The following is a 57,037-nucleotide window of genomic DNA, read 5'->3' as shown; positions in this document are numbered from 1 at the left end:
GTTCCCTTGGTTGTTATGGCATGCGTTTGAAAGGCAGGATTTCGGCAACGCTGCTTTCGCCGCGAAGATCGGTGCCGGCAAAGAGCTGCTTGTCCGGATCGATGTCCGGAATGGCGGCGATGAGCGAGGCCGTATAGGGGTGTTTCGGGCGCGCGAAGACCTCCTCGGACGGGCCTTCCTCGACGATCTCACCGCGATACATCACGACGGTGCGTTGGCAGAGATTGCGGACGATGGCGAGGTCGTGGGCGATGAAGAGCAGGGTCAGGTTCATCTTCCGCGTCAATTCGCGAAAAAGCTCGATGATCTGCGCCTGGATGGTGACGTCGAGCGCGGCGACGCATTCGTCGGCGATGATAAGCTGCGGGTCGACGGCAAGCGCCCGGGCGATACCGGCGCGCTGGCACTGGCCACCGCTCATGCTGCGCGGCTTGCGCTTGGCGAATTCGCGCTCCAGCCCGACGAGATCGAGCAACTCGCCGACGCGGGCGGGGATGTCGGCGGATGCCACCTTGCCCCGCACCTTGAGCACTTCGGTGAGCATCTGACCGATCGTCAGGCGCGGATTGAGCGCATTATAGGGGTCCTGGAACACCATCGCCGCCTCACGCCTGAGCTTGGCGAGGCCCGCCGTTCTCTGCTGCGCCAGGTCGATACCATCGAAGGTGATATGGCCGGAGGAGAGCGGTGTCAGGCCAAGGATGGCGCGGGCAAGCGTGCTCTTGCCGCTGCCGGATTCGCCGACAATCCCGACCGTCTCGCCGGGCATCAGTCGCAGGCTGACGCCCGAGACGGCGTTGACCGTTTTGGCGCCGCTGCCCTTGAAGAGGCCGCCGCCGACATTGAAGCGGACGTGCAGGTCGTCGATTTCGAGGAGCGGCTTGAGGGGCGCATCGTCTTTCGCCGTTTCCGCGACAGGAACAGTCTCATCGGGCATCGACGGATGGCTCTTGATCAGGTCGATCGTGTAGGGATGCCGCGGCTGCGACAGGAGCGTCCGTTTCGGACCGTCCTCCAAGAGTTTGCCGCCGCGCATCACGGCGATGCGGTCGCAGGTCTGGGCGACGATGCCGAGATCATGAGTGATGAGGATGATGGAGAGACCGCGCTTGTCGCGGATGTCCATCAGGAGCTTGAGGATCTGCGCCTGAATGGTGACGTCGAGCGCGGTCGTCGGCTCGTCGGCGATCAGGATCTTCGGATTGCAGGACAGGGCGACGCCGATCATCGCCCGCTGGCGCATGCCGCCGGAGAATTCGTGCGGATAGCTCTCATATTGGCTGATAGGATCGGGAAAACCGACCTGGCCGAGGATTTCGATGGCAGCAGCGCGCGCTTCGCGGGCGTTGAGACCCTGATGATAGCGGATGCCCTCGGCGATCTGGTTGCCGATCCGCATGACCGGATCGAGATGGCTGGTCGGGTTTTGGAAGATCATGCCGATCTCGCCGCCGCGCACCTTCAGCATCTCGGCGTCGCTGATCCTCGTCAGATCGCGACCCTCAAGCAGAACACTGCCGCTCTCGATCTTCAACAGCGAGGAGGGAAGGAGGCGGATCAGCGAGCGGCAGAGCAGGCTCTTGCCGGAGCCGCTTTCGCCGACAAGGCCGAGGATTTCTCCCTTGGCGAGATCGAGCGATACGGCATCGAGCAGTATGCGCTCGCCGCTGTCGAGATGCGCCTTGACGGTGAGATCGCGGACGGAAAGGACGGAGGCGCTCATTCGTGTACCCCCAGCAATTCGCCGAGCGCATCGCCCAGCATGCTGAAACCGAAGGCGAGGCAGACGATGGAGAGGCCGGGAAACAGCGTGATCCACCAGGCCGTGGTGATAAAGCTCTGGCCTTCGGCGACCATCACACCCCATTCGGCCAGCGGCGGCTGTACCCCAAGGCCGAGATAGCTGACGGCGGCGCCGCTCAGCAGAACGAGCACGGCATCCGACATCGAAAAGACGATCGAGCCGGCGATGGCATTCGGCAGCAGATGGCGGAACATGATGCGGAAGCGGCTGAAGCCGAGGCTGACGGCGGCAACCGCATAGTCGCTGTTCTTCAGCACCAGCATCTGCGCGCGGATGAGGCGGGCATAGGAGACCCAGCCAACCAGCGCCATGGCGATATAGAAGCTGCTCAGCCCCGGTCCGAGAATGGCGATGATCGACAGCATCAGCACTAGAAAGGGAAAGGCGAGGATGATGTCGACAATCCGCATGAAGACTGCATCGATCACGCCACCGAAGAAGCCGGCGATGGTGCCGATGGTCGTGCCGATCAGGAAGGGAAAGACAACGCCGATCACGGCAATCTGCAGGTCGATACGGGTGCCCCAGAGGACGCGCGAGAGGATATCGCGGCCGAAATTATCGGTGCCGAAGGGATGAAGCAAAGACGGCGCCTGTAGGCGGACATCGGCATTCTGCAGGATCGGATCGTAGGGTGCGATCAGCGGAGCGCCGAGCGCCGCCAACAGAAAGAACAGGAGAATGCCGCCGCCGATGACGAGAGTGAGCCGCTTGCCGAGAAGATGGCGCCAGGCGATGGAAACAGGAGCGGTTGCCTGGAGGCTCATATGGTCACCCGTGGGTCTGCGGCGACGGTGACGATGTCGGCCAGGAAATTGACGAGCACAGTGGCGCAGGCAAAGACCATGGCGACGCCCTGAACCACCATGTAATCGCGCGAGAAGATGGCGCGCACCAGAAGCTGGCCCATGCCAGGCAGCGCAAAGACGCTTTCGACAACGACAGTGCCGCCGATCAGCCAGCCGATATTGACCGCCAGCAGGTTGATGGTCGGCACCAGCGAATTCGGCACCACATGCCGCCAGAAAACGATGCTCTCCGGCATGCCACGCGCCCGCGCCGCCGTCGCCACGTCCGATTTCAGGGATTCGATCATCGCGGCGCGCAGGCTGCGGGTCAGCACTGTCGACAGCGACAGCGCGATGGTCAGACTCGGCAGGATGAGATGCAAGAGCTTGTCACCAAGCGTCTCGCCGTAGCCGGAGACCGGAAGCATGCCGAGATCGACGCTGAAGAGAATGATGAGCATCAAGCCGAGCCAGAAAGGCGGAAAGCCGATGCCGAAGGTGGAGACGATCCGCACGATATGGTCGGCGGCGCGGCCACTGTTGCGGGCGGCAATCGCCGCCATCGGCACGGCGATGAGGATCGACAGGATGACGCTGGCAACGACCAGCGCCACCGTCGGCTCGATGCGGGTGGAAATCAGCTTCAGCACATCGATCTTGTAGAGGATGGACTTGCCCATCTCGCCATTGGCGAGGTTCTTCAGGAAGTAGAAGTATTGCAGCCAGATCGGCTGATCGAGGCCATATTGGGCGCGGATATTGGCCAGCGCCGTCGGCGTCGCGCGCGTGCCAAGAATATTGCGGGCGGGATCGCCGGGAATGAGGCGCACCAGGATGAAGGTAATGACGCTGATGCCGAAAATGACGGGCAGGAATTGCAGCGGGCGGCTGAGAACGAACCTATAGCGATGCATGGTGACGCTCGCTCCCTTGCCTTCTTCGGTCGTTGAACGCTTCCTGTCGCATCATGCCTGCCTGTGCCTCGCCAGGAAATCGAGAAGTGCGGGATAATAATCGCCGGGGTTTTCATAGAAGGGCATGTGGCTCGCGTTCGCAAACACCTTGAGTTCGGCATTCGGAATGGCAAGCTTCATGCGCAGCGCGCAGGCGGGCGTCAGCTCGTCGTGCTCGCCGACGGTGATCAGCGTCGGCACGGTCATGCGCGGCAGGTCCGGGATGCGGTTCCAGTCCTTGAGATTGCCGATATAGAGGAATTCGTTCGGCCCCTGCATCGTCGCGTAAGGCCCCATGTTCCAATCGTCGAGCGAACGGCGCACAGGTGCGGGCCATTCCGGCAGGCGACAGACATGGCGGTAATTGAGGATCGTCACGGCGGCCATGTATTCCGGGTGATCGTAGGTGCCTTGCGCCTCATGCTTTTGCATCATCGCCACCGTTTCCGAGCCAAGCGCTGCACGCAGCCGCTCCAGTTCCGAGATCAGGTGCGGCATGTCGGCGACGGTGTCTTCGAGGATCAGCGTCTGGAGGTTTTCGGGATAGGTGAGCGCATAGTCGATCGCGAGCCAGCCGCCCCAGGAATGGCCGAGCATATGGACTTTGCCGAGGCCAAGCGCCTTGCGAACGGTTTCGGTTTCTTCGACATAGCGGCCGATGGTCCAGAGAGCCGGATCGGTGGGGCGGTCGGAGGCGCCGGTTCCAAGTTGGTCGAAGGCAACGACGCGATAACCTCGGTCGACAAGGCAGGAATGCGCCTCGCGCAGATAGTCGCAGGGAAGGCCGGGGCCGCCGTTCAGACAGAAGACGGTCTCTGCGCCGGAACCGAAGCTATAGGCAATCACCTTACGCCCATCGACTTCGACCTCCATGCGTTCGTCCGGCTGCATTTCGCGCCACATCAGCTTACTCCGGCAAAATTCTTCTTGCTCAACATTTGGGCATGATTAAATTTTTACCGTAAACCGCGATCCACACCAGCTATAAGAAGTGATAGGGTCGGAGTCTGGATGTAAGCCGGAGTTCTCCATGCTTGACGAAATCGGAACGATCAGACGCAAGTTTACGGCGCATGATACGCTGGACGGACGGATCGACCAGGCTTTCGAGGCGATGCAACAGCTCGGTTTCGAAGCCCTGGTCTACGACTACACGCCGGTACCCTTCGATCTCGACGGTGAGCTTATGGTTCCTTCGTTTCTGAAGCTGCGCAATATTTCCGACGATATGCTCGAATACTGGTTCGACCGCGGCTATTTCCGCATCGATCCGGTGCAGCAGGTGGCGCTGCGCACCTCGGCGCCGTTTTTCTGGAATTACAATGTCGAGGCCGATACGGCGATCAACCGCTATCTGGGAGAAAATACCGAACCGGTTGCGCGCTACCTCAACGAACGCGATATGTCGACGGGTGTTACCGTGCCGGTGCACATGCCGCGCGGCGATTATGCGACGGTCACCGGCATCCGTTTCGGGGCGAACAAGGATTTCGAGCGCAATGCGCTGCGCTACATCGCCGATTTCGGCCTGCTCGCGCATGTCTTTCATGAGAGCGCCTATGCGCTTTTCGATTCCAGCGCGCGCAGCGTCGGCAAGATGCGGCTGACGGAGCGGGAGCGGGAGTGCCTGCGTCATTCGGCCGAGGGGCTTTCGGCTAAGGAAATCTCGCGCATCATCGATCGTTCGGTTCCGACCGTCGTCATGCATCTGAATTCGGCGGCGAAAAAGCTGGGCGCCAAGAACCGCACGCAGGCGGTGGTGCGCGCCACGCATTATCGGCTTCTGGATAACGAGCCATCCTATAACTTCTGATAGCTGCCCCAGGCCTTGAGGCCGCGTTATGCTCCTCCGTCCTTGTCAACGAGATGGAGAAACCCGTGGCCGCCGTCGCATCGAAAGAAGCCTTCCTGCCCTTTCGCGAATACCAGACCTGGTATCGCATCACCGGATCGCTCGATAGCGGCAAGCTGCCCCTCGTCGTCGCCCATGGTGGCCCCGGCTGCACGCATGACTATGTCGATTCCTTCAAGGGCATCACCGAGATCGACGGCCGCGCCGTCATCCATTACGATCAGCTCGGCAATGGCAACTCCACGCGTCTGCCGGAAAAAGGCCCCGATTTCTGGACGCCGGCGCTGTTCCTCGAAGAGCTGGGTGCATTGCTGAAGTATCTCGGCATCCAGGATCGCTATGCTTTCCTCGGCCAGTCCTGGGGCGGCATGCTGGGTGCGGAACATGCGGTGCGCCAGCCGAAGGGGCTGAAGGCACTCGTCATCGCCAATTCACCGGCGAACATGCACACCTGGGTTTCCGAGGCCAATCGGCTCCGCCGCGAGCTGCCGCAGCATGTGCAGGATACGCTTCTGAAACACGAAGAGGCTGGCACGATCACCGATCCGGAATACATCACCGCCTCCCGCGTCTTCTACGACCGGCATGTCTGCCGCGTCGTCCCCTGGCCACCAGAAGTGGCGCGCACCTTCGCGATCATGGACGAGGACAATACGGTCTATCGCAACATGAACGGGCCGACCGAATTCCATGTCATCGGCACGATGAAGGACTGGACCATCGAGGACCGCCTGCCTTTGATCGGAGCCCCGACGCTGCTGATCTCCGGCAAATTCGACGAGGCGACGCCCGATGTCGTCAAGCCCTATGTCGACCGCGTCGCCGGCTGTAAATGGGTGCTCTTCGAGCATTCCAGCCATATGCCGCATGTCGAGGAAAAGGAGCTTTGCCTGGCAACCGTCTCCGAGTTCCTTTCGGAGCATGACTGATGCCGTGATAATATTATCCGACTAATGAGTTGGCCGTGCCGTATGCTGCGAGTGGATCTCTTTCGAAGGAAATCGCATTTGAAACAAACGAATCAGTGAAGATCCTTCGCAGGTAGCTTCTGGTTCAAAGAGATTTCGTGACGCGCACAATCCCGGAATCGACCGAGCGGCTGTTTCCGTGGGGGGCTGCTGAACGCGCAGCTTGTTCTTTCGTCGATCCGGCTTGGTATCTTGGCCATTTGCGCGGAAATCTTTCTTGACCTCAACTAAGGTTGGGGTGTGAGAATGCGTTCATTCGCTAGCGACGGAGGAGCTGATGGCGATCATTCTGGGCGACAGTGATCTGGACCAGCTTCCGGTCATGCAGCTCGCCATCGAGGCGATCGAGGAAGCGATCCTTGCCCGATCCGCGGGGGACCTGGTTTCGCCACCGAGGCACAATGTTTCCTTTGCCGAAAAAGGAGACCTGATCTTCACGATCGGCGGAACGCTCGACGATGCCTCCATCGCCGGCTTTCGGGTCTATGATACGTTCAGAGGCCCTCGCCATGAGCAGATTGTCGCAGTCTGGTCGACCGAAACGGCGGAGCTTCAAGGCCTCATCATCGGCACTCGGTTGGGGGAGGTTCGTACCGGCGCGATCGGCGGCATCGCCATTCGTTATATGTCGTCCCCCGAAGCCAGGACGGTCGGCATTATCGGCAGCGGCCAGCAAGCCCGCACGCAGTTGGAGGCGGCAGCCCTTGTGCGCGAACTGACGCATGTCCGCGTCTATAGCCGCAGCGAGCGACGGCGCTATCTGTTTGCACTGGAGATGGAGCAGCGTCTGGGTATTCCGGTCGAACCGGTGGACACGCCGCTTCGCGCGGTGAGCGACGCCGATATTGTGATCTGCGCCACGACCAGCCTCACGCCGGTGATCGAAGCAGGCTGGCTGAAGCCGGGGGTTCACATCAATACCGTTGGCCCCAAGACGGTGGACGAGCACGAGCTCGGCCTTGATGTTGCCGCTGCCGCCGATCTCGTCGCCACCGACTCTCCCGAGCAGGTCCGTGCCTATAAGGCGCCGTTCTTTCTGCATGGCTCGCCGAGTGCCGAGCGTCTGGTCGATTTGGCGGCGATCGTCAGTGGTAAGGTCGTTGCACGCCAGGCGCCCGACCAAACGACATTGTTCTGCTCGGCAGGTCTCAGCGGCACGGAGGTGTTGGTCGCCGCGCATATTTTGGCAGCGTTCAAGGCGAAGGCTGGCGCCGGTTGAGCTGGTGCCGCGCCTTTCTAATCTCTCGTTGAGCCGCCGGGATGTGATCCATCGCGCAGCAATTGCCGCGCCGTTGCCCGAAACATCTCCGCCAGCTGCTTCAGAAGCGGGCCAGTCGGCGAACTTCTGCGCCAGCATAGGCCGATACGGCGCTTCGGGTTGCCGTCGCTGAATTTCAGGAGACGGATTTGGTCCGATGACATGATCGGGCCGATGGTCGCTAGCGTAGGCAGGAGGGTGATGCCAACATTTGCGCCAACCATCAGGCGCAACGTCTCGAGGCTTGTGGCCTGAAAGGAGGATTTCTGTCCGGCCCCGGAGAGCCGGCAGACGTCGAGCGCGTGTTCGCGCAGGCAATGCCCTTCCTCCAGCAGCATCAGGTCGTAACGGGAGAGGTCTTCCATGCTGATGCTTGCCCGCTCGACCAGTGGATGCTTCTTCGGCACGGCTAGCAGGAAGGGCTCCTCAAACAGGAATTCCACCTGCAGCTGGTCGCTCTCGACCGGCATGGCCAGGAGTGCGGCGTCAAGTTCGCCGCTCCGCAGGCGCGACAAGAGCACGCCGCTCTTTTCCTCGCTCAGAAGAATTTCCAGTTGCGGGAAGCGGTCATGCACCTGCGGCACCACATGCGGCAGGAAGTAGGGGCCGAGCGTCGGAAAGGCGCCGAGACGGAGCGTTCCTAGCTCCTGGTTCTGGTTCAACAGCGCGGCATTTTTCAATTGCTGGACATCGACGAGGATCCGCTTTGCCCGTTCGGCGGCATCCTTGCCGAAGGTGGTCAGCATGAAGGCGCGCGCGTCGCGCTCCACCAGCGGCGTGCCGAGTTCCGCCTCGAGCTTCCTGATCTGCGCCGACAATGTCGGCTGGCTGACCAGGCAGGCCTCGGCCGCGCGGCCGAAATGGCGATATTTGGCCAGCGCGACAAGATATTCCAGTTCTCTAAGTGTCATGATGCTTCGCCGCTTAGGCGGCCTTGGCCTCCTCTTCGCTCGGAGCAGAGGTGCGGATGAGATGGTCGAAAGCGGCAAGCGACGCCTTTGCGCCTTCACCCACGGCGATAACGATCTGCTTGTAGGGAACGGTGGTGCAATCGCCGGCGGCAAAGACGCCGGGCAGCGACGTCTGGCCGTGATGATCGACGACAATCTCGCCGCGGGGAGAAAGCGTGATGGTGCCCTTCAGCCATTCTGTATTGGGCAGAAGGCCGATCTGCACGAAAATGCCGTCGAGCGTCAGCGTGTGCTTCTCGTCCTTGTTGCGGTCCTCGTAGACAAGACCGGTGACCTTGCTGCCGTCGCCCAGCACTTCCGTGCTCTTGGCCGACAGGATGATCCGGACGTTGGAAAGGCTGCGCAGCTTGCGCTGCAAGACGTCGTCTGCGCGCAGCTTGCTGTCGAATTCGATGAGGGTGACGTGCTTGACGATACCGGCAAGATCGATCGCCGCCTCGACGCCGGAATTGCCGCCGCCGATCACGGCCACATCCTTACCCTTGAACAGCGGACCGTCGCAATGCGGGCAATAGGCGACACCCTTGTTGCGATATTGCTCCTCGCCGGGCACGCCCATCTGCCGCCAGCGCGCGCCGGTGGACAGGATCAGCGTGCGGGATTTCAGCGTGGCGCCGCTGGCAAGCTCGACTTCGAACAGGTCGCCCTTGGGCGTCAGCTTTTCAGCCCGCTGCAGGTTCATGATCTCGACGGGATACTCCTTCACATGCGCCTCAAGAGCGCTGGCGAAGGCCGGGCCCTCGGTGTGCGGGACCGAAATGAAATTCTCGATCGCCATGGTATCGAGCACCTGGCCGCCAAAGCGTTCGGCCACAATACCGGTGCGGATACCCTTGCGGGCGGCATAGATCGCCGAGGCAGCGCCAGCCGGACCGCCGCCGACCACCAGCACGTCGAAGGGCTCGAGATCTGCGAGCTTCTCGGCGGCGCGCTTTGCAGCGCCTGTGTCGAGCTTGGCGATGATCTGCTCGACTTCCATGCGGCCCTGGCCGAACACTTCGCCATTCAGATAGACCGTGGGAACCGACATGACCTGCCGATCGGCGACTTCCTGCGGGAACACGGCGCCGTCGACGGCGACATGGCTGATCTTCGGATTGAGAATCGACATCAGGTTGAGCGCCTGCACGACGTCAGGGCAATTCTGGCACGACAGTGAGAAATAGGTTTCGAAACGGAATTCTCCGTCAAGATCGCGGATCTGGTCGAGAATGGCCTGCTCGACGCGGGGCGGATGTCCGCCGGTCTGTAAAAGGGCGAGCACGAGCGAAGTGAATTCGTGGCCGAGCGGAATGCCGGCGAAACGCAGGCTGATATCGTGGCCCGGGCTGGTCAGGGCGAATGAGGGGGCCCGTTCGCTGGCGTCACGCTGCTGGGCGAAGGTGATCTTGTCGGAGAGGCCGGCAATGTCTTCGAGAAGCGCCACCATCTCCTTCGATTTGGCACTGTCATCGACATTCGCGAGGATCTCTATCGGCCGTACGACTTTTTCCAGATAGGCCTTGAGCTGGCTTTTCAGTGCGTCGTCTAGCATCGATATGTCTCCGGTTGGGAAGTAAATGAGCGCGGCTTGTCCGGCGGGACAAAAGCGCCATTAGTCTAAATTGTGTGCGGGAGGCCTTCCCCGTTGTCAGGGAAGGCCATGGCCGAAGCCGAAGTCAGATCTTACCGACGAGGTGCAGCGAAGGAGCCAGGGTCTTTTCGCCCTCTTCCCACTTTGCCGGGCAAACTTCGCCGGGATGGGAGCGAACGTACTGGGCGGCCTTGATGCGGCGCAGCAGGTCGGCGGCATTGCGGCCGATGCCTTCGGCGGTGATTTCCACGGCCTGGACGACACCGTCAGGATCGACGACGAAGGTGCCGCGATCGGCAAGGCCTTCGGCTTCGCGCATGACATCGAAGTTGCGGGTGACGGTGCCGGTCGGGTCACCGATCATCGCATACTGGATCTTGCCGATGGTTTCGGAACTGTCGTGCCAGGCCTTGTGGGTGAAATGCGTGTCGGTCGAAACCGAGAAGACCTCGACGCCCAAGCGCTGCAGCTCGGCATAGTTATCCGCAACGTCGCCCAGCTCGGTCGGGCAAACGAAGGTGAAATCGGCCGGATAGAAAAAGAAGACCGCCCATTTGCCGGCGATGTCAGCTTCGGTGACCTCGATGAATTTGCCCTGCTTGAAGGCCTGGGCTTTGAACGGCTTAACGGCGGTATTGAGAACGGACATGGTAGCCTTGTATTGTTTGGACGGGAGGAGTTTCGCGCTGCAACATAGTGCGTGCGTCGCAATAAGCAAAATAGATAAATCCGAAAAATTCGATAGGTTTTGTCTATGGACATGTCATATGCGGCAGAAAATTGTGTGCGGCGGCGGTCCGAGTCGTACCCATGGAAAACTTGGGTTGAGTGCTTTGGGCGAGGTTTGGCAGCCGTGGCATCGCAAACCGCTCGCCGAAGCCGCCGATGGTGAATGTCTTTCTTCAGGCTGCCTCTTGCAATCGGCGCGATGCTGTATTATCTGCGCATCATCACCTGTATCGATAGCCTGCCGGGCCGACCTTTCGAGGCCGAGCCGGTGTCTGCTGTCCAGGGTAACAGCGAGGGCGCTCCCCAGTCATGGGTCGAGCGCCCTTTGCTTTTGAGCATGGGGCTTCGCCATCATGCGTGCAGGGCTCGCCGCGCAACGCCGGCCCCTGAAGTCGGCAGAGGACGTTATTGTAACCAATTGCGTACATTAGCGCGCTGACGCCTCGCCTGCATCTAACTGTCATTCCGCGGCGAAAATTCAGGATTAGTGTTCTCAGTGAGCGCGCGAATCGGGCATGATCGGTCTGCTGGCGGAGACCGGAGCAGCAACCGTAACCAAGCGCGCACATTTCTATATGGTTTGAAACAGATGTATTTGGTCGATCCGCAGCAGTCCGCGCCACGCTCGCACACAGCAATAGCTACCGCAAGGCGTCGATCGCGCGACGCAGGTGCTTGGCTACTTTTGTGTAACCCAAGAATTTCGATTCATTGAGCAGAAAGATCAGAGCCTGGCGCAAGCGCCCACGCTGGTCCTGTTCGGTGCCGTCAGGCCACTTATCTTCGTTCGGTGGTTCGATATCGGCGTCGCTTCCCGCGGGAATTTTTCCACGAAAACGACGCCAGCTTTCGACTGGTTTGACAAGTAAATTGCCAAGGCGCGATCGTTTCATGGCTTTGGTAAGTTCCTCTGGTTGATCGGTCTGTTCTGAATAAGAAGCGAATCCGATCCGATTGAGCGCGTTGCCACATGCCGACGTCGGAGGTGTCGAATGCTCGAGCGAAGCGTACCCAAACCAGACTTCAACAGCATCTGGGATTTTCCCCGGGTGCTTCTTCCCACGGCAATAGCTACCAATTTTGGTCTCCATGCGTTTCTGTTGTTGTGACGTTCATATCCAACCGAAGACGGGAGTGCACGTCATGATGAATTTGATCGATTCTTCCAATCGAGCCATGCATGCGGAAACGCTTCGATCATTTGCCGAGTTGCGATACGAGGTTTTTGTCCGACGCCTGGGCTGGGCTCTGCCTGCCGCCCGGGACGGATTTGAGGAGGATGAATATGATACGTCGCGGGCAGTCTATGTGACGATTAGCAATAGTGCCGGGCATGTGATCGCCGGGGCTCGGTTGCTCGATACCTCCGATGCCAGCCTTCTGAACGAGATTTTCCCTCATTTGGTGAAGGATGGCGACTTGCCGCGATCGGATCGGATTTACGAAATCACACGCTTCGCCATCGATCATCGCAGGGAGCGCCTGGAAGGCAGTATGGATTTGCGGAATCGGTTGCTTTGGGGCATTCAAGCAGCGGCTCTGCATCTTGAATTGGATAAGATGGTCTCCGTCACCTATACCCACCTCGAGCCGATGCTCCGCAAGGCGGGTTACCGTTTTCGCAGGCTTGGAGATGTCGACTGTATTGACGGCATTCCGACGGTTGCGCTGGAACACGAAGTCTCACCCGACATCCTGGGTGCTTGCCGCTCTGCCTTGCTCACCGGCAGGGGTCGCCACAAATCCGGGTCGCTATGTCCGCTGTCGAGCCAGAGCAATCAACCGACCGCCAGTCTCGCTCAATCGGCCTTAGTCTAACGCGCTACCGGATAACGCGCGACCGCGGGAGATCGTCGCGCGCTGCTGTCTGCGATTTTTTAAGGATGATCTTGCTCTGCGCTAGGCCCGATTTCGGATCGGGTCACAAGAGACTGTGGCGTTGCACCTGCGCTCAATCGAGCGTCACCAGCCCCAGCATGATGGCTTTTACGACCGCATGGGTTCTATTCATCGCCTGGAGCTTCGTCTTTGCCATATCGGTGTAGAAATCGACGCTTTTTTGGGAAATGCTGAGGATTTCAGCGATCTCCCATGCGGTCTTCCCCCTGGCCATCCAGTGCAGTACGTCGATTTCGCGTGGGGATAGAAAAGATTTGCGCCGCGCCGACCCGACTTTCAGAGAATGACCCAGCAATATGCCCTTGGCTTTCCGATGATAGCCTTGGGCCAGGATCTGTACGATAGGCAGAGCGGCAAGGATACGCTCGTTGTTTCCGGTGCCAGGCTCTGGAACAACGCTGATGGCCACGGCTTCGCCCAATTCGGTCATGATCGGCAGCGTGATGCCGTTGGTGAGACCTGCATCCCAGGCCTCCTGCAGCAGGCGCCTCTGGTTCTTGTCGATATCATCCGATGTCAGCAGATCGCTCCACTGCGCGATCCCTTGGCCGGTGCCTACCCATTTCAAGGTCGGATCGATTTCCTTGTACTTCTGGTGAAAATAGTGGGTGAGCCATTTGTTTGGAAAATTTGAAATGATAAAGTTTTGTGGGTCCACCGTGGATTCATTCATGATGAACGAAGCGCTCATCCTGTGAATATTATAGGCGAACATCGGAAATCCGAGGTGAGACAGCGTCTTGGAAAAGACAGCTTCGAGAGAGTGTATGTCGGTACACAACTCGAGCTGATGAAGAAACGGTTGGACCACTTCAGCGTAGATCGTATTATACTCTGACATCAGTGACATTCCCCCAACATGCGTGTGATATCTGAAGCGGGCGCACGAACATGCCTTCTCCTCGACAGGCGTCTTCGCGATAGTCGCCGCTTTACTGATCTCCGATTGTAGCGATCTCGTTAGGGTGGTAGTGAGCTAACGACAAACGTGACCGTCGTTCATCAATTCCCAGGGCAAGGTTCTCCATTAAAAACGTGGGGAATTGAGGCATAGTTTTTTCCAGGAGTCTTTCATGGAAACGCTACGCTTGCAGCTTTCTGCTTTTATTGAGCACCCTCTTGGGTTGAGTATATGTCGAGAATTTGCAAGCGGTTACACGAAATGCTGATCGTCCATGGGTTCCGGTAGATGGCTGTTGCAGGTTTTCTAACTGTGTTCGGCCCGGAATTTGGCGGGGGTTGTTTGCTTGTAGCGCATCATGGCATTCGTCAGATGGCTTTGGCTTGAGAACCCTGTCTGTAAGGCTATGTCCGAGATTGGCAGTGTCGAGCCCAGAAGCAACCGTTCGGCCTCCTCCAGGCGGATGCTCACAAGGTATTTGTAGGGCGGCGTGCCGAACGTCATAGAAAATGCCCGGATAAAATGACTGGGCGACATCCGACAGATATTGGCGAGCGTTTCGATCGACAGTCTGTCGGCTATATGTTCGTTCATGTAGTCTAGTACTCTCTTGGACGTCTGCAGGGTCATGCGCCGATTTTGCGCCTTTGTTGCCCTTACCTTCGCCGTCGAATAATTCCGGATAAGATAAACGCCGAGGATCGTCAGGAACGCGTCGATATAGAGTTCGTTGATCGATGCGCTTGATATCTCCATGATCATGGTCCGGGCCATCCGAAGCGTGTAAAGATCGACGTGGCCGAAGCGAGGTGGACGCAGTTCCCAGCTTCCGCCTTCAAGCTCGGCATTCGCCAGATTTGTATAGGCGACCGGGCTGAAGGCAATGGCCGCATTCCGTTTCAGGCTCGGCCATTTGAGGGTTCTGTCGACGCCGGCCGGATTGATGACTAGCATGCCGACAGGCACTTCGAACTTTTGAAGCTTATCGCTGGAAAAGGCCGCCTCCATTTCCGGCATGGGGGCAAGAGCGACCGAGGCGAATTCTACATTGGTCTTGAAACTCATCGATCCTGCAGGTCGAGCAACCTTCATCAGCCCACCCAAGAGCGTCTGTGTCCGTGGGCCGATCTCCTCGGGAATGGCCGAAAATATGCCGTCCTCGTTCTTTGTGTCGAGTTCAACAAAACTATAGCCGTCTGGCTTGGCCATTAGCCTCAACTCCATTGATATAACCGGGACCAAGGCGAATGGTCGTTCGTGGGGGTATGCAATTGCGCGCACCAGGGCATGGGATTAGCTGGTTCGGTCAGCAAAAAGACGGAATATCCAATGAAAACGTTGCTTTGGAAACGCGTGACGTCATTCAGGTTGTGCATGCTTTGTATACAGACAGAGATAGAATTTTTTGAAGAGTAACTTCTGTTTCGATGAAAGAATGGCCATAAAAAGGAGAAGCTGTTCGTTCTTTCAATATAGATGCGCGTTCTGGATATGGATGCGTCTGCTGGACAGGTGGTGCGCATCGAGAGAGCGGGCGCAGATGCCAGCTAACGGTGCATGACGAGCGGTTCGCATTTGTCCTACTTGGATCTGGGGCTTGCAACAAGGCATAGAAAAGCGCACGGCGCCGATGGTGTCGGGGAATACTCGTGAAACACTATTCAACTTAAGATATACATATAAATTATTGTAATCTGTAAGCGCAGATAGATGATTTTATCGAGCCGAATTTTGCGGATACCATGTACGGTCAAAACACCAAAGAATGAGCGCGATGTTGTCGAGGATATAGATCGGACAATTGAATTATCGGATGAGCAATTCCGGCCGTAGCCGCGATCATGAAACAGGGTGCCACTGTAGGAACGGTTTCTCTGCAGGCCGCTTATCATTCAGCGTGTCAGGTAACATTTGCGATGCTCACGCCCGGTCGAAGGACCAGCGATTGACCATATAGGTGCGTGGCGAGGTCCCGAGCATGCGCCGGAACATGGTGGTGAAGGCCGCGGCGCTTTCATAACCGGCTTCCAGCGCGACGTTGGTGACCGGCTGACCTTCTGCGAGTTGGGGCAGGCAGGCGAAAACGCTCGCCTGTTGGCGCCAGGTGGTGAAGCTGATGCCGGTTTCCTTGCGGAATTGCCGGGTGAAGGTCCGGCGGCTCATTGCCAGCTTCTCGGCCCAGTCATCCAGACGAGCATTCGGCGTCGGATTTGCCAGATAGGCACGGCAGAGTGCCGCCAATCGCCGGTCGGAGGGGAAGGGCAGTCCGAGCGGGCGTTCCTCGAGTGTTGAAATCTCTTCGAGGAGGAGGGAAAGGACCAGTTCCGCCTTGCGGTTCCCTACCGGGGCTTCCCGCAGTCGGATGGCTTCGAGCAAAAGGCTGCGGGCGAGATCCGTCACCTCGACGACGCGAGGGGCTTCGTCCGATTGCCGGGGATCGTGCGGCATCACATAGACCGATTTCATACTGACATCACTCAGCATCTCGACGGAGTGTTCCAGGCCGGCGGGAATGAACAAGGCATGGCCGGGCGGCACCATCCACCGGCCCCGGGTCGTCAGGATCAAGATGACGCCGGCGAAGACGCAGAGCAATTGCGAGCGACGATGATGATGCCACGGCACGGTATAGCCCTGCCGCGGCTCTGAGCTGTGGACGAGCACGTCCGCATTCGATGCCTCCGTCCAGTGCATGTTTTGCTCGTGGCCGTTGTCGACGGTTGCCAGCAATTGTTGGGAGAGTTTTTCCATTTTGGCCCAATCGCGAAAGAATAGGACCAAAACACGAAAGAAGGTCACCCGCAAGCCGTGTAAAAGGCTAGTCAAACAGCACGGCTGAAAAGAATCGGCCGGCTCAGGAAGGAAACCTCAATGGTTGCGGCATTTTCCGGCACGCCGGCCCGATTTCAGAAGACGACAATATCGATCGTGGTGGCAGTCAGCGGTTGCCATCTCCTGAATGACATCATGCAATCGCTGCTGACATCGCTCTATCCGATGTTCCGGGAAAACTACGCGCTCGATTTCGTCCAGATCGGGCTCCTGACCATGATGTTCCAGATCACGGCGTCGTTGCTGCAGCCGGTGGTGGGTATCGTCACCGACAAATGGCCGATGCCCTATTCCCTGCCAGTCGGCATGATCAGCACCTTCCTCGGGCTCATCATGCTCGGTTATGCCGGTAGTTTCGGCATGCTGCTGGTGGCGGCTAGCCTCATCGGTTTCGGCTCGGCGGTGTTTCATCCGGAAGCCTCGCGCGTGGCGCGGCTGGCGTCCGGCGGACGCCATGGCCTGGCGCAGTCGTTCTTTCAGCTCGGCGGCAATGCCGGATCGGCCATTGGGCCGCTGATCGCCGCCTTCTTCGTGCTCCAGCATGGGCAGAAGAGCGTGGCCTGGCTTTCGATCCTGGCAGTCATCGGCTTCATCGTCCTGAGCTGGGTCGGCACCTGGTACGTCAACCATCGGCGTGAGCACGCGGCGCGTCCGGCGGCCAGCCGCGCCTTGCCGATCGCGCGCAACAAGGCGATCTGGGCGCTGGCGATCCTGATCCTGCTGACGGCGACGAAGAATGTCTACATGGCGAGCATCTCCAGCTATTTCACCTTCTACGTCATCGACAAGTTCCATCTCGACGTGCGCGACGCGCAGCTGATGCTGTTCCTTTTCTTGGGCTCTGTCGCGACCGGAACGATCCTGGGTGGCACGTTCGGTGACCGTTTCGGAGCACGCTTCGTGATCTGGTTCTCGATCCTCGGCGTCATTCCGTTCGCGCTGATGATGCCCTATGCGAACCTGTTCTGGACCTGTGTGCTGACGGTGGTGATCGGGCTGGTACTGGCCTCCGCGTTCCCGGCAATTGTGGTCTTCGCACAGGAGCTGATTCCGGGCCGGGTCGGGCTGATTGGCGGCATCTTCTTCGGCTTCGCCTTTGGGGCTGGCGGGCTGGGTGCTGCTCTTCTCGGCGATTTCGCCGATACGCACGGCATCCCCTTCGTCTATATGATCTGCTCGTATCTGCCGCTGCTCGGTCTGTTCACGATCTTCCTGCCGCGCATACCGAGGCATTGAATGACAGAGGCGGGGCTCGCTGCCCCGCCGAACACCTACATGCGCGGCCAATCTCCTGGCAGGTCGAAGTAGACGCAGCTATTGCCGTCTGACCCTTCCGTGCAGATCGCCAAGTCTAAAATTTTACCTCCATTTTCAGACTGGCCATCGGGCAGGTCTTCGCCATAGTCTATGCCTGCTTCATGCAGGAGGAGGAGACCGTCGAATGAGCACCACCATCAAAACCGCGGCCGAGGAACGCCATTTCGGCGATTCTCTCCATCTATCTTCGCCGCTTATGTTCGCCTGATCCCGACCGGGACGGCCATTCCCACCTTTCTTGCCTTGCAATGCCTCATTTCGACGCCACGGCCGCCGGTGCGGTCCCGGCTGATATCAATCATGTAGGACATGCCATGCCGCTCACCCTTGCCCAGCGCCTAGACCGTCTCAAGGTCCGTACCGCCGAACTCAGCCATTGGCGTGTGCACACAGTGCTCGCCATCGACAACTGGACCTTTGAAGGCGCGGAAATCGCCATTGGCCAAGCTTGGCCGCATCGCAAGGGGGTGGTGCATTTTGCCTCGCAGGCGACGGTGCCTGCCGACTGGCCGCTGGAGGAGACGCGGTTACAACTCGATCTTGGCGGCGAGAGCCTGATCACGCTTGCCTTTGCGGGAGGGGAGAGCGAGAGTTTCGGCCTCGACCCCTATCATCAGGAGTTTCCGCTGAAAGGCCGCAGTTTCTCGATTGCGACCGACAGCGTTGCCCGCTTTCCGTTCGGCGAACAGAACCGGCAGCCGAAGCTGAACCGGGCGCAGCTCGGCTGGATCGACCTACCGGTGCACAGGCTGCACCTCCTGCTGCGGCAGATCGTCGAAGCCATCGAGGCGCTACGGGATCATGAAGTCGTGCCACATATGCTCGATGCCGCCGAGACGGCGCTGCGCAGCCTCGACTGGCCATCCGCGACGGCTTCCTATATCGCGCGTACGGCGAATGCCGAGCAGCAGCAGAAGATCTGGGAATTGCCGGAGCTTGCGGAAAGTCCGGCAGGACTGTCCGAGGGAGAGCGTGCGACCGTGGTCGCAGCCCATGATGCGCTGCTTGCCCGCCTCAAGGCATTGCAGGAGCGTTATCCGCAGAATGGCGAATTGTTGCTCACTGGACACGCCCATATCGATCTTGCCTGGCTGTGGCCATATGACGAGACGCGTCGCAAGATGCGCCGTACCTTCCACACCGCCTTGTCGCTGATGGAGCGCTCGCCCGACTTCCGCTTCAACCAATCGACGGCGCATTATTACGCGCAGATGGAGGCCGACGATCCCGAACTGTTCGCCCGGATCAAGGAGAAGGTCGGCGATGGTACCTGGGAAGTGATCGGCGGCATGTGGGTCGAGCCGGACACGAACATGCCGACGGGCGAAAGCCTGGTGCGGCAGATCCTCTATGGCCAGCGTTATTTCGAGAAAACCTTCGGCGCACGGCATAAGGTCTGCTGGTTGCCGGATTGCTTTGGCTTCTCCGGCGCCCTGCCGCAACTGTTGCGCCAGGGCGGCATCGAGAGCTTCTTCACCATCAAGGTCAATTGGAGCGAGACCAACAAGTTTCCCTATGACCTCTTCTGGTGGGAAGGGCTCGACGGCAGCCGCGTGCTGGCGCATGTCTTCGACAATCCCATGGAAGGCTATAACGGCTTCGTGCGGCCGGATTGCTATCTGCCGACGTGGAAGAACTTCCGCGCCAAGACGCTGCAGGACACGTCGCTTCTGGCGGTGGGCTATGGCGATGGCGGCGGCGGCGTGACGCCGGAGATGGTGGAGCGCGAGGAGCAGTTGCGTAGTTTCCCGGCCATTCCGAAGGCGCGCTGGGGCAAGGTCGGCGATTTCTTCACCGGCGCCCACCGTACTGCCGGGGAAAAGCAGCTGCCGGCCTGGTCGGGCGAGATCTATCTCGAACTGCATCGCGCGACGCTGACCAGCCAGAGCGGTGTCAAGCGTCTGCATCGCAGGGCCGAGCGCGCCTTGATCACCGCTGAATCCCTGGGCTCGATCGCCCATATGGCGGGCGCCGAAGCGCCGCGCAGCCTCGAACCGGACTGGCGCGTGACGCTGAAGAACGAGTTCCACGATATCCTGCCGGGATCGAGTATCCGCGAGGTCTATCAGGATGCCGAGCGCGAGCTTACCGAAGTGATCGATCATGCCAAGGCGGCTCAAAAGCAGGCCATGGATGCCGTCGTGGCGGTCCTGCCGAAGGGTGGGGTCGCGGATGCGCTGGTCGTCGCCAATCCGTCGCTGGATGCACGGCCTCTGCGTGTTACGCTCGCTGATGGCACGGTTCTGTCCACCGGCGATATCATCGCGCCGCTCTCCGTCCAGGTGCTGGATCGTGTCGCGTTGAAGCCGGCTGGCGGATTGCACGCTGAGGCGAACCGACTGGAAAACGAGCATCTTATTGCCGTCATCGACGCCGATGGCGCGATCCAGAGCCTCGTGCACAAGGCCACCGGCCGCGAGGCACTGGCCGAGCCGGCCAATCAGCTCTGGATCTATCCCGTCGACAAGCCGCGCAATTGGGATGCCTGGGATATCGACGCCGATTATCCGGAAAAGGGCGTCCGCCTCGACCGGCCCGAAAGCATCGAGCTTGTCGAAAGCGGCCCGCATCGCGCGGCGATTAAGGTCGTCCATCGCTACCGCGATTCGAGCGTCGTGCAGCATTACGTGCTGACCGCCAACGCCATGCGGCTGGATATCGAGACCCATATCGACTGGCACGACCGTCGCACCTTCTTGCGCGCGCTTAATCCGGTCGCGGTGCGAGCTCGTACCGCGACGTTCGAATGTGCCTATGGCGTCGTCAGCCGCCCGACACACACCAATACGAGCTGGGACGCGGCGATGTTCGAAGCCGTCGCCCATCGTTTCGTGGATTTGAGCGAACCGGATTTCGGCGTTGCGCTGCTGAACGACGCCAAATACGGCCATAGCGCCCGTGGCAACGTGCTCGGCATCAGCCTGGTGCGTGGGCCGATCTATCCCGATCCGCTGGCGGACGAGGGCGGGCAGCAATTTACCTATGCGCTGCTGCCGCATGCCGGCGTGTGGCATTCCGGCGGCGTGCGCGAGGAGGCCGACGATTTGAACCAGCCGCTAGTGGCGACCACTGCCGCCAATCTTGCGGGAACGACGCTTGCTCCGGTCGTCGTAACAGGCACGCCAGTTGCGCTCTCGGCCATCAAGCCGGCTGAAGAGGGGGATGGGCTTGTGCTGCGCGTCTACGAGCCGGCCGGCCGGCGCGGCGGACTGAGCGTCCAGCCCGCAAGCGGCTGGCATGTCGCTGAAGCCGTCAATCTGATGGAAGAGCCTGCCAAGCGCGATGCAGGCCCGGATATCCTGCCCTTCGAGGTCAGAAGCTGGAAGCTGAAGAAGGGATAGCGGTTTTACCGCTCTTCGGGTCTCTGCTGCCGTAGCGTTTTGCCGCGGCAGCAGTATCTGCTTGGTGTCAATACTCGCGATCGTGGACGACACCCATGATTTCGCCTCTCCGGGATACGCTCACCAGGAGCTTGTCGCCGTCGCGCGTTGCCCTGACCAGAAAGCGCTCGCCCACGTCGTTGACGTCTCTCACTCTATAACCGCGTCTCTCCAGCAATTGGATGACATCGTTCGGGCCGTAGTTGCCGCGGGGCTCTCCCCAACGGTTGGACGAGTCGTGATGGCGGTTCCAGGCATGAAGAAAGTTGGCCTCGGTCTGGCTGTCGCTCTGGTCGGAATCGCCATCCGGTGATTGATCGTTATAGATAACGACTTGAGCAACGGCGGGCGTGATGAGACCCATCGTCATGACTGCTGTCATACCCAGCGCGATGAAGGCGATCTTCATTGGCATATCCTTTATCCGTTCCTGACATGTGCAATCTCCTGTGGAGATGCTTGAAGTTGGCCAGGTCGCAACCGCTAACCTTGGTTCTCGTGCGGCACATAGCCCGACGATGATACCCAAGCATTTTTTGCGGTGTGTTCTCATTTGTTGCGAAACTTACGGGCGCCGGCCGTTAGCCGATCTCTCCGCATTTCGATAGAATATCGTCGACAACGGAGGCGAGCGGCGCAGCGGCGTCAATGGTCGTGGCGTTGTTGGGAATGTCTTCTTGCGTTGCATGCAGTCGCAGAACCACGTCTCGCTCGGCTGGTTTTCCGCCAAACTCGTCTTCAGGTCTGCTGGCAAGCCGCCTCTTCAACGTGTCCAAATCGACGTCGAGAACGAAAACCCCGTCAAACAAATCAATAAAATGATGAAAATTCCTTGAGCCGCCGCAGAAAAAGGAAATCGCGTGGCTTCGATCGGCCACGAGGGATTTGACTTTGTCGACATCCCAAATGTGGTGCTCGTGGCCAAAGGCCACGTCCGGAATGTTCTGCCTCTGCGCAGAGCTGTCAAGCGGCACGCCCGTCTGAGGGTCGCCTTGATAAGCCAATTCACGGTCACCGTGGATGACGTGGTAACCGCGCTGCTGCAGCTCGGTGGCGACTGAGGTCTTGCCAGTCCCGGAAATGCCCTCGATCAAATAGTTCCTGACGCCCATTTCGTTCTCGTTCGATGAACCACACGCCCCCTTGGCAAAGGCCAAGTACTCCTGTCGCCGGTGTACAAAGCAAGAATCATAAGCAGATTTCCGTCGCTTCAATTCTTGCGGTTTGCACGGTACGGACAGAAGCCGGCTATTTTCCCTTTCGCAGTCTCCGTCCGAACTTAATCCTCAGCTCATCTACGGCTGCTAATGCTCGACGCGACGGTATCGAACACTTGCCCTGTTTGATTTGGGGCACCGGAACCGCATTGAAATACAGCCTTCGCGAATGCCGATCAGGGTCTTCTAGGTCATGGGGCGGTGTAATTCATGGCTCATATCGTTATTATCAATCCTCGCTTCGAAACCTCCTATTGGGGGCTTGAACACGCGCTGCCGCTGTTCGACGTGAAGGCAAATCTTCCCGTTGCCTGTCTGCCTCTGCTGGCGGCGCTGACGCCTGCCGAGCACACCGTCACGCTGGTGGATGAGAATGTCGAGCCGATCGACTACGATCTCTGTGCTCAAGCAGACATCGTGGCGCTGACGGGTATGATCGTTCAGCGTTTCCGGATGACGGAAATCCTCACCGCGCTCAGAGCGCGTCATTGTTTCATCGTCGTCGGCGGGCCGTGGGTGACGGTGAAGGAGGATTATTTTGACGGGCTAATCGACGTCAAATTCATCGGTGAGGCCGAAGAGACCTGGCCGCAATTTCTTCTCGAATGGAAGGAAGGGCGCCACACTGAGCGTTACGAACAGTCCGGCAAGACGGATATGAGCACGGTGCCGGTTCCGCGCTTCGATCTTCTGAAGATGGATGATTATGCGGTCGGCAGCATCCAGTTCTCGCGGGGCTGTCCGTTCACCTGCGATTTCTGCGATATCATCGTCGTGTTCGGGCGAAAGCCGCGGATCAAGACCAGCGTGCAGATCATCGCTGAAATTGAGGCATTGCTGGCGGTGGGAATGGATACGGCATTCATCGTCGACGACAATCTCATCGGCAACAAGAAGGCGATCAAGGAGGTTCTCCGCGAGGTGGTCGCCTGGCAGGAGCGTCACCATTATCCGATGACGTTCCTCACGGAAGCCTCGATCGATCTTGCCGACGATGCCGAGCTGATGCAGCTCATGGTCGACGCCAATATCCGCGTCGTCTTCGTCGGCATCGAGACGCCGAACGAAGAGGCGTTGCGCGAGACCAAGAAGCTGCAGAACTTGAGAAAAGGCGGGACGATGCTGGATAAGATCCACGCGATCCAGCAGACCGGCATGGAAGTCTGGTGCGGCATGATCCTCGGCTTCGACAGCGACGACGCGACAATCTTCGAAGCCCAGCGCGTCTTCATCAAGGACGCGCGGATCGTCAACGCCATGATCGGCATGCTGGCCGCGATCCCGAAGACACCGCTGTATACGCGCCTAGAACAGGAGGGGCGGCTCGATCATGCCGATCCCCCGGCCTACGGCACCAATGTCATCCCACTCAATCTCAGTCGCGAGACCCTGCGCAACGGCTATCTCGCCGTGCTCAGCGACCTTCACCAGCCCGCCGCCTATTTCGACCGGCTGGACGCGCTTTATCTCGATGCTCGTATCCAGCCGGAGCGGACGCGCCTGCGGCATCTGCGGCGCCATCCTCTCCGCCTGGTGGCCCTCAATGTGATGTGGGCCTTGGAGGCTATTGGCATCTTCACGAGATTGATGCGGCGGGTGCCGGAGGCGGACTTGCGCAATATCTATCGGCAGCGCCTCTGGAAGCTCCTGCTGCGCCGCCGCTCGCCGGTCGTTCTGCAGATCTACGCGATCAAATGCGCGATGCACTACCATGCGCATCTGATGGTCCAGCAAATGCGCACCGGCGGCGATATCGTCAATTCGTTCTGAAGGTTGCTCTTATACCAAGGCTCCGAACTGGGCGTTGTGCAGCCGGGCATAGGCGCGGTCGCGGGCCAAGAGTTCGGCATGTGTGCCTTGCTCGACGATACCGGTCGGTCCCATGACGATGATACGGTCGGCGTTGCGGATGGTGGCAAGCCGGTGTGCCACCACCAGAGTTGTGCGCCCCGTCGACAGGTCGGCCAGCGCCTGCTGGATGGCGTATTCGGTGGCCGTGTCGAGCGCCGATGTTGCCTCGTCGAGGATGAGGATCGGCGGGTTCTTGAGGAAGATGCGGGCGATGGCGAGGCGCTGCTTTTGGCCGCCTGAGAGTTTCACGCCACGTTCGCCGGTCGGCGTGTCCAAACCATCGGGCAGCGACAGCACGAATTCATCGAGCGATGCGCGGCGCAGCGCCTCCATGATTTCCTGATCGTTCGCACCGAGCCGTCCATAGGCGATGTTCTCGCGAATGGTCGATCCGAACAGGAATACGTCCTGCTGCACGATGCCGATTTGGCTGCGCAGGGAGGCCTGCGTCATATCGCGGATGTCGATGCCGTCGATGGTGATGCTGCCGCCCGTCACGTCGTAAAAACGCGGCAGCAGCGAGCAGATCGTCGTTTTGCCTGTTCCCGAAGCACCGACGAAGGCCACCGTCTCGCCGGCCGCGATCATCAGGTTCAGGTCCGCGAAGATCGTGCCGTGCTCCGAATAGCCGAAGCTGACATCCTTGTAGGTGATATTGCCCTTGAGATGTTTGACCTCCATCGCATTCGGCCGGTCGGCCAAGTCGGGCTGCGTGTCGATCAGTGACAGGAAGCGCTTAAAGCCGGCAATACCCTTCGGATAGGTCTCGATCACCGAGGTGATCTTGTCGATCGGGCGGAAGAAGACGTTGATCAGAAGCAGGAAGCTGATGAAGCCGCCATAGCTCAGCTCTCCCGATATGACGAACCAGGTCCCGGCCATCATGACGACGAGCTGCACCACGCGCGTGCTGAAATAGCTCAGTGCTATGCCGGCCGTCATGTAAGCATAGCCATCCAGCTTGGTGGCCTTGTAATCCTCGTTATGGCCGGCAAATAGCTGGCTTTCGTATGTCTCGTTCGCGAAAGCCTTGACCACGCGGATGCCGCCGACGGTTTCCTGCATGCGCGTGTTGAAGTCGCCGACCTTGCCGAACAGGCTGCGCGAATTCTTGGTCATCTTGGCGCCGTAGCGGCTGACCAACCAGGTCATGAAGGGCACGATGGTCGTCGTCAGCAGCGCCAGCTTCCAATGCACTGAGAACATCAGCAGAAAGGCGCCGATGAAGGTCATGATCGCGATGAACAGGTCCTCGGGGCCGTGATGGGCGATTTCACCCACTTCCTCGAGATCCTTGGTGACGTGGGTGATCAGATGCCCGGTCTTGTTGTTGTCGAAATAACGGAAGGAGAGCTTCTGGATATGCTCGAAGGCCTGGCGGCGCATGTCGGATTCGATCGAGATGCCGAGCGCATGGCCCCAATAATTGACGATCGCCGACAGGCCGGTCGACAGCGCGTAGACCATCAGCAGCACCGCGGTGGTTGCTGCAATCAGGCCCCAGTCACGGCCCGGCAACAACTGATCGACGAAGAGCTTGACCGCCAGCGGAAAGCCGAGTTCGAGCAGGCCGGCGACGACGGCGCAGCCGAAATCAAGGAAAAACAGCGTCTTGTAACGCGCATAATAGGAGAAGAAGCGACGAAGCATGAATGCCCTCCATGGGCATGGGAGAAGACAGGATCAGACAAGAATGGACAGAACAGCAGTCCACATCCGGCAGCGCTGTTCAGCGTTTATGGGTGCCGAAATTTCTCATCGAACGAGCCTCCTTCATGAGTCGCGTCGAATTTATAGCCGACGTGCTGACCGATGTCATCCCCTTCGTCGCTAGCCGATTGGCGTGGCCGACGGATAGTATGCGCCGGTCACGCGCGTCCGTAGGAGAGCTTCGGATACCAGTCCCTTGCCCGTCCCTCGGGCGTCATGTCGAGGATCGTCCAAAGCGGCATGAGGTCCGGGGCACCGCGCGGATCCTGACCGGGATCGGCCGTCACCGGACCCATTTCTTCACCCCAGAAATGCCGGATCGTTCCGTCCCGCCGCGTGAAGACATTGACCGCGGCATCGTCGCTGCCGCCCGGGCCGAGCGCGCGATAGTCGCGGCTATACTCACCGGTCGGGTCGGAATAGAGCGGCAGATTGCGCCAGCCGCGCTCCCGCTTGAAATCCATCAGCCTGTCGATCGGCGACCGGGCCACGACGGCGATTGCCATCCGCTGCTCGATGTCGAGCACTTCGCCTTCTAAGGCCGAGAGCAGACATGTGCACATCGGGCAGGGCCGTGTCCGTTCCGGGCCGAACATGAAGCTGTAGACCAGCAGGCTCTCCTTGTCGTCGAACAGATCGGCGAAGTCGAGGGGGCCATCGGGGCTGATGAATTGGTAATGTTTCTTCACGATCCCGCCGGGCGGCAGCGCCCGCCGTTGCGCCGCGACGCGCTCGATATGGCGGCGAAGCTCGATCTCCTCGGCGAGCAGCGCGTCACGCGCCTGCCGGTATTCGATGCTCTCGTTCGGAAATCGGACACCGTTCCTCTGTGCCAACTCGGATGCCGGCACATAACCGTCTTCATTGATCATGATATCCTCCCTGTGTGATCCGTTGCGCCGATGCTGGTCGCATGGCGCCATCGGATTTCGACAACAACATGGAAGGAAAACCCGATTGCCGGTCGAAAGTTCCGGCAGCGGAGGAGGCATATCACTCCGGGAGATTACTGGGCGGCGGAACGGGCCTCGACCGCCTCATCCCATTCGATTTCCGGTTCGCCGTCCTCGTCCTCAAGCATCGGCGTGTCCATCACATAGAGGTAACCGTCGAGCATATCGCAGGCGCGCTCGGTGGCGCCGATCTTGGCGTCCGTTTCGCCGATCGCCGTGGCGATAGCCTTGATGCGGGCACGCAGCATATGGCCGACGACATCCTTGCCGGGGCGTTTGCCCAGGCGATCCAGATGAAGACGGATGCGGTCGGAATGGCGTTCCAGCTCGCTCTTGCTGAAATTCGCCTTGCGGATTTCTTCCAGGAGACTGGCGCGCATATGGGCGACCGGATCGAAGGTTCCCGGCTCGCGCTCGTCCAGAACCATGTCGGTGATCAGCTTCTCGATGGCGACCAGCGCCTGCAGGTCGACGGCGTCGGTCAGTTCGACATCGTAGCCGGTATCGTCGAAGACCTTGCGGCGCACGGGGTCCAGAAGCAACTCATGGGCCTTCTTCAGTCGCCCGAAGGCTTCGGCATCGCCGCCGGAATCAGGGTGCGCCCCTTTCGCCCGCTTGCGATAGGCCGCTTTGATCTGCTCGTCGCTCGCATCGCGCCCGACGCCGAGAATGTCGTATGGATCGGTCACTCCAACTCCTGCTGCCGCTCAGCCCCGACCAAAGTCCTGAAGCCCTTATGCCATCGATGTTATCAGCAGGATGCAAGCCCGCCGGTGGGCGGTGGATGTCCGCCGCTCTCTTTCTTCTTTATCATCACCAAGGCAGAGTTTGGACAAAAAGATCAGGGTGTGAGACGGAAACATGCCTTCTGTGGAAATGATCGCCCATCGCTATCGACGATTCCAGAAAAAGATATAGCCCCGCGTCCGTTGCCAGAAGCGGGGCTATCGATGACTTGCCTGGTTTTAAGCGGCCGAGAACGGTACGGCCACGAAGGTCTTGTCGCCGCCGCGTTCGATCAGCAGCAGGACGGACTTGCGGCCCGCCTTGCCGGCCTCTGCGACCGCGCTCTGAACATCGTGGGCATTATGGACCGGCTGGTCGTTGACCGAGACGATGACGTCACCGGCCTGGATACCGACGGCAGCGGCCGACTTGTCCGGGTTGACGCTGGCGACGACGGCGCCCTGGACGCTGTGGGGCAGGTTCAGCTGTTCGCGCAGATCAGGGGTCAGGTTGGCGAGACCGACGCCGATGCTCGGCTGGTTGGAGGGCAGGACCTTGCCGTCACCGCTGTCGTTGGCTGCCTGCTTGCCATCGTCATTGCCACCAATGGTGACATTGACGTCCATGCTCTTGCCATCGCGCCAGACGGTGAGCGAGCGCTTGTCGCCTGGGGAGAGATCGGCGACCAGGCGCGACAGATCCTTGGGTGTCTTCACGGTTTCATCATTGACGGCTGTGACGATGTCGCCGCTCTTAATACCGGCGCGGGCGGCTGGCGTTCCGTCGTTGACGCTGGCGACCAGAGCGCCTTGCGGCTGCGACAGTCCAACGGCATTGGCGATATCGGACGTGACCGGCTGAATGGCGACGCCGAGATAGCCGTGATCGATGGAGCCGTTCTTTTCCAGCTTGGCGACGATCGCCTTGGCTTCGTCAGACGGGATGGCGAAACCGACGCCGACGCTACCGCCATTCGGCGAATAGATGGCGGTGTTGATGCCGACGACATTGCCTTCACGGTCGACCAGCGGGCCGCCGGAATTGCCGTGGTTGATCGGCGCGTCGATCTGGATGAAGTCGTCATAGGGGCCGCTATGCAGGTCACGGCCGCGAGCCGAGACGATGCCGGCAGTGACCGTCGTGCCGATGCCGAACGGGTTGCCGATCGCCAGGATCTGGTCGCCGAGCTTCAGCCTGTCGGAATCGCCCCAGGCGACGGTGGCGAGCGGCTTCGGTGCCTGGATCTTCAGAACGGCGAGGTCGGATTTTGCGTCGGCGCCGAGGAGCTTGGCCGGCAGTTCGGTGCCGTCATCCAGCGTCACCTTGATGTTGGTGGCATTTTCAATGACGTGATTGTTGGTGACGATGATGCCGTCAGGGCTGATGATGAAGCCGGAGCCGAGCGCCATGGCACTCTGGCTTTGATGACGTTGAGGCGCCTGTTGCTGCGGGATGGGAATGCCCTGGTTCTCGAAGAACTGGCGGAACTGCTCGTCCATCGGCGAATTGCTGGTATCCGCGCTGGTGTCGGTCGCCTTCATCGTCGTGGTGACGGTGACGACGGCCGGCTTGTCGGCGTCGACGATCGGCGCGAAGGAGCCGCCGGGTGCGATGATGCCGCTAGGCTCGGCGGCCGAAGCGACAGTGGAGGCGTTGAAGGCGAAGGGCAGGGCGCCAGCGCCGACGATGATGGCCGCGCCGACAATGGCTGCAGCACGATGTTTGCGAAGAAGAGATGACATGGCAAAAGTCCCTTACGAGATCGTTGGCGATATGGCGTCTTGGGTCCATGTCAGGGACCGGGCGTCGAATGGGTGGACGCCAACTCCTTCCGGGAGCCTCTGCTTCCAGATTTTACTGAGGAACGCAAAGTATAAAAAAGAATTGGCGCTGATGATTAATATGATCCGCCAATTGTGTTTTACAAATTAAATATTGATCATGTTTTTATTGCAAAAATTTAAGAATATTACCGAAATTTAATGCGACTTTGCCGGAATTTTTCCATCTTTCTGCTCAAGAGGTTTCCGTCTGTGGCCAGCGGGCCAACGCTTCCACACCAAGCGCGGTTAAACTGTAAATCCCGCGATCGACGCGTTCAAACCAGCCATAGACATTATCCTGCAGGATTTGGGCGGCTTTTGGGGTGCTGGCGCGAATATCCTTTGGGCGTTGCAGGCCACCCTGGATGGCGGCGGCACAGGCGAGGGCCTGCTGGCGATAGGCGGTCATGATCGGCGAGCGCGTGCTGCCGCCCAAGGCGGGATCTCCCTTGCGCCGCCGATGTTCCTCGACAAGACGCGAACGCTTGCGGAGATTCTTGCGCGGCATCAGTGCCACCGGACTGACGATGATGTCGACCAGACCGCTATCGGAGACCGCCAGCATGCCGAAGCCGAGCCGGCGGCAGAGATCGCGAAAGCGGCGGTCGCTTTCCCGTCCCTTGCCCTTTGCCGAGACGCGGGCAGCGATCCAGACCTCGTCGCTGGCCGAAGCCCTGTCGACGGCCTGCAGCACGAGTTCGAGATTGAAACTCAGCTTCAACTCGCAGATGACGACGACCGGCGGCTCGCCATCGCTGAGCCCGACGAGATCACAATTGCCGATCTCGCCCTTCACCATGTAGCCGGCCGTCTCAAGGAAATTCTTGATCGGGAGGTAAAGCGCCGTTTCCAAATCTTGCTCTCTGGCTTGAGGATTTCAGGGTCGTTTTACGCGATTCGCGAGGCCAGGAAGTCGATAAAGGCGCGGATGCGGGCGGCAAGATGATCATGGCCGGCATAGACGGCGTGGATCATCTCGATATCCTCCGAATTGAAGTCCTCCAGCACCGGCACCAGACGTCCGGCGTCGAGATCCGGCTGGACATGGAATTGGCCGACACGGGCAAGCCCCACGCCCTCCAGGCAGAGGCTGCGCACGGTCGGCCCATTGTTGGCCTGGAGATTGCCGAAGACGGGTTTGACGGATACGGAGCCGGTGTGCGGATCGCGAAATGACCAGCCCTCGGCGGTCGGCCGAAAGTTGAAGGTCAGGCAATTGTGATGATCGAGATCATCCGGCGTCGCCGGCCGGCCTTTCCTTTCGATATAGGCCGGGGACGCCACGATGACGCGGCGGCTTTCGAGCAGCTTGCGGGCTTTCAGCGAGCTGTCGCGCAGCGATCCGACGCGAATGGCGACATCGGCGCGCTCGCCGATGATATCGATGACGCTGTCGCTCAGCGATATCTCCAGCTCGACCTCCGGATAGAGCGTGAGGAACTCGGGAATGAGCGGCACGACATAGCACACGCCGAAGGCAACCGAGGCGCTGACACGCAGCCGGCCGCGGGGCACTGCCGCTCCGCCCGCGGCGACCATGCGCTCGGCCTCTTGGATATCCGCGAGGATCGCCTGCGCCCGTTCGAGATAGACCTCGCCTTCCGGTGTCAATTGCAGCGAGCGGGTGGTACGTACCAGAAGGCGCGTGCCGAGCCGGTCCTCAAGACGGGTGACGAGCTTGCTGACGGCGGAGGGCGACAGGCGCAATTTCCGCCCGGCCGCCGAGAAGCTGCGAAGCTCGGCCACCTGGACGAAGACATCCATTTCCCCGGCGCGATTATCCACCCTTTGCCTCGTTACTTTGAATTCAATTCACAAGTGTTGAGTTTATATAGGTGATTATCGAACGAATGTCTTGAGCCCATATTCTGTCCGAACAAAAACCAGCGCAACCGGATGAGTCCGGATGCCTTTTCGATCGGGTCATCTCATGCCACTCGCTCTCTTTGCCTTGACGATCGCGGCCTATGCGATCGGCACCACCGAATTCGTTATCGTCGGCCTGCTGCCGACCGTCGCGAATGATCTTCACATCACCCTGCCGCTTGCCGGCCTCATCGTCAGCGTCTACGCGCTCGGCGTCACCTTCGGCGCGCCGATCCTGACGGCGCTCACCGGCCGCATCGAGCGCAAGCCGCTGTTGCTCGGACTGATGGCGCTTTTCATTGTCGGCAACGGCATGGCGGCGTTGAGCACCGGCTACGAGTTCCTGCTCGTCGCCCGGGTGCTCTCGGCCTTCGCCCATGGCGTCTTCTTCTCCGTCGGCTCGACCATCGCCGCCGATCTCGTGCCGGAAAACCGTCGCGCCTCGGCGATCGCCATGATGTTCATGGGGCTGACGGTCGCGATCGTGACCGGCGTTCCACTTGGTACGCTCATCGGCCAGACCTTCGGCTGGCGCGCAACTTTCGCCGCTGTAGCCTTGCTCGGCGTCATCGCCTTTGCCGGTATCGCCCTGCTGCTGCCGTCGAACCTGAAGAAGGCGCCGCCGGCGGGTATCGGCGAACAGCTTCGCGTGCTTGGAAGCGCCCGCCTGCTGATCGTCTTTGCCATGACGGCGCTCGGCTACGGCGGCACCTTCGTCGCGTTTACTTTCCTCGCCTCGATCCTGCAGGACGTGACCGGCTTTGCCGCCTCCGCCGTCAGCCTGATCCTGGTGCTCTATGGCATCGCCATCGCTATCGGTAATGTCGTCGGTGGGCGGCTTGCCAATGGCAATCCGGTCAAGGCGCTGACATGGCTCTTCCTCGCCCAGGCGATCGTGCTCGTGCTTTTCAGCTTTACGGCCGTTTCGCCCTGGCTTGCCATTCCGACGCTCGCCGCCCTCGGATTTCTGTCCTTCGCCAACGTACCGGGCCTGCAGCTTTATGTCGTCCAGCTTGCCCGCGAGGTTCGCCCCGCAGCCGTCGATGTCGCCTCGGCGCTTAACATCGCCGCCTTTAACCTGGGCATTGCCGCCGGTGCCTGGATCGGCGGGCTGGTGGTGGAGTCTTCGCTTGGCCTCGGCGCTACGCCCTGGGTCGGCGCGATCCTGGTCGTCGCTGCCCTCGTCCTCACCCTTTGGAGCGGCGTTCTCGACCGCCGCTCGGCCCCTGTGGCGCAAAGCGCTTCCTGCGCCGCCTGATCAGTCTGCAATTGAAAGGAAATCCCATGCATCTCGTCAACGCCAATGGCGCATCGATCCCAGCTCTCGGCTTCGGCACCTTCCGCGTGCCCGGCCCCGATACCGAACGCATGGTGTCGTATGTGCTGAACAACGGCTACCGACATATCGATACCGCCCAGATCTACGGCAACGAGGCCGAGGTCGGGGAGGGCATCCTGCGCTCCGGCCTTGCCCGCGCCGATCTCTTCCTGACGACCAAGGTCTGGGTCGAACATTATAAGCATGCGGCCTTCGTCGCTTCGGTCGATGAAAGTCTGAAGAAGCTGAAGACCGACTATGTCGATCTCCTCCTCCTCCATTGGCCGAACGACGCCGTGCCGGTTGCCGAGCAGATCGGTGCCTTGAACGACGTTACCAAGGCCGGCAAGGTTCGCCACATTGGCGTCTCGAACTTCAACCGCGCGCTGATGACGGAGGCGGCAAAGCTCAGCGAACTGCCACTTATCACCAATCAAGTCGAGTATCACCCCTATCTTGACCAGTCACAGGTGATCGAAACGGCCAAGAGTCTCGGCATGTCCGTCACCGCCTATTACGCCATGGCGGATGGCAGGGTGCTGAACGATCCGGTTCTGAAGGCGATCGCAGGCCGGCACGGTAAATCCGTCGCGCAGATCGTCCTGCGCTGGATCGTGCAGCAGGGGCTGGTCGTGCTGTCGAAGACGGTCTCCGAGACTCGTGCCCAAGAAAATGCAGCAATCTTCGATTTCGAGCTGACGGCGGAAGAAATGGCAGCGATCCATGCGCTTGCCGAGCCCAAGGGGCGGATCGTCAGCCCCGATGGCCTCGCGCCGGTCTGGGACGCAGCTGCTTGATTGCAAAATCTGGAGAGGGGCCGCCACACGCGGCCCCTTTTTGATTACGCCTTGAAATCCAGCTCGACCTTGGAAACGGTAACCGATGCTGGCAACAGCGGCTTGTGGACACGCTGGCCGAAGTGCCGCTTGAAACCGAGGACGTTGTTGATCAGGCTCTTCGTGTAGAGGCCGGGGCCGCTCGAATAGATGCGCCAGCCGCCATCGACGGCGATATCGCCGGCCTTGACGCGATCCCAGTCGGACGAAGCATGATAGCGGTCATCGAAGGCGGCATCGCTGCTGCTGAAATAGGTGTTGCGCTGTCGCAGCGACGCGTGGTCTAGCCGACCGCTGACCGAGATCGGATTGGCGAGCGCCAGCGCGCTCCAGACGCCTTCGGCATCGTTATCCAGAGCCAGCGCCTCGCAGTAACGCAGATGCGCGTGCACATACATGAGGCCGATCTCGCGCCCGAAGAAGGACGAGGACTCGGCGCGGCGGAACAGCGTCTCCGGCCCCCCGGCATAGGTCGCCGGCTTTTCCATCAGCCGGACGCCATCCGGGAAGAGCAGGTTCTCGCTGATCAGCTTCATGTGGTCGTGCCGCTGCTCGGGTGTAAACAGGCCGCCCAGCATCGGCTGCGTCATCGCGATCAGCGAAAAATGCAGGCCGGTGCGGGTGTCGGCCGGATGCAGCAGCAGCTCGACGCCGTCATGGCTCGGATCGAAGACACCATAGCCGGCGACGATACCGTCGCGCATCAGCAGGCGATTGAAATCGCTGCGCATGGCGGCGGCAGTCTCTTTGAGGCTCTGCGCCTCTTCGTCCCGGCTTGCGAATGTCAGGATTGCGGCATAGCGCACGAGCTGTTCGTAGAGCAGCGAAACGGTCCAGCTGCTGACCATCCAGTCGCGCAAATGCGGATCGGCCGGCTGCAGGCTGTCGTTCCAGTCACCTTCGCCATAGCGGATCAGGTTGGTGCCGGGCACGAAGCGGCTGCGCACGGTGTCGAGCAGCTTTTCGACATGGTCGGAGATCGTTGCGGTCTCTTCCGTCCGCTGCATGGTGTCATCGGCTCGCCAGGGAACGGTTTCGGCGAGGAAAGTGATATCGCCCGTCGCCTCGATATAGTCGCAGAGCGCCTTCAGCGGCCAGACGACGATATCGCCATGGCTCTCGCCGGCGCGGATATTGGCATAGGGTTCCAGCATGAACCATTGTGGCCAGTCGCCCCGGTCCCGGTATTGTTCGGAAAAGACGGTGCTCAGGACCTGCTTCACCTCGGCGTCGTGTTCATAGGCGAGCAGGAATTCAACCGGCCCCTGGCAGACGTCGCGCGTTCCCCAGGCCGCCCCGGTATATTGTTCTAGGCCGTGCGGCACGCTCAGATGGATGATGGCGTCATGCGCCAGCCAGGGCAGCATAACCGCCTGCTCGACAATATTCGGTCCGCTGCCCTTGATGCGCAAGCCGCGTGTCACATGGCTCCAGAAGCCTTGTGCCGGCGCAAGCATGTCCTCAGCGCTGACGCCTGCCTTGTAACGTGCGGCAAGGGCTTCACCCGCGGCTGTGTCGGTCATCGATCCGGTGACGGCAAAGCTGAAGCCTTGCGTCGAGCGTGATTTCAGCGCGATGAAGGGACCGTTGCGTGAGATGCCGTCGCCATAGAGAAGCTCGTCGCCGCCGATTGCTTCGAAAGCATCCGGCGTTGCGGTAACGAGATGATAGGCGGCCTGCGGATAGCGATCCCAAAGCCAGGAGGATTGAGGACGGAAGGATATCTGCTTGGCCGCAGCATCGATTTCGATGTTGGCGACGGCTTCATAGTCGCGCTCGCCGAGAACGATATGGCCGAACACCAGGAAGCGGCAGGCCTTGCCCTCGACCGTGACGTTCCACTGCATGGCGGGATCATCGCCCGAGGCTGCCGCCGTCACGGTGATGGTGCAGCCGGCAAGCTTGTAGATCCATCTGACATCGCTGAGACCCATGTCGAAAGCGGCGGGCACGCCGAGCAGGCGCCAGCCTTCGCCGAGATCCACGAGGATGCGCAACCCGCTTGCCCGCGTCAGATTGTAGGGATCGCGGGAGATCGAGAACAGCTTGTGAAAGGAGGTGTTGCCGATGGTGAGCTGCGCCGCGAAGATGCCCTGCATCCAGCAGGTTGCGCCCAAAGTCTGGTCATCGAGCAGCATGTTGTGGCCGCTGCGGACGATGGCGCCATGGCGGCGCGCCACGAGGCGCTCCTTCTCGCGCAGCACGACATGACGGTTCAGCGATCCCTCCGGCACGAAGAAGGAAGAGAGCTGGCCGTCGATGCGTTCTTCCAGCATGCGCTCGGGATAAAGCCGGTCGATGGTCGCGGCGTCCAACGGCTCGGTCACGAACAGCGGCGCGTCCTGCACCAGGCTGCGAACCGGTGTCTCCGAGGCAATATCCGTCGCCGTCAGCTGACCGAGGGCCTGCGGCAAGGCATCGAGACGGACGAGATCGGCATCGCTGGAGGCCAAGGGGTGATCGGCGACGAGCAGACCGAAGAAGGTCGTGGTAGCAGTCGCCTTTGGTGCCAGTGTCAGCGGCTTCGACTGGATCGCCGGGCAGGCGACCTCGTGTTGCCGGCGCGTGCTCGCCAGGTTTTCGCCGAAACCCGGCACCATGGGGGCATCGCCGCTTGGAGCCGGCACCATCAGCTGGATCGCATCCGTGGCATAGGCGGCTGCGCCATCCAGGCAGCCCTGCGCCAGCCACGGATTGCGCCCGCCGCCTTGCTTCAGATTTTGCCGGTTCATCACGACCGGCCCGAAGGCGGGATGAGTGGCGATGTGATGATCGATATATTGCGAGGCATAGGCCTCGCTGTTCATCAGGAAACCACGGTCGCCGATGCCGACATCCTGGATCAGCACGAGATCGGCCGAAATTGGCTTGTTCGTCGTATTCTCAAGCGAAACCCGCCAGAACCAGGCGGTGTCGCCGGGATGGAGCTGTAGCCGCACCGTATGCCGGACACCTGCCGTCTCGCCGCTCCACCCAAAACTCGTCTCGTCATGGCCGAAGCTGACCACCGCCTTCGGGCCGACGATTTCGACGACTTCAGGCTTTGAGCCGCCGATGCGCAGATAAAGCCGTCCGATGCCGCCATAGACAGGCGATCCGAGCACCTGGTTGACCATGACGCCGCCCTGCTGGTCGGCAAAATCGATGGCAAACAGCGTGCCGTTCGGCAAAGCCGATGCGGACAGGCCGGCGCTATTGGTAAGCGTGGAAAGACCGAGTTCTTCGCGCCGAGGCGTCTGAAAGCTGCGCTGGGATTCCGAAGGCATAGTCGGTGTCTCGCTGATTCATGGGTCGGGTGAGCGCACTAGATCACAAGGTGCGGCGCGATCATAGGCGGCAATTTGCCCTCTGAGATCGCAATCTTTCGTGACAATGTTTCCGTCTCAACGATGGTGAATCGTGCTCGCAACCTGATTGGCCGTTCGCACCACAGAGGAAAGATCGGCATCATCCCATGCCTCTTTCGAGAGGCCCTGGATGAGGAACGTCTTGCTCTCGCCCGGCACCAGGTTGACCAGCATATCGTCAACCTCAGCATTCGGGTCGATCCGGTCGGTAAACAGGCAGAGATCGCGCAGGAAGGTTTGCGCCGTAACCGTGACGGCTATACCGTCGGCGGTTTGCGCGGCCTCTATTTCGAAGCGCGGCTGCGGATATTGCAGCTTCATGTCCTTTTCGAAGAACCACCAGGCCTCTGAATCGCCCAGCCGGGCGCGCAGGAATTCGCGCTGCGGATCGCCGGGTGTCGCCACGTCCCTGGGTATCGATATCTCGGCATTTTCGAAGCGGTCGCAGAGGATGCGCCAGACGGAATGATGGGCGAGAAGCGTGCCGTTGAAATCGAAACGCTCGACGGTGAAGGGCACGCGCCAGAACAGGGTGGCATCATTGACGGCGATGGCGGCAAGGCCGTCGCCGCGTGGCTGGATGGTGAGGAGATGCGGGGCGTAGCTGTTGCGTAGCGCATACCAGAGCGGTTTCTTCCGGCCGCCGCCATCGATTGCCGCCCAGGAGGTCACTGGCCAGCAATCGTTGAGCTGCCAGACGATCGCGCCCATGCAGGTGGGGCGATGCGAGCGCATGTGGTCGACGCCGAAGCTGATGGCGCGCGCCTGATTGAGCTGGGTGACGAAGAGCCAGTCGTCGAAGTTTTCCGGCGCGGGGAACCAGCCTTCCAATCCCTTGAGCAGCTTGTCGTTGCCGGTCGTGGCCTTCTGGTGATGCAGAACACCGGGCGAGGCGGGCGCCCGATCTTTCTCCCGCACGGATGAGGCAAGCGTCCCGTAGGTCGGCGGCGCCTGCCAGCCGAATTCGGAGCAGAAACGCGGAATATAGTCGCGGTAGGTCTCGTAGCCGACCTCGTTCCAGACATCCCAGATGTGCTTGCAGCCATGCTCATCGGCATTCGGCGCGATATCCATCGAGCCGGAATAGGGGCTGCCCGGCCAATAGGGCCGCGTCGGGTCGATCTCGGCGACAAGTTTCGGCAAGAGGTCGAGATAATAGCCGGCACCCCAGGGACGATTGGCGAGCACATCCTGCCAGCCCCAATCGAAATAGCCCCAGATGTTCTCGTTGTTGCCGTTCCAGAGCACCAGCGAAGCGTAGGGCATCAGCCGGGTAATCGCCTCGCGCGCTTCCGCCTCGATCTCGCTATAGACCGGCTCCTCTTCGGGATAGGCGGCGCAGGCAAAGAGGAAATCCTGCCAGACCATGATGCCGGCGGCGTCGCATTCCTCGTAGAAGGCATCGGTCTCGTAGATACCGCCGCCCCAGACGCGCAGGATATTCATATTGGCGTCGCGGGCCTGGGCAATTCTCTCGCGATAGCGCTCCCGCGTCACACGCGGCAGGAAGCAATCGTCCGGAATCCAGTTGGCGCCACGGGCAAAGACAGGGACGTCGTTGACGATGAGGGTGAAGGCGGAGCCGATCTCATCGGGCGTCGTGTCGAGCCGCACGGAGCGGAAACCGACCCGCCGTTGCCAGCGGTCGAGCACCGCGCCGTCTGACCCCAGAAGCTGGAGGTCGAGATCGTAGAGGGGCTGATCGCCGAGTCCATGCGGCCACCAGACTTGCGGATTATCGACCCGGCATTCCACCAGCGTATGCATTTCGCCCTGCGCGATGCGGACCTCGGATCGCTTGCCGCCGACCGACATCACGAGTGCGGCGCTATCCATGCCCTCGGCGACCCATTCGATCTCGACGCGCAGGCGGGCGACGCCGTCGCAGCCCTGCAGGATAATTTCCGGACGAATGGTGCCCAAACGCGCCTTCGTCCAGCTCTCGATCGCAACCGGCTTCCATATGCCCGCGGTGACGACGGTCGGACCCCAGTCCCAGCCGAAATTGCAGGCCATCTTGCGGATGAGGTGGCTCGGGCCGGGATAGTTGGCCGGGATGTCGGCGGCGGTGCCGAGTGCTGCGCGCACCGCTTCGCCATGGGCATAGGCGGACTCGAAATCGATGATCAGCTCGTTGCGGCCATCCTTGAGCTTCTCGCGAATATCGAACCGGTAGCTGCGGTGCATGTTGCTCGTTTCACCGAGCAGTGCGCCGTTCAGCTCCAGGCGGGCGGCCGTATCGAGGCCGAGGCAGGAGAGATCAACCCGATCTGCGTCATCGCTATCCCAGTCGAAGGCCAGGCGATATCGCCAGGCCGAGCGGCCGATCCAGTCCTGGGAGATCTCGTTGACATCGAGATAGGGGTCGGTGATCAGCCGGGCAGATAGCAGGTCGACATGCACATTGCCCGGCACGGTGGCCGGGATCGTCGCGGGCAGGGAGGGGGCGGTGGAGGGTGCGCGAAGGCGGGAAAGCGTCCAGCCGGTGTCGAGTGCCAGTGTCTTCATGCTTGTCGGTCCGTCATAAGATGGATTGTGTCAGATCTGCCGTGGCTCTTTGGATGGTTGGATGAACTGCAATCCGGCGTGAAGATGACGGTTCATGTGATAGGCGTAGGCAATGCGGTCGCGCTGCTTCAGTGCGGCTATGATGTCGCGATGGTCGTCATAGGCGCTGTCGATAGCGGCGCGGGAGCGCTTGCCCGCCTCCATCAGCCGCTGCAACAATGGCTGCAGAATGCCATAGACTTGTGACACCGTCTGATTGCCGGCAAGGCTCACCAGCGTGGCGTGGAACTTGAAGTCGCATTCGGCGGCATCCGAAAGGTCCGGCGCCAGCTTCATGGCATCGTTGATCGCCTCCAGCCGCACAATGCCGGCATCATCGATATGTTCAAACAGGAGATCGGAGAGATTGACCTCGATCAGTCGGCGAAAACCCTGGATATCGAGGAAGCTTTCGGCGGAAATATCGAGTGCGAAGGAGAACTGCTCCATCAGCGCTTGCTGACGCCGATCCGTGATGACGGCCCCGACCTTCTGCCTGCTTTCGACGATGCCGTATGCCTTCAGCATGCGGATCGCTTCGCGCACGGTATTGCGGCTGCTGTTGAACATTGCCGCCAGCTCGATTTCCGAGGGCAGGGCGTCGCCGAGGCCGAGATTGCGCTCACGCATCAGCCGCCGGATCGCATCGACCACCTGGTCTACCGCCGATCCCTTGTCCCCGATCTCTGCGATTTCCGTCGCCATGCATCCTCCGTCTCGAAGAGGATATTGTTGGTCAATAAGAGATGTCAAGCGGGATAAGGGCGGCAATGGAATGGACAATCTCGGATCTGGCATTATGTTGACCAACAAATCAGGAGATATCACATGGAGAGTTGCTGGCGTTGGTTCGGGCCTAGGGATCTCGTTCCACTCATTCACGCCCGCCAGGGCGGGGCGACGGGCGTCGTGACCGCGCTGCACGAAATCTCCTACTCGCGCACATGGGCGCCGGAGGAGATCGAGGCGCGCAAGGCCCTCGTGGCAGCGGCCGGCATGCGCTGGAGCGTCTGTGAATCGATCCCGATCCCGAGCGCCATCAAGCTTGGTGGCGCTGGCGCTGCGAAGGCGATCGGCGTCTGGAAGGATACGCTGGTCAATCTCGCCCGCTCCGACATCAGGACGATCTGCTACAATTTCATGCCGGTGGTCGACTGGACACGCACGGATCTGCGTTTCGAGATGCCGACGACGGCGCTGGCGCTTCGCTTCGACATGGTGGAATTCGTCGCTTACGACGTCTTTATTCTCCGCCGAAAAGGCGCCGAGACGAGCTACGCGCCGGAGCTTGTGCAGCGCGCGGAGCAGCGGCTGAAGGGGCTTTCCGAGGAAGCGGTTCAGCGGCTTGAAAGCAATATCATCGCCGGTCTTCCCGGTGGCGAGGACAGCTATGGCCGGGAGGCCATTCGTGCTGAGATTGCCGCCTTCGACGGCGTGACGGCCGACGATCTTCGGGCGAACCTTGACAATTTTCTGCGCGAAGTGGTGCCGGTTGCGGCGGAGGTTGGCGCAAGGCTTGCCATCCATCCCGACGACCCGCCGATTTCTCTGTTCGGCCTGCCGCGCGTGGTCTCGACGGCTGAGGATCTGCGCCGCATCGTCACCAGCGTTGATGATCCGGCGAATGGCCTGACGCTTTGCGTCGGCTCTCTGGGTTCGCGTGCCGACAACGACGTGCTCGCCATTGCCCGCGAGTTTGCGCCGCGCATCAATTTCGCCCATCTTCGCGACGTGGCGATCGAGCCGGACGGTTCCTTTGTCGAAGCGTCCCATCTCGAGGGCCGCAGCGACATGTACGCCATTCTGCGCACGCTACTAGCGGAAGAGGCCCGGCGTCGGGCCGAGGGCCGTGCGGATCATCTGATCCCGATGCGCCCCGATCATGGCCATCTGATCGCTGACGATGTCGATAAGCCGACCAATCCCGGCTACTCACTGATCGGGCGTCTGAAGGGGTTGGCGGAACTGCACGGCGTCATTCATGCCATCGGCAAGACGGATGAGTTCTCGCGACATTGGCGGCGGTTTTAGAAATCGGACGGAGCTTATATTTCCAATTTGCCTTCCGCCGAGAATTCGAAGTTGCCAGCACCGGTGAACAGTACATCCTTGGTCAATCGGGTGTCGACGAAACTGCAATTTTCGAACCGCAACCGGATCGCGACGGCTTCCGAAAAATCGACATCGACAAAGCTGCAGGAAGAGAAAGTCGTTCGGGACAGGTCGACCCTGAAAAACCGCATCGCGTGCACCGTGCATGCTTTGAATTCGCAATCCAGTATATCGGCCTTTGAGGTCGATACCGACTCGAACCTACAGTTTTCGATCCTGTTGCCGATCCAGGTGCAGCCATGCAGTGCTTCCGCTCCGGAAAAATGCGCGCCCCGCAGAACCGACATAGCGATGGTCTTCCCGCTCAGATCGAGGCCGTGCCACGCAATGTCCGAGAGGTCGGCATTGCTCAGGTCGATACCGTCTTCCCGCGCCTGAGCCGCAAGATTTGCTTCGAGATCCTTTTGGGAGACAATCTTCATGATTGGCGGAAAATGACGTTGTTATCAGGACTTGGCAAGGCTCAGCATATTTGAGCCTGTTCATCGGCGGCGAAAATCAATACCACCCCGGTCATTCAAGGCGATATTACGCCTCTTCGGGAAGTCGCTGACAAACAAAGCGCATGGTTGCGTATTTGGTAAGCTTTTGCTTAAAGTTTAAGCTAGTATAGCATTTTGATTTTGTTTAACTTTTTTAATTATGACTATCGCGTTCCGTATCATTTCAACGCAAATTGGCTAGGTCGATCCGCACATGAATTCCGTTTGGCCCGACACTCCGAACGATGACTTTCGGTCGCTATTCGAGACGCATCCCTCGCCGATGTGGGTCTACGATCCCGAGACGCTGAAATTCCTGATCGTCAACGATGCCGCCCGCGATCTCTATGGCTATCGCCATGAGGATTATATCGGCATGACGGTTCTCGACATCCGCCCGCAGAAAGAGCGCGAGCGTATGCTTGATGCCATTCGGCGCCGGACGGATGTGGAGAAGGCAGAGCGCTGGACGCATCTGAAAGCTGACGGCGAGACATTCGAGGTGCTGACCTACGGCCGCGAAATCCGTTTTGACGGCAAGGCGGCGATCCTGGCGATCGTCCAGGATCGCACGGAGGTCAATGCCGCACGGCGCCAAGTCACCGATACCCGCTCGCTGCTCGACAGCATCGTCGACAATCTGCCGGTCGGCGTTTTCGTCAAGGACATGGCGGAGGACGGTCGCTATATCCTGTTCAACGAGGCCTGCGCGGCCGCCATCGGGCGTCCGGCAAAAGATGTTGTCGGCAAGAACGACCAGGCGGTTTTCCACGCGGAGCAGATCGCGGCATTCCGTCAGCAGGATGAACGCACCTTCGAAACGCCATCGACCGTCAGTTTCGAAGAAACAGTCCGGGGTATGGATGGCGTCACGCGCATCCTGAGGACAGCGAAGCGGGCGCTGCCGGCGCCGAAGGGCGAAGCGCCGCGCTACCTTCTCGGCATTTCCCAGGATGTCACGGAGGAACGCGGCGTCGAGGCAAAGCTTGCGCATCTCGCCATGCATGATTCCCTCACCGGTCTTCCGAACCGCGCCTTCTTCTCCGAAAGCATCGTCCGGCAGGTGGCCTCCGCCACTCCGGAAACACCGATCGCGCTGCTTTACATCGACATCGATCATTTCAAGCACATCAACGACAGCAAAGGGCATGCCGCCGGCGACACGCTTCTGCGCCAGGTCGCGCAGCGGCTTCTGCGGCTTGCCGAGAAAAGTGATCTTGTCGCCCGTCTTGGCGGCGATGAATTCGCGCTGGTGCTGAGGATGACCGATGCCGATCGGACACAGCGCTTTGCCGATCTGCTGCTGCTGTCGCTTGCGGCCCCCTTCGATCTCGACGGCGTTCGCGAACATGTCACCTGCAGCATCGGCATTGCGATGGCGCCGGACCATGCGGACGATGCCGATGTCCTGATGCGTGACGCGGACCTGGCGCTTTATGCGGCCAAGGGCAGCGGCCGGTCGACCTATCGTTTTTACCAGACCGAGATGCGGCTTGAGGCCGAGCGGCGTCATCAACTCACCGTCGAGCTTCGCGAAGCGCTGCAGAACGGCGAATTCGAGCTTTATTATCAGCCGATCATCCGGTTGGACAATGACGGCCTGTCCGGCTTCGAGGCGCTGATCCGCTGGCGGCACCCGGAGCGTGGGCTGATCGCACCGATGGAGTTCATCCCCGTCGCCGAAGAGACCGGCATGATCGTGCCGATCGGCGAATGGGTGCTGCGGGAGGCATGCCGCATTGCTGCACGATGGCCGAGCCACCTGAAGATTGCCGTCAATCTGTCCGTCTATCAGTTCCGGCATGCAGGCCTGCTCGCCACCGTCGTCTCGGTGCTGGACGAGACAGGACTGCGTCCCGAACGGCTAGAGATCGAAATCACCGAATCTGTCCTGCTCTCCGAGGTTGAGCAGAGCCTGCATTTGCTGCGCGCCTTGAAGGAGCTCGGCATCCGCATCGCCATCGACGATTTCGGCACCGGCTATTCCTCGCTCAGTTATCTGCGTTCCTTCGCCTTTGACAAGATCAAGCTCGATCGCAGCTTCGTTGCCGGCATCGAGACCGATCCCGGCAATCTCGCGATCGTCCGCGCCGTCGTCGGCATCGCCTCCGGATTCAATGCCATGACGTTGGCCGAGGGCATCGAGACGGAAGAACAGCTGGGGAAATTGCGGGCCGAGGGCTACAGCGAAGTGCAAGGTTTCCTGCTCGGCCGGCCTATGCCGCGACAGGATGCGGAGGCGCTGATTTTTGGCGAAAAGCGCCCCATGAAGCGGGTTTCATCGCTTTGAGGTGACGGGAACGAAGACGTTCCAGTGTTTCTCCCAACTGTCGTGGACCGTCCTGCCGCAGCTCACCGCGACATTCGGTGCGGACAGGCCATAGGTCTTGGGAACCCACTTGGTCGTCAAGGGAACGGCACATCGCGGCACCTGAATCTTCAGGTTTGGGTCAAGCACCTCCCAATGGGTGCCACGAGACAGATTTTCCGTGGCGATGAATTGTCTCGCCTCTTCCCTGATTTCGAACAGGCCGTGCTTCACGCCGTTCGTCCTGTCATCCTCTATGCCCCGATAGACGGCTTCGGATGCCGGACAATTCTGGGCCGTCGTGGCTAGCAGGCATAGGGAGAGCAGCACTGTTCGCGGTCGGTCCATATGCTTCTCGCCTTTCATTCGGATGCGAAGTGTTCTGCCATGAAATGATCAAATGGAAAATATTTGGCGTCGCCTGTCGGGAAACGTGATCGGTCATCGTCCTTGGGGCAGCCCGTCGACGGGCGCAATGTTCAAACCTGTTCCGAGGAGACGATCATGACCGATGCAGAACAACCATCCCAGCCCAATATCCCGGCCAAGGGCGGCCTGGTGACCTATGTGATGGTGGATGGCGCCGTGAAGGCCGCCGAATTCTATGAACGCGCCTTCGGCGCCGAGCGTGCCTTCATGTATCCGGCCGATGAGCAGGGCCGGACGATGCATATCCATCTCTATGTCAACGGCAGCTCGCTGATGCTGGGAGATTTTTATCCTGAACATGGCTTTGGAGTGGAAAAGCCACAGGCTTTCTCGCTGCAACTGCTTGTCGACGACCTCCATCCCTGGTGGGCGCGTGCCGTCGAGGCTGGAGCAGAGGTGATCATGGAGCCGCAGGTGATGTTCTGGGGCGATCGCTGGGGCCAGCTTCGCGATCCCTTCGGTGTCACCTGGGCGATCAACGCGCCTGTGAAGGCATAGTCTCTCCTTCCGATCAGTCGGAGAGCAAGGCCCGCGTTAGCGGATGCGCTGGATCGGCAAGCCCGTCCAATATGGTGAAATGATTCCGGTCCGGCTCGACGATGGTTGCCGCCGCCGCGCCGAGACCGGTCCAAATATTGGCAAGCAGGGTGCTCTGACGGACGAATTCGGAGCGCTCTGCGCCGCCGACCCAGCAGGTGAGGCGGAGGTTGTCCATCGGCTCCAGCAGCGCCGGGCTCTCGGCCATGGCTTCCGCCTCGTCGATGCGCAGTTGCTGGTTCATGGCTCGCCTCATGATTGGGCGTAGATCGTGCAGGCCCGATATGGACAGTACATGGCGGATGCGGATCTGGATCGGTGCGGCAAGCGGCGAGGTGGCGGTGACCATGCGGGTGGCGAGCTGGCCGCCGGCCGAATGCCCTGTGAGGATCAACGGACCATCGATCATCTCGGCCGCAGCGCCGATCGCCGTGGCGATTTCCTTTGCGATGGCGGTGATGCGTATCTCCGGGCAAAGCGTGTAGGAGGGCATGGCGACGGCGTAGCCGTGGGCGATGGGGCCTGCCGCGAGATGCGACGAATAGCTCTTGTCCAGTTCCAGCCAGTAGCCGCCATGGACGAAGACGACCAATCCCTTCGGTTTCTCGGAAGGTAGGAAGAGATCGAAGCGATTGCGCGTGCCGGGTCCATAGGCAAGGTCGAGCCTGGCTCGTCCGTCCGCAATCAGGCTGTCGCGAAAGGCCTGTGCCGGTCCCACCCAGGCCGCCGGCCAGCGGTCTCCATCAACGACATAGGCGCCGTTGGTATAGGCAACGTCCCAATCGCTGATCCTGAAATAGCTCATTGCCCGATCTCCAGGTTCTTGCCAGTGCTCAGGTCACGGCGGAGCGCACGGCAAAGCGTGCTTCCTGCCATGATCCGCTGCTCAGAATATCCTCCAACACGCCGGCCGCCTGCCAGACATCGCGGTAGCTGACATAAAGCGGCGTGAAGCCGAAGCGCAGGGTCGACGGCGCACGGAAATCGCCAATGACGCCGCGCTCGATCAGCGCCTGCATGACTTCATAGCCGTTGTCATGGATGAAGGAGACCTGGCTGCCGCGCTTTTCGCTATCGCGCGTGGTGTCCAGCACGACGCCATATTGGCCGCATTTCGCCTCGACCAGGCGAATGAAGAGATCGCTGAGCGCGATGCTCTTCTGGCGCAGCATGTTTAGATCGACCTCGTCCCAGATGCCGAGCGCGCCCTTTAATGCTCTTAGCGACAAGACCGGCGGCGTGCCGCAGAGGAAGCGCTTGATGCCGTCGCCTTCGGCAAAGCCCTGCTCGAAGGCGAAGGGCCGGGCGTGACTCCACCAGCCGCTGAGCGGCTGGACGATCGAGGTATGATGGCGGTGCGCGGCATAAATGAAGGCCGGCGCGCCCGGGCCACCGTTCAGATATTTATAGGTGCAGCCGACCGCGAAATCGGCATTGGCGCCGTCAAGATCGACGGGCAATGCGCCGGCGCTGTGGCAGAGATCCCAGATAACCAGCGCACCGGCCTCGTGGATCCTTCGCGTCAGCGCCGCCATGTCGCGCAACGCACCTGTCTTGTAGTTGACGTGATTGACGAGGACGACGGCGGTCTGATCGTCAATCAGGTTCTCGATATCGTCGGCATCCCGACCTTCGAGGCGAAGTTTGGTGCCCGGCCGCGTGGAAGTGACACCTTCGGCCATATAGAGATCAGTCGGAAAACTGTCGCCCTCTGCAACGATGACGTTACGGCTGGGGCGCATCGCCAAGGCCGCATGCAGGGCCTTGTAGATATTGATCGACGTGGAGTCGGCGACGACGGTCTGGTCGGGTGCGGCCCCGATCAGCCGGCCGATGCGGTCGCCAAGTTCGAGCGGCAGCTGGAACCAGCCGGCGCTGTTCCAACTGCGAATGAGGCCATTACCCCATTCCTCCATCATCGCCTGTTTTAGTTCCGTGAAGACGTCATGCGAGGCGGCACCAAGCGAATTGCCATCGAGATAGATGACGCCGTGGGGCAGGGCAAAGCGGCTGCGGAAGAAGCGCAGCGGATCGGCCTCGTCCATGGCCTCGATGGCGGCGAGATCGGGAAGGCTGTCCATGTTACTGGCCTCTTTATTCGCGAATGGTTTCCCTGGACGGCGCACCGCCACGGCTGCGGCGGATGCTTGGCAGCGCCAGCATGATGAGCACGAACAGACCGGTGGCGAGCTTCAGGTTCGACGGCGGCAGACCGGCGGCAAGGCAGAGCGATACGAGCTGGTAATAGATGATCGAGCCGACAAAGGGCGCGAGCAACTGCCGCAACACGGTCTGCTTGCCGGTGAAAGCCTCGCCGATCATCAGCGCGGCCAGGCCGTTGATGAGGATGCCGATGCCCATGTTGACGTCGGCAAAACCCTGCGACTGCACCATCAGCGCGCCGCTGGTGGCGGAAAAGGCGCTGGCAAGACCGACGCCGCCAATGGTCGCGGCCCAGACATTGATGCCCTGCGCCTCGGCCATGTCAGGATTGGCGCCCACAGCTCGCATCGCCGTGCCCTTCTCCGTCTTGAAATAGAGGTTGAGGGCGATGAGGACGATGAGGGCAATGATACCGGCGACAATGATCTTGCTCGCCGGAAAGCCCGGCTGCGTCAGTGGCACCCAGTCGAACACGGTCGGCGAGCCGAAGACCGAGAGGTTCGACTTACCCATGATGCCGAGATTGATGCTGTAGAGCATGGTCGACATCAGGATGCCGGCGAGCAGCGTATGGATGCGAAAGCGCAGGTGGATAAAGGCAGTGCAGCAGCCGGCCGCAAGCCCAACGGCGAAGGCGGCGACGATCGAGAGCGGCGGCGTCACGCCCGCTGCCAGCAGAATGCCGCAAATGCAGCCGCCAAGTGGAAAGGCGCCTTCGCTGGTCAGGTCCGGAAAGCTCAGCATGCGGAAGGGGATCATGATGCCGAGCACGACGAAGCTCAGGATGAAGCTCTGCGCCAGCGTGACCGGGATCAGCGAGATGAAACTCGAAACGGTTGTCTGAATGAAGTCCATGATATCAGCTCACCAGCAGCATGCGGTCGGTCTTGACGGCGAAATGACCGATCAGCTCGGGCACGGTGATCCGGCGTTTTCCCTCGCCGGTGATCTCGAGATGCACACGGCCGGCGTCGAGCATGATGATGCTGTCGCCGAAATCGACGGCGTGCTGCATGTTGTGCGTCACCATCAGCGTCGTCAGCTTCAGCGCCTCGACTGTACGCACCGTCGCCTGCATGACGATATCGGCGGTGCGCGGATCGAGCGCTGCGGTATGTTCGTCGAGCAAAAGGACATCGGGCGAACCGCCGACGGCCATTATCAGCGACAGCGATTGCCGCTGGCCGCCGGAGAGCAGCTCCACCTTCGTATCCAGCCGGTTTTCCAGGCCGAGGCCGAGAACAGACAGCCGTTCTCTATATATGGCAAGCCGGGATGCGTTGAGACCGGGGCGCAGGGCGCGCTTCTTGCCGCGCAGTTCGGCGAGCAGCATGTTTTCGGCAACCGTCATGCTGGCGGCGGTGCCCTTCATCGGATCCTGGAAGACGCGGGCGAGCCGTGCGGCACGCTTATGCACGGGCGAGCCGGTGACATCGTCGCCATTGATGATGATCTGGCCGGAATCGAGGCTGAGCGCGCCGGAAATGGCGTTGAGCATGCTGCTCTTGCCGGCACCGTTCGAGCCGATGACCACGCCGAATTCGCCTGACTTGAGCGACAGGGTGAGGCCGTCGAGGGCGACCTTCTCGTCCGGCAGTCCCTTGTAGAAAACCTTGCGCGCGGATTTGATGTCCAGCATCCGTGCCTCCTTGAAAAAATGGCGGCGTTGGCCACGCCGCCATATCTGCTGAATTGTCTGTCGAAGATGCCGCTTGTCAGTTGACGAAGCAATTGCAATCGGCAAGTTCGGCCGGCACTTCGGCGCCGAAAGCCTTCAGAACCGTCTTGTTGATCAGCGGCGCATGGTCCGCATAGGCCGGACGCACCGGGGCGATCGTCTTCGGATCCGCGCCCTTCAGGATCTGCGCGGCGATCTTGCCGGCATTTTCGCCGACCTGCTCGTAATTGACCGCGAAGCTTGCCGGTACGATACCGCTGCGAACGGCGGCGTCATCCGAATTGACGATCGGGATTTGAGCCTGGCGGGCAGCTGCGGAAACGGCGGTGATCGCCGGCTGCAGCAGGTTGGAGGCGGGCGTGTAGATCACGTCGGCCTTGCCGGCCAGCGATGCGATGCGCTGCTGGATGTCGTTGACGCTGTCGACGCCGACGGGAACGACTTCGAAGCCGGCAGCCGGGGCTGCTTCCTTGACCTTTTCGAGCAGGGCGACGTCATTGGCTTCGCCCGGATTGTAGGGCAGGCCGAAGCGCTTGGCGTTCGGCAGCAGCTTCTTGGTGAAGGTCATGATGGCGGCGATATCCTGCAGGTCGGATGCGCCGGTGATGCCCTCGTCGCCCGCGTTCCAGGAAGGTGTGAGCTTGGCGGCGACCGGATCGGTCACGGCCGAGAACACGATCGGGATGCCGGAGCCGGCGAGCGCCTTCTTGGCGATCTGCGAGACCGGCGTGGTGACGGTGTACATCAGCTTCGGATGGTCGGACTGCAGCTTGGCGATCATCTGCGGCACCAGCGAAGCGTCGAAGCTGGTGTTGCTCTCGGTGTAGACCACGTCCTTGCCCTCAACGAAGCCATTGTCGGCCAGCGCCTTCTTGAAGCCGGCGATCGAGGCGTTGAGCTGCGGATGCTCGCCGAAATTGGCGATGGCAACCTTGATCGGCTCGGCCGCTGCGGTCGCGACGCTCGCCATGAAGGTGCCCGCGAGAACGAGCCCGGACAGCCATTTGGACGTGGTTTTACGCATGATTTCCTCCCGGATGTTGTCGGCAGCCGTGTGTGATCGGCCTTGTTGCGGCGGATCATAGCGCCTGCCGTGTCTCTGTCAATTTCTGATATATGATATGCACCATCAGGACCTTTGATATATATTTTTATGCCAGAGCCGTTTTATATATCATTTCAGGGCTCCGACGACCGGGACGAACACCATGCAGGACAAGGACTCGTTGACTAAGACGGGAGCGGCCTATTGGCTGCTGCGGCGGGATATTCTCAACACGAAACTCAGGCCCGGTGCATCGTTGAAGCTCAGCGCCCTGCGGGACGCCTATGGCGTCGGCTGGACACCCTTGCGCGAGGCACTGTCGCGGCTGGAGGCCGAGAAGCTTGTTACCGCCGTCAGCAATCGCGGCTTTGCCGTCGCCCCGGTGTCGCGCGCCGAGCTGGAAGACCTGATGCGGGCGCGCATGGTCGTCGAGCTGCCGCTGCTGCTGGAATCGATCGAAAAGGGTGGCCCGGACTGGGAATCCGCCGTCGTTACCGCTCACTACCGCCTGTCACGCTGCAAGATCGTCCCCGATGCCGCTTCCGAGGAGATGGCCGACGAATGGGACGACAAGCACACGGCCTTTCATGCCGCGCTGATCAGCGCGGCATCATCGAACTGGCTTCAACGCTTCCAAAGCACGATTTCCGACCAGCTCCGCCGCCATCACCGCTTCCTCGGCCTGGCGCCGACGCAGCGCGCCGCGGCCGGCCTGACGATCGGCTACGAAAAGGCGGTCGCCGCTTTGCGCGACGCGATGGCGATGGAGCACCACACGACGCTGATGGAAGCGGCGCTCGACCGCGATATCGAGCGCGCCAGGGTGCTGATGACCGAACATATCGGCTATACGCTGCAGGTCTATATCCGGTCTGAGGATGAGGCCGGGTAGCGCCACGATATCCAAGCATCGCACATAATTCTATGATATCAATTAGTTATGTTGATGCACCAGCCGATTTGACGCTATCATTATCCTCCAGTTTCCGATTGCGGTGGTATCCCGGTGGTATCTCGCTCAAAGTCCTGGAGGCGGCAAATGGGCAAACGAAGTGCTGCACTGCTGACGAAGCGTATCGTCGATGCGGCTCAACCCAATCGTGAACGTTACCAAGTTTGGGATAGCGAGCTTTCAGGCTTTGGTCTCCGCGTGGCGATGTCACCTTAACTTGAATTCGGATGCACGTTAGACGTTCGGCCTTGGGGATTGATCTCAGGCCATGACTCCGGCCGCAGCTTGCCACTCTGCGATCGCCTGGATGCGGTGAATGCGGTTTTGGAATGCGGAGCGTTGTGAGCGGGTTGGGAGGAAGAGGTTACGGACAGCGGAGAAGACAGAGACGAAGCGCTGAAGGCCTCCCGGTGATCGGAAGCCTTGCATCATCCGCTCCCGTTTTCGCAGCGGCACATGAGAATTCTCGGCCCGGTTGTTCAGACCCTTGTGGGGTCGGTGTTCGACGTGCGGCATGACTTGTCGCCTAGCTGCTCCATAGGAGCGCAACTTGTCAGTGATCATCCACTTCGGTGCGATACCCTGCTTCTTCAGAAGGCGGGTCAGCAATCGCCTGGCAGCCGTGGTGTTGCGGCGGTTCTGGACGATTTCGTCAAGCACATACCCGTCCTGATCGACGGCCCGCCATAGCCAGTGTTTCCTGTCGGCAATAGTGACGACCATCTCGTCCAGATGCCACACATCGTTCCCGCTGGGCTTCTTGCGGTGAAGGCGACACGCATAATCCGGGCCGAACTTCTTTCCCCAGCGGCGGATCGTTTCATAGGAGACGGCAATGCCGCGCTCCAGCAACAATTCCTCGACAAGGCGCAGGCTCAGCGGAAACCGAAAGTAGAGCCAGACCGCGTGGGCGATGATCTGGGGTGGGAAGCGATGGCGCTTGTAGCTGACTGGCGAAGTGTTCATGCACGCGCGTCTATCGCAGCCGCTCCTCACAAGGAATTACCGTGACATCGCCAGAGCATTTAATCGACCGAAAGCACTTCGCCCGTGCGCCGATCAATCACGACTTTGATGTCGTCACCGTCGCGGTCTACGCCCCGTACGACAAAGACATTGCGTCTACGGACGACGTCATCCACATCCTGCACGCCGTTGCCTCGCGCTATGCGTATGGCTTGGCGCTCGCTAATACCCATGTCACGCGGCGGCGGCTCCATGCCCGGATTGATGCGTACGCCACCGGGGCCGATCTCAATGCTTTGTGAGAAGGATGGTGTTGCTGACATGATTGTCGCTACTGCGATCGCCGCTATGGCAAAACTCTTGAGCATGGGGCCGTCCGGAAAAATTATGGTGCGATACTGACACTTTTCCCCTTCGCCGTTTCAGGGCGAATAATCAAGAGCAGTATCTGTCCTCCGAATGGCCCTCGGCTCTGACTTTGGGGGGAATTGACCTGATCATGCGCGCGCAAGGACGGTTGCCGCCTCTCGGCGACGAGACAACGGAAACGGGATAACTTCGGTCGAAGCTGCAGATTTGCCTTTCGCCGTCTGCAGAAGATCGTCGATCAGTTTCGCTATATCCGCGTCCCGCAAGCCCGGAAAAGCCAGAGCAGCCTCGCTCATAAGCGTGGTAAGGATGACTGCGGGAGGATAGCTCGCGGTGATCAGGGTCGTAAGATTGTCAGCCAGGTCATTCATTGTTTTGAGTGCGCCGCCAACCACATCATGTGTTTGTCGCATTTAGGGTTTCTCGTTGTTAATCCAACGCAATTCCGGTAGCAGCGGCTATCTTGCCTAAGGGTATAAATAACCAGCCGCATTTTAACGATTGGGTCCGTGATCGTCGTAGTGGCGATCTGTCCGGCCTGTGAGTCAACCGAAGGATAGCAGGCCAAATGAGCGCCGGCCAACCGAGCTCACGACGCGGATAAGCTGCGATGATATCATCATTAATCCCGTCGACTCCTCGTCGGAAGGGGGGATTTTTTCGCTTCGAGAACAGCGTCTGGAGCGCAGCTTATGATGGCGAATCAGACCAAGGTCTGAATACCCAAGGCATTGGTCCTATGGCTGTGGAAAGGTGAGATTTTGACGATATTCTAATGCGCGATGATTTGCTGGGAACGGCCGCGATGAAGGTTGAAGGACGTTTGGGAAAGGGAGTACGCGGGGATGTCCGTTTTGCCATTCATGTCGTCGGCCTTGCGCTGGCGTTAGCAGCTCCTCCCATGGGAGGAGCTGCTGTTGACCTCACACATACGGCATTCGTCCAAGATCGAAATGGCGGCGGATCGGGCGGCGGCAACAGCATACCGCGGCAGGATCAATTAACGGGATGTTGAATTCCATATGAAGTTCATCCAGTTTTCCATTTAGCGACAAGCCACAATCAGCTCGAAATGGTGAAGCACTTCATAGGCCTGTTTCCGCCTGGCCGGGCCAGCGTTAAGGGGAAAGACGGGTCAGATCGCGGTGGAATTCAATAGCCTCAGCTTTGCTGACGCTGGCGACGCTCGAACCCTTATTACAAAATCTAATCCACGCACCGTTGGAATCGGTCGGTTGCTCCGCCAACCAGCCCTCCAATGCCGCTTGGTCAGCAAATGAAACTATCGGAAGGCCAGAACGTAATTCGGTTCTTTTCCACTTTTAGTATGATCCTTGGATTCGATAAAGGCCCGCAAAGTGTCTTGAGCCATAGATGGGACTTACCCTGGGGTCTTTGACATCGAGATCGCCGGCCCATAATTTGCCCGCCATTTTGCCTATCTCGATGCTCAGCGAGGGGTCGTTATTCTCGATCGGCGCATAGCCAGAATTGCTCATGCTACCATCCAAAAACGGCGATAACAGCACGAGCTGCCTAGGCTGTCCGGCCCCTTCGGCATGGAGTTTTTGCGCCAGCGCTAGGGAAAGTCCACCGCCCGAGCTATCGCCATTATCGTGATGTTCTCGGCAGGGACCGTCGCGGTCAGGTCCTTATAAGCTTGCTCGACCATTGCCAGCCCCACTGGCACAGTTGCGCCGGGTGCCTTGGGATAGTCCGGGACGACGAAGGTCGCGTTGGTTTGCCTGATTAGATCGCCGATCAGGTTCCAATGGGCACCGGCTATGTTCAAGATATAGGCGCCGTGAATATAGAAAACGACCTGGCCTGATGTGGTCCCCTTGGGTACCAGCGTATGAACATTGCGGCCGTTTACCTGGTTCATCGCGATCTTGAACTCGCCGAAAAACCGCGCCGGTATTGCGTCGCGCGGCTTACCGGGTGGGGAACGCAATTTCCTGGTCAGCTTGGGCTTGTCGCCACTCACCCAAAGATAGAATTTGACGAACCAGCCCAGCAAGCTGACTGAGCCCGGATGCACATAGACGGTTTCATTGCTCAGCAGCTTGATCGACGATGCCGTCACCGAAACACTCGGATGACAAGCCGAGCCTGGCATAGGCACAAACCTCCCATGAGAATATCCAACCTGCGCAATCGCGATACGCATCGCGACAGAAACGCAGAATTCTACCCTGGCTGCACTCGTATTCGCTCATGCACGCCCCAGTTTCGAGGCGTCAGCGATCGCTCGGAGGTGCCCTACGGCATTCGGAAACGCCTTGGAAAGACAGCGAGGTGCCCTCGTTGGTCCAGCAATCACTAATTTCAAGAGCTGTTTCCTCAACATTAATTCATTTCCAAGTGAGCGCCATATTTTTCAATAGTCGTCCCGCCTACCAACAGAGAAAGGGTTTGATACATATGAGAATAAACCGATACAGCGTCTCCGGCACACTCATCGCCTTGGGGATGCTGACTGCAACCTCGAGTTCTTCCTTTGCCCAGTCGGCAGCGCCCGCGACCGAGGCCGAAGCACCGGCCGGGGTCTACAAGCTGGATCCGACACATGCGGCCCTGCTGTGGTCCGTGAAGCATAACAAGATCTCGAACTACACCGTTCGCTTCAACAAGCTCGAGGCCACCTTGAAGCTCGACCCGGCCAAGATTGAGGACTCCTCCATCGAGGCGAGCATCGATGCAACCTCGGTCGTGACCGGCTATCCGGCCGACTACAAGGCCACGCACGCTTCCTCACCCTATCAGACCTGGGATGAGGAAATCAGCCGCGATCCGAAAATGCTGAACAGCAACGCCCATCCGAAGATCACCTTCAAATCGACGAAGGTCACCTCCACCGGCCCGACGACCGCCGATGTCACGGGCGATCTGACCTTCCTTGGCGTCACCAAGCCCGTGACCCTGAAAGCCACGTTCAATGGCGAGATCGACAGTCATCCGTTCGCAGGCGTGCCGGCCGTAGGCTTTGCGGCTGAGGGAAGCTTCAACCGCACCGAATTTGGCCAGCCGGTCGGCTTTGTCGGCCCTGATGTCACGATCCGCTTCGATGGCGAATTCATCCAGGACACGTCGGCCAAGTAAGCCGTCAAGCGCGCTGACTGCGATACGGTTTCTCATCGCAGTCAGCCATTGATCGACGTTTCGATTTGCAAATCGTTTTCTCTCTTTGCCCGTCATCGAACACTTAAAGCTGGCGGGTCCTGTCTTGATAGGGTGGCAATGAATATTCATTCCAGCGCGCCGGTTCGCCCGGCTCTCAAAACCAGCAAGCGCTATAGCGCGGTCGCCATCGTCCTCCATTGGGCAACGGCACTTTTGGTGATCTCCATGATCCCGATGGGCTGGTGGATGGTCAGAGCTATCAACAAGCCCGACACACAGCAACTCGCCTATCAATTGTTTCAGGTGCATAAATCTCTAGGTTTCGCCATTTTCGCGCTGACCTTGCTCCGGGTTAGCTGGCGCCTCACCCATCCAATCCCAGCACTGCCCGCCGGAATGAAAGGATGGGAGCGCGTCCTCGCCCGCGCCACGCATATTGCTTTTTACGGCCTGCTGCTCGCCATTCCGCTGACCGGCTGGGTCTATATCTCGGCCGGCTGGGCCATCAGCACGGACCGCCCTTTGATGGTCGCGACCTCATGGTTCGGCCTGTTCACCATTCCCGATCTGCCGGGCCTCGAAAGCATGCGTACGCTCGCCTTCGGCGCCATGGGCGCCCATGCCTATATGGCCTATGGCGGAGCCCTGCTGATCGGCCTGCATATGGCTGCAGCGCTTAAACACCACATCATCGACCGCGATGGCGTCCTCGCTCAAATGCTGCCCTTTCTGCGTGGCAAAGGGCATGAGGAACACCATGCGCCGGCCGGAAAGGCTCTGCTGCCCCGCAGCGCCGGCATTGCCTTCGTCTTGCTGATCGGCCTCGTCGGCTGTTGGCTGCATCTACCAGGCCCGCGCACCGAGCTACCACCACCAGCGGCGGCAGAAGCAACGGTTCCCACCGCAGCTCCGGTTTCCTCCGCGGCGACCACCACCCCGGCAGTAGGCGCCAGCGCAACGGCTTGGACTATCGACAAGGCTGCCTCCGGCATTACCTTCAGCGGCAACCATGCAGGCAAGCCTTTCAACGGGCGTTTTGACGAATGGAGCGGCGATATTCGCTTCGATCCCGCCAATCTGGCCGGTTCGAAAGCCGTTATCATCGTCAATACTATCTCCGCAAAGACCGGCGACGCCACCCAGGAAAGCTCATTGAAAAACGGCGAATGGTTCAACGCCGCGCGTTTCCCGGAGGCACGCTTCGAAACCCAAAGCTTCAGATCGCTCGGCGGCGATCGCTATGAAGCCGTCGGTACACTGACCATCAAGAAGACGACCGTTCCGCTCACCCTGCCCTTCACTTACAAACAACAAGGCGGCAGGGCAGAGGTCGAGGGCAAGGTCGAACTCGATCGGGCCGCACTGGATCTCGGCATGTTTTCCGACCCGGCGGCGGAATGGGTCTCCAAGACCATTGCGGTCGAAATCGCGGTTAGCGCGACGAGAGAATAATT

General features: G+C 60.1%; 50 protein-coding genes. 16 read left to right on the top strand and 34 right to left on the bottom strand.

Annotation, left to right across the window (positions count from 1 at the left end; all coding sequences use genetic code 11):
• Positions 1-13: 13 nt before the first annotated feature.
• The 4 genes from RRH01S_RS30565 to RRH01S_RS30550 are packed head-to-tail and all read right to left on the bottom strand — an operon-like array spanning position 14 to position 4,448.
• Positions 14-1,723: a dipeptide ABC transporter ATP-binding protein gene (locus tag RRH01S_RS30565; protein WP_042476905.1), complete on the bottom strand. Its 1,710-nt coding sequence runs from the start codon at positions 1,721-1,723 to the stop codon at positions 14-16.
• Complete coding sequence (locus RRH01S_RS30560; RefSeq protein ID WP_007697478.1) at positions 1,720-2,571, bottom strand: ABC transporter permease; 852 nt, start codon at positions 2,569-2,571, stop codon at positions 1,720-1,722. Before RRH01S_RS30560 ends, RRH01S_RS30565 begins: the two co-directional genes overlap by 4 nt.
• A complete protein-coding gene (locus RRH01S_RS30555; protein ID WP_037222945.1) occupies positions 2,568-3,506 on the bottom strand; it encodes an ABC transporter permease in 939 nt (312 codons plus the stop codon). Before RRH01S_RS30555 ends, RRH01S_RS30560 begins: the two co-directional genes overlap by 4 nt.
• A gap of 51 nt (positions 3,507-3,557) precedes the next feature.
• Entirely contained in the window at positions 3,558-4,448 is an 891-nt protein-coding gene (locus tag RRH01S_RS30550; protein WP_042476901.1) for a proline iminopeptidase-family hydrolase, read from the bottom strand.
• A 127-nt stretch (positions 4,449-4,575) separates the two neighbouring features.
• Here RRH01S_RS30550 and RRH01S_RS30545 point away from each other — a divergent pair, with 127 nt between their 5' ends.
• From RRH01S_RS30545 to RRH01S_RS30535, 3 genes are all read left to right on the top strand, one after another.
• Positions 4,576-5,358, top strand: a complete 783-nt coding sequence (locus RRH01S_RS30545; protein ID WP_037222946.1) for a helix-turn-helix transcriptional regulator — start codon at positions 4,576-4,578, stop codon at positions 5,356-5,358.
• A 53-nt stretch (positions 5,359-5,411) separates the two neighbouring features.
• A complete protein-coding gene (locus tag RRH01S_RS30540; RefSeq protein ID WP_041723438.1) occupies positions 5,412-6,326 on the top strand; it encodes a proline iminopeptidase-family hydrolase in 915 nt (304 codons plus the stop codon).
• 316 nt (positions 6,327-6,642) lie between these two features.
• Positions 6,643-7,584, top strand: coding sequence for an ornithine cyclodeaminase family protein (locus RRH01S_RS30535; RefSeq protein WP_042476898.1), 942 nt, complete (start codon positions 6,643-6,645; stop codon positions 7,582-7,584).
• 17 nt (positions 7,585-7,601) lie between these two features.
• On the opposite strand, the gene RRH01S_RS30530 is transcribed toward RRH01S_RS30535, so the two are convergent.
• The 4 genes from RRH01S_RS30530 to RRH01S_RS34260 all read right to left on the bottom strand — a co-directional run bounded on the left by RRH01S_RS30530 (position 7,602) and on the right by RRH01S_RS34260 (position 11,987).
• Positions 7,602-8,534 (bottom strand): LysR substrate-binding domain-containing protein, encoded by a 933-nt coding sequence (locus RRH01S_RS30530; protein ID WP_042476895.1) that lies wholly within the window; start codon positions 8,532-8,534, stop codon positions 7,602-7,604.
• A 13-nt stretch (positions 8,535-8,547) separates the two neighbouring features.
• On the bottom strand, positions 8,548-10,128 hold the full coding sequence (ahpF, locus tag RRH01S_RS30525; RefSeq protein ID WP_042476892.1) for an alkyl hydroperoxide reductase subunit F: 1,581 nt from the start codon (positions 10,126-10,128) through the stop codon (positions 8,548-8,550).
• Positions 10,129-10,252: 124 nt separating this feature from the next.
• Entirely contained in the window at positions 10,253-10,816 is a 564-nt protein-coding gene (ahpC, locus tag RRH01S_RS30520) for an alkyl hydroperoxide reductase subunit C (RefSeq protein WP_007697523.1), read from the bottom strand.
• 721 nt (positions 10,817-11,537) lie between these two features.
• Positions 11,538-11,987 carry a hypothetical protein gene (locus tag RRH01S_RS34260; RefSeq protein ID WP_131597913.1) on the bottom strand — a complete coding sequence of 150 codons (450 nt, stop codon included), beginning with the start codon at positions 11,985-11,987 and terminating at the stop codon, positions 11,538-11,540.
• Between the two features lie 52 nt (positions 11,988-12,039).
• Here RRH01S_RS34260 and RRH01S_RS30510 point away from each other — a divergent pair, with 52 nt between their 5' ends.
• The gene (locus RRH01S_RS30510) at positions 12,040-12,714 is read left to right on the top strand and encodes an acyl-homoserine-lactone synthase (protein WP_042476890.1); all 675 of its coding nucleotides are present in this window, start codon (positions 12,040-12,042) and stop codon (positions 12,712-12,714) included.
• Between the two features lie 133 nt (positions 12,715-12,847).
• Here RRH01S_RS30510 and RRH01S_RS30505 read toward each other — a convergent pair whose 3' ends face one another.
• The 3 genes from RRH01S_RS30505 to RRH01S_RS30495 form a co-directional block, all read right to left on the bottom strand.
• On the bottom strand, positions 12,848-13,636 hold the full coding sequence (locus tag RRH01S_RS30505) for a LuxR family transcriptional regulator (RefSeq protein WP_007697534.1): 789 nt from the start codon (positions 13,634-13,636) through the stop codon (positions 12,848-12,850).
• A 366-nt stretch (positions 13,637-14,002) separates the two neighbouring features.
• A complete protein-coding gene (locus tag RRH01S_RS30500; RefSeq protein ID WP_234711787.1) occupies positions 14,003-14,977 on the bottom strand; it encodes a helix-turn-helix domain-containing protein in 975 nt (324 codons plus the stop codon).
• Positions 14,978-15,616: 639 nt separating this feature from the next.
• Positions 15,617-16,447, bottom strand: a complete 831-nt coding sequence (locus RRH01S_RS30495; protein WP_034517118.1) for an AraC family transcriptional regulator — start codon at positions 16,445-16,447, stop codon at positions 15,617-15,619.
• A gap of 120 nt (positions 16,448-16,567) precedes the next feature.
• Here RRH01S_RS30495 and RRH01S_RS30490 point away from each other — a divergent pair, with 120 nt between their 5' ends.
• Positions 16,568-17,764 carry an MFS transporter gene (locus tag RRH01S_RS30490; RefSeq protein ID WP_007697545.1) on the top strand — a complete coding sequence of 399 codons (1,197 nt, stop codon included), beginning with the start codon at positions 16,568-16,570 and terminating at the stop codon, positions 17,762-17,764.
• Positions 17,765-18,159: 395 nt separating this feature from the next.
• Positions 18,160-21,186 (top strand): alpha-mannosidase, encoded by a 3,027-nt coding sequence (locus tag RRH01S_RS30485; protein ID WP_042476983.1) that lies wholly within the window; start codon positions 18,160-18,162, stop codon positions 21,184-21,186.
• Between the two features lie 67 nt (positions 21,187-21,253).
• Here the strand turns inward: RRH01S_RS30485 and RRH01S_RS30480 are convergent, their stop codons facing one another.
• Positions 21,254-21,634, bottom strand: coding sequence for a hypothetical protein (locus RRH01S_RS30480; RefSeq protein WP_007697551.1), 381 nt, complete (start codon positions 21,632-21,634; stop codon positions 21,254-21,256).
• A 172-nt stretch (positions 21,635-21,806) separates the two neighbouring features.
• Entirely contained in the window at positions 21,807-22,337 is a 531-nt protein-coding gene (locus RRH01S_RS30475) for an AAA family ATPase (protein WP_042476885.1), read from the bottom strand.
• Positions 22,338-22,652: 315 nt separating this feature from the next.
• Here RRH01S_RS30475 and RRH01S_RS30470 point away from each other — a divergent pair, with 315 nt between their 5' ends.
• Entirely contained in the window at positions 22,653-24,212 is a 1,560-nt protein-coding gene (locus RRH01S_RS30470) for a B12-binding domain-containing radical SAM protein (protein ID WP_042476881.1), read from the top strand.
• 9 nt (positions 24,213-24,221) lie between these two features.
• Here RRH01S_RS30470 and RRH01S_RS30465 read toward each other — a convergent pair whose 3' ends face one another.
• From RRH01S_RS30465 to RRH01S_RS30435, 6 genes are all read right to left on the bottom strand, one after another.
• A complete protein-coding gene (locus RRH01S_RS30465) occupies positions 24,222-25,943 on the bottom strand; it encodes an ABC transporter ATP-binding protein (RefSeq protein WP_042476878.1) in 1,722 nt (573 codons plus the stop codon).
• 218 nt (positions 25,944-26,161) lie between these two features.
• Positions 26,162-26,875, bottom strand: a complete 714-nt coding sequence (locus RRH01S_RS30460; RefSeq protein WP_037222963.1) for a DUF899 family protein — start codon at positions 26,873-26,875, stop codon at positions 26,162-26,164.
• Positions 26,876-27,009: 134 nt separating this feature from the next.
• Positions 27,010-27,645 (bottom strand): J domain-containing protein, encoded by a 636-nt coding sequence (locus RRH01S_RS30455; protein ID WP_007697565.1) that lies wholly within the window; start codon positions 27,643-27,645, stop codon positions 27,010-27,012.
• A gap of 276 nt (positions 27,646-27,921) precedes the next feature.
• Positions 27,922-29,424 carry a DegQ family serine endoprotease gene (locus RRH01S_RS30450; RefSeq protein WP_042476874.1) on the bottom strand — a complete coding sequence of 501 codons (1,503 nt, stop codon included), beginning with the start codon at positions 29,422-29,424 and terminating at the stop codon, positions 27,922-27,924.
• A 274-nt stretch (positions 29,425-29,698) separates the two neighbouring features.
• Positions 29,699-30,358, bottom strand: a complete 660-nt coding sequence (locus RRH01S_RS30440) for a DUF2161 domain-containing phosphodiesterase (RefSeq protein ID WP_042476868.1) — start codon at positions 30,356-30,358, stop codon at positions 29,699-29,701.
• Positions 30,359-30,393: 35 nt separating this feature from the next.
• The gene (locus RRH01S_RS30435) at positions 30,394-31,290 is read right to left on the bottom strand and encodes a LysR family transcriptional regulator (protein ID WP_042476866.1); all 897 of its coding nucleotides are present in this window, start codon (positions 31,288-31,290) and stop codon (positions 30,394-30,396) included.
• 145 nt (positions 31,291-31,435) lie between these two features.
• Between RRH01S_RS30435 and RRH01S_RS30430 the strand changes: the two genes are divergently transcribed.
• Positions 31,436-32,629 carry an MFS transporter gene (locus RRH01S_RS30430; RefSeq protein ID WP_042476982.1) on the top strand — a complete coding sequence of 398 codons (1,194 nt, stop codon included), beginning with the start codon at positions 31,436-31,438 and terminating at the stop codon, positions 32,627-32,629.
• 26 nt (positions 32,630-32,655) lie between these two features.
• Positions 32,656-33,486, top strand: coding sequence for an aldo/keto reductase (locus tag RRH01S_RS30425; RefSeq protein WP_042476863.1), 831 nt, complete (start codon positions 32,656-32,658; stop codon positions 33,484-33,486).
• 44 nt (positions 33,487-33,530) lie between these two features.
• Here the strand turns inward: RRH01S_RS30425 and RRH01S_RS30420 are convergent, their stop codons facing one another.
• The 3 genes from RRH01S_RS30420 to RRH01S_RS30410 all read right to left on the bottom strand — a co-directional run bounded on the left by RRH01S_RS30420 (position 33,531) and on the right by RRH01S_RS30410 (position 40,124).
• Entirely contained in the window at positions 33,531-36,791 is a 3,261-nt protein-coding gene (locus RRH01S_RS30420) for a GH36-type glycosyl hydrolase domain-containing protein (RefSeq protein WP_042476860.1), read from the bottom strand.
• Positions 36,792-36,908: 117 nt separating this feature from the next.
• Positions 36,909-39,380, bottom strand: a complete 2,472-nt coding sequence (locus RRH01S_RS30415; protein WP_042476856.1) for a glycoside hydrolase family 2 protein — start codon at positions 39,378-39,380, stop codon at positions 36,909-36,911.
• A 30-nt stretch (positions 39,381-39,410) separates the two neighbouring features.
• Entirely contained in the window at positions 39,411-40,124 is a 714-nt protein-coding gene (locus RRH01S_RS30410) for a FadR/GntR family transcriptional regulator (protein WP_007697601.1), read from the bottom strand.
• A 123-nt stretch (positions 40,125-40,247) separates the two neighbouring features.
• Between RRH01S_RS30410 and uxuA the strand changes: the two genes are divergently transcribed.
• A complete protein-coding gene (gene uxuA, locus RRH01S_RS30405; RefSeq protein WP_042476852.1) occupies positions 40,248-41,450 on the top strand; it encodes a mannonate dehydratase in 1,203 nt (400 codons plus the stop codon).
• 14 nt (positions 41,451-41,464) lie between these two features.
• Here the strand turns inward: uxuA and RRH01S_RS30400 are convergent, their stop codons facing one another.
• Entirely contained in the window at positions 41,465-41,953 is a 489-nt protein-coding gene (locus RRH01S_RS30400; protein ID WP_034517165.1) for a pentapeptide repeat-containing protein, read from the bottom strand.
• A gap of 274 nt (positions 41,954-42,227) precedes the next feature.
• Between RRH01S_RS30400 and RRH01S_RS30395 the strand changes: the two genes are divergently transcribed.
• A complete protein-coding gene (locus tag RRH01S_RS30395) occupies positions 42,228-44,303 on the top strand; it encodes a putative bifunctional diguanylate cyclase/phosphodiesterase (RefSeq protein ID WP_042476847.1) in 2,076 nt (691 codons plus the stop codon).
• On the opposite strand, the gene RRH01S_RS30390 is transcribed toward RRH01S_RS30395, so the two are convergent.
• Complete coding sequence (locus RRH01S_RS30390) at positions 44,292-44,669, bottom strand: hypothetical protein (protein WP_110924685.1); 378 nt, start codon at positions 44,667-44,669, stop codon at positions 44,292-44,294. The two genes, RRH01S_RS30395 and RRH01S_RS30390, sit on opposite strands and share 12 nt — an antisense overlap.
• Positions 44,670-44,825: 156 nt before the next feature.
• Between RRH01S_RS30390 and RRH01S_RS30385 the strand changes: the two genes are divergently transcribed.
• The gene (locus RRH01S_RS30385) at positions 44,826-45,248 is read left to right on the top strand and encodes a VOC family protein (protein WP_042476978.1); all 423 of its coding nucleotides are present in this window, start codon (positions 44,826-44,828) and stop codon (positions 45,246-45,248) included.
• 13 nt (positions 45,249-45,261) lie between these two features.
• On the opposite strand, the gene RRH01S_RS30380 is transcribed toward RRH01S_RS30385, so the two are convergent.
• From RRH01S_RS30380 to RRH01S_RS30360, 5 genes are all read right to left on the bottom strand, one after another.
• On the bottom strand, positions 45,262-46,092 hold the full coding sequence (locus RRH01S_RS30380; protein ID WP_007697635.1) for a hormone-sensitive lipase: 831 nt from the start codon (positions 46,090-46,092) through the stop codon (positions 45,262-45,264).
• A 28-nt stretch (positions 46,093-46,120) separates the two neighbouring features.
• Positions 46,121-47,368 (bottom strand): kynureninase, encoded by a 1,248-nt coding sequence (kynU, locus tag RRH01S_RS30375; RefSeq protein WP_042476843.1) that lies wholly within the window; start codon positions 47,366-47,368, stop codon positions 46,121-46,123.
• 13 nt (positions 47,369-47,381) lie between these two features.
• Positions 47,382-48,305, bottom strand: a complete 924-nt coding sequence (locus RRH01S_RS30370; protein WP_042476840.1) for an ABC transporter permease — start codon at positions 48,303-48,305, stop codon at positions 47,382-47,384.
• A 4-nt stretch (positions 48,306-48,309) separates the two neighbouring features.
• Positions 48,310-49,089 carry an ABC transporter ATP-binding protein gene (locus RRH01S_RS30365; RefSeq protein ID WP_007697643.1) on the bottom strand — a complete coding sequence of 260 codons (780 nt, stop codon included), beginning with the start codon at positions 49,087-49,089 and terminating at the stop codon, positions 48,310-48,312.
• A 76-nt stretch (positions 49,090-49,165) separates the two neighbouring features.
• Entirely contained in the window at positions 49,166-50,152 is a 987-nt protein-coding gene (locus tag RRH01S_RS30360) for an ABC transporter substrate-binding protein (protein WP_012650028.1), read from the bottom strand.
• Positions 50,153-50,336: 184 nt separating this feature from the next.
• On the opposite strand from RRH01S_RS30360, the gene RRH01S_RS30355 reads away from it, so the two are divergent.
• A complete protein-coding gene (locus RRH01S_RS30355) occupies positions 50,337-51,065 on the top strand; it encodes a GntR family transcriptional regulator (protein ID WP_034517149.1) in 729 nt (242 codons plus the stop codon).
• A 321-nt stretch (positions 51,066-51,386) separates the two neighbouring features.
• Here the strand turns inward: RRH01S_RS30355 and RRH01S_RS30350 are convergent, their stop codons facing one another.
• From RRH01S_RS30350 to RRH01S_RS30340, 3 genes are all read right to left on the bottom strand, one after another.
• On the bottom strand, positions 51,387-52,091 hold the full coding sequence (locus tag RRH01S_RS30350) for an IS6 family transposase (protein WP_042476835.1): 705 nt from the start codon (positions 52,089-52,091) through the stop codon (positions 51,387-51,389).
• A 59-nt stretch (positions 52,092-52,150) separates the two neighbouring features.
• Positions 52,151-52,459: a PepSY domain-containing protein gene (locus RRH01S_RS30345; RefSeq protein ID WP_012650033.1), complete on the bottom strand. Its 309-nt coding sequence runs from the start codon at positions 52,457-52,459 to the stop codon at positions 52,151-52,153.
• 129 nt (positions 52,460-52,588) lie between these two features.
• The gene (locus tag RRH01S_RS30340) at positions 52,589-52,873 is read right to left on the bottom strand and encodes a hypothetical protein (protein WP_042476832.1); all 285 of its coding nucleotides are present in this window, start codon (positions 52,871-52,873) and stop codon (positions 52,589-52,591) included.
• 362 nt (positions 52,874-53,235) lie between these two features.
• Here RRH01S_RS30340 and RRH01S_RS34255 point away from each other — a divergent pair, with 362 nt between their 5' ends.
• The gene (locus tag RRH01S_RS34255; RefSeq protein WP_131596099.1) at positions 53,236-53,475 is read left to right on the top strand and encodes a hypothetical protein; all 240 of its coding nucleotides are present in this window, start codon (positions 53,236-53,238) and stop codon (positions 53,473-53,475) included.
• A 307-nt stretch (positions 53,476-53,782) separates the two neighbouring features.
• Here the strand turns inward: RRH01S_RS34255 and RRH01S_RS35295 are convergent, their stop codons facing one another.
• A complete protein-coding gene (locus RRH01S_RS35295) occupies positions 53,783-54,037 on the bottom strand; it encodes an alpha/beta hydrolase family protein (protein ID WP_080705513.1) in 255 nt (84 codons plus the stop codon).
• Between the two features lie 2 nt (positions 54,038-54,039).
• A complete protein-coding gene (locus tag RRH01S_RS33280; RefSeq protein ID WP_052365373.1) occupies positions 54,040-54,579 on the bottom strand; it encodes an alpha/beta hydrolase in 540 nt (179 codons plus the stop codon).
• Positions 54,580-54,884: 305 nt separating this feature from the next.
• On the opposite strand from RRH01S_RS33280, the gene RRH01S_RS30330 reads away from it, so the two are divergent.
• Entirely contained in the window at positions 54,885-55,562 is a 678-nt protein-coding gene (locus RRH01S_RS30330) for a YceI family protein (RefSeq protein ID WP_042476829.1), read from the top strand.
• 138 nt (positions 55,563-55,700) lie between these two features.
• The gene (locus RRH01S_RS30325) at positions 55,701-57,035 is read left to right on the top strand and encodes a YceI family protein (RefSeq protein ID WP_042476826.1); all 1,335 of its coding nucleotides are present in this window, start codon (positions 55,701-55,703) and stop codon (positions 57,033-57,035) included.
• Positions 57,036-57,037 lie beyond the last annotated feature (2 nt).

The organism is Rhizobium rhizogenes NBRC 13257 (assembly GCF_000696095.1).
GTDB classification, from domain to species: Bacteria; Pseudomonadota; Alphaproteobacteria; order Rhizobiales; family Rhizobiaceae; genus Rhizobium; species Rhizobium rhizogenes.
Note: the sequence above shows the minus strand (reverse complement) of the source record. Positions and strands in the feature narration are given on the sequence as shown.

Excerpts from the sequence above, each read along its gene's own strand:
- RRH01S_RS30565 (WP_042476905.1), bottom strand. The coding sequence starts at position 1,723 with ATGAGCGCCTCCGTCCTTTCCGTCCGCGATCTCACCGTCAAGGCGCAT.
- RRH01S_RS30560 (WP_007697478.1), bottom strand. The coding sequence starts at position 2,571 with ATGAGCCTCCAGGCAACCGCTCCTGTTTCCATCGCCTGGCGCCATCTT.
- RRH01S_RS30555 (WP_037222945.1), bottom strand. The coding sequence starts at position 3,506 with ATGCATCGCTATAGGTTCGTTCTCAGCCGCCCGCTGCAATTCCTGCCC.
- RRH01S_RS30550 (WP_042476901.1), bottom strand. The coding sequence starts at position 4,448 with ATGTGGCGCGAAATGCAGCCGGACGAACGCATGGAGGTCGAAGTCGAT.
- RRH01S_RS30545 (WP_037222946.1), top strand. The coding sequence starts at position 4,576 with ATGCTTGACGAAATCGGAACGATCAGACGCAAGTTTACGGCGCATGAT.
- RRH01S_RS30540 (WP_041723438.1), top strand. The coding sequence starts at position 5,412 with ATGGAGAAACCCGTGGCCGCCGTCGCATCGAAAGAAGCCTTCCTGCCC.
- RRH01S_RS30535 (WP_042476898.1), top strand. The coding sequence starts at position 6,643 with ATGGCGATCATTCTGGGCGACAGTGATCTGGACCAGCTTCCGGTCATG.
- RRH01S_RS30530 (WP_042476895.1), bottom strand. The coding sequence starts at position 8,534 with ATGACACTTAGAGAACTGGAATATCTTGTCGCGCTGGCCAAATATCGC.
- ahpF (WP_042476892.1), bottom strand. The coding sequence starts at position 10,128 with ATGCTAGACGACGCACTGAAAAGCCAGCTCAAGGCCTATCTGGAAAAA.
- ahpC (WP_007697523.1), bottom strand. The coding sequence starts at position 10,816 with ATGTCCGTTCTCAATACCGCCGTTAAGCCGTTCAAAGCCCAGGCCTTC.
- RRH01S_RS34260 (WP_131597913.1), bottom strand. The coding sequence starts at position 11,987 with ATGGAGACCAAAATTGGTAGCTATTGCCGTGGGAAGAAGCACCCGGGG.
- RRH01S_RS30510 (WP_042476890.1), top strand. The coding sequence starts at position 12,040 with ATGATGAATTTGATCGATTCTTCCAATCGAGCCATGCATGCGGAAACG.
- RRH01S_RS30505 (WP_007697534.1), bottom strand. The coding sequence starts at position 13,636 with ATGTCAGAGTATAATACGATCTACGCTGAAGTGGTCCAACCGTTTCTT.
- RRH01S_RS30495 (WP_034517118.1), bottom strand. The coding sequence starts at position 16,447 with ATGGAAAAACTCTCCCAACAATTGCTGGCAACCGTCGACAACGGCCAC.
- RRH01S_RS30490 (WP_007697545.1), top strand. The coding sequence starts at position 16,568 with ATGGTTGCGGCATTTTCCGGCACGCCGGCCCGATTTCAGAAGACGACA.
- RRH01S_RS30485 (WP_042476983.1), top strand. The coding sequence starts at position 18,160 with ATGCCGCTCACCCTTGCCCAGCGCCTAGACCGTCTCAAGGTCCGTACC.
- RRH01S_RS30480 (WP_007697551.1), bottom strand. The coding sequence starts at position 21,634 with ATGAAGATCGCCTTCATCGCGCTGGGTATGACAGCAGTCATGACGATG.
- RRH01S_RS30475 (WP_042476885.1), bottom strand. The coding sequence starts at position 22,337 with ATGGGCGTCAGGAACTATTTGATCGAGGGCATTTCCGGGACTGGCAAG.
- RRH01S_RS30470 (WP_042476881.1), top strand. The coding sequence starts at position 22,653 with ATGGCTCATATCGTTATTATCAATCCTCGCTTCGAAACCTCCTATTGG.
- RRH01S_RS30465 (WP_042476878.1), bottom strand. The coding sequence starts at position 25,943 with ATGCTTCGTCGCTTCTTCTCCTATTATGCGCGTTACAAGACGCTGTTT.
- RRH01S_RS30460 (WP_037222963.1), bottom strand. The coding sequence starts at position 26,875 with ATGATCAATGAAGACGGTTATGTGCCGGCATCCGAGTTGGCACAGAGG.
- RRH01S_RS30450 (WP_042476874.1), bottom strand. The coding sequence starts at position 29,424 with ATGTCATCTCTTCTTCGCAAACATCGTGCTGCAGCCATTGTCGGCGCG.
- RRH01S_RS30430 (WP_042476982.1), top strand. The coding sequence starts at position 31,436 with ATGCCACTCGCTCTCTTTGCCTTGACGATCGCGGCCTATGCGATCGGC.
- RRH01S_RS30425 (WP_042476863.1), top strand. The coding sequence starts at position 32,656 with ATGCATCTCGTCAACGCCAATGGCGCATCGATCCCAGCTCTCGGCTTC.
- RRH01S_RS30420 (WP_042476860.1), bottom strand. The coding sequence starts at position 36,791 with ATGCCTTCGGAATCCCAGCGCAGCTTTCAGACGCCTCGGCGCGAAGAA.
- RRH01S_RS30415 (WP_042476856.1), bottom strand. The coding sequence starts at position 39,380 with ATGAAGACACTGGCACTCGACACCGGCTGGACGCTTTCCCGCCTTCGC.
- RRH01S_RS30410 (WP_007697601.1), bottom strand. The coding sequence starts at position 40,124 with ATGGCGACGGAAATCGCAGAGATCGGGGACAAGGGATCGGCGGTAGAC.
- uxuA (WP_042476852.1), top strand. The coding sequence starts at position 40,248 with ATGGAGAGTTGCTGGCGTTGGTTCGGGCCTAGGGATCTCGTTCCACTC.
- RRH01S_RS30400 (WP_034517165.1), bottom strand. The coding sequence starts at position 41,953 with ATGAAGATTGTCTCCCAAAAGGATCTCGAAGCAAATCTTGCGGCTCAG.
- RRH01S_RS30395 (WP_042476847.1), top strand. The coding sequence starts at position 42,228 with ATGAATTCCGTTTGGCCCGACACTCCGAACGATGACTTTCGGTCGCTA.
- RRH01S_RS30390 (WP_110924685.1), bottom strand. The coding sequence starts at position 44,669 with ATGGACCGACCGCGAACAGTGCTGCTCTCCCTATGCCTGCTAGCCACG.
- RRH01S_RS30385 (WP_042476978.1), top strand. The coding sequence starts at position 44,826 with ATGACCGATGCAGAACAACCATCCCAGCCCAATATCCCGGCCAAGGGC.
- RRH01S_RS30380 (WP_007697635.1), bottom strand. The coding sequence starts at position 46,092 with ATGAGCTATTTCAGGATCAGCGATTGGGACGTTGCCTATACCAACGGC.
- kynU (WP_042476843.1), bottom strand. The coding sequence starts at position 47,368 with ATGGACAGCCTTCCCGATCTCGCCGCCATCGAGGCCATGGACGAGGCC.
- RRH01S_RS30370 (WP_042476840.1), bottom strand. The coding sequence starts at position 48,305 with ATGGACTTCATTCAGACAACCGTTTCGAGTTTCATCTCGCTGATCCCG.
- RRH01S_RS30365 (WP_007697643.1), bottom strand. The coding sequence starts at position 49,089 with ATGCTGGACATCAAATCCGCGCGCAAGGTTTTCTACAAGGGACTGCCG.
- RRH01S_RS30360 (WP_012650028.1), bottom strand. The coding sequence starts at position 50,152 with ATGCGTAAAACCACGTCCAAATGGCTGTCCGGGCTCGTTCTCGCGGGC.
- RRH01S_RS30355 (WP_034517149.1), top strand. The coding sequence starts at position 50,337 with ATGCAGGACAAGGACTCGTTGACTAAGACGGGAGCGGCCTATTGGCTG.
- RRH01S_RS30350 (WP_042476835.1), bottom strand. The coding sequence starts at position 52,091 with ATGAACACTTCGCCAGTCAGCTACAAGCGCCATCGCTTCCCACCCCAG.
- RRH01S_RS30345 (WP_012650033.1), bottom strand. The coding sequence starts at position 52,459 with ATGCTCAAGAGTTTTGCCATAGCGGCGATCGCAGTAGCGACAATCATG.
- RRH01S_RS30340 (WP_042476832.1), bottom strand. The coding sequence starts at position 52,873 with ATGCGACAAACACATGATGTGGTTGGCGGCGCACTCAAAACAATGAAT.
- RRH01S_RS34255 (WP_131596099.1), top strand. The coding sequence starts at position 53,236 with ATGCGCGATGATTTGCTGGGAACGGCCGCGATGAAGGTTGAAGGACGT.
- RRH01S_RS33280 (WP_052365373.1), bottom strand. The coding sequence starts at position 54,579 with ATGCCAGGCTCGGCTTGTCATCCGAGTGTTTCGGTGACGGCATCGTCG.
- RRH01S_RS30330 (WP_042476829.1), top strand. The coding sequence starts at position 54,885 with ATGAGAATAAACCGATACAGCGTCTCCGGCACACTCATCGCCTTGGGG.
- RRH01S_RS30325 (WP_042476826.1), top strand. The coding sequence starts at position 55,701 with ATGAATATTCATTCCAGCGCGCCGGTTCGCCCGGCTCTCAAAACCAGC.